General features: G+C 65.0%; 47 protein-coding genes and 1 pseudogene. 29 read left to right on the top strand and 19 right to left on the bottom strand.

All coding sequences use genetic code 11. The features are described from left to right. Nucleotides 1-4,803: SDR family NAD(P)-dependent oxidoreductase (locus tag AC5Y21_RS22120; RefSeq protein WP_499915477.1), on the top strand; the 4,803-nt coding region annotated here is incomplete at its 5' end. A gap of 34 nt (nt 4,804-4,837) precedes the next feature. Continuing rightward, the gene (locus tag AC5Y21_RS22115) at nt 4,838-7,453 is read left to right on the top strand and encodes a sugar epimerase family protein (RefSeq protein ID WP_499915475.1); all 2,616 of its coding nucleotides are present in this window, start codon (nt 4,838-4,840) and stop codon (nt 7,451-7,453) included. Here AC5Y21_RS22115 and AC5Y21_RS22110 read toward each other — a convergent pair. Continuing rightward, nucleotides 7,443-8,138 carry a hypothetical protein gene (locus AC5Y21_RS22110; protein WP_499915473.1) on the bottom strand — a complete coding sequence of 232 codons (696 nt, stop codon included), beginning with the start codon at nt 8,136-8,138 and terminating at the stop codon, nt 7,443-7,445. The two genes, AC5Y21_RS22115 and AC5Y21_RS22110, sit on opposite strands and share 11 nt — an antisense overlap. A gap of 78 nt (nt 8,139-8,216) precedes the next feature. Here AC5Y21_RS22110 and AC5Y21_RS22105 point away from each other — a divergent pair, with 78 nt between their 5' ends. The 3 genes from AC5Y21_RS22105 to AC5Y21_RS22095 are packed head-to-tail and all read left to right on the top strand — an operon-like array spanning nt 8,217 to nt 12,246. Beyond that, complete coding sequence (locus AC5Y21_RS22105) at nt 8,217-9,722, top strand: carboxylesterase/lipase family protein (RefSeq protein WP_499915471.1); 1,506 nt, start codon at nt 8,217-8,219, stop codon at nt 9,720-9,722. 5 nt (nt 9,723-9,727) lie between these two features. Continuing rightward, nucleotides 9,728-11,749 carry a DUF7064 domain-containing protein gene (locus AC5Y21_RS22100; protein ID WP_499915469.1) on the top strand — a complete coding sequence of 674 codons (2,022 nt, stop codon included), beginning with the start codon at nt 9,728-9,730 and terminating at the stop codon, nt 11,747-11,749. Next, complete coding sequence (locus AC5Y21_RS22095; protein WP_499915467.1) at nt 11,728-12,246, top strand: gluconokinase; 519 nt, start codon at nt 11,728-11,730, stop codon at nt 12,244-12,246. Before AC5Y21_RS22100 ends, AC5Y21_RS22095 begins: the two co-directional genes overlap by 22 nt. Here the strand turns inward: AC5Y21_RS22095 and AC5Y21_RS22090 are convergent. Beyond that, nucleotides 12,243-13,265, bottom strand: coding sequence for a DoxX family protein (locus AC5Y21_RS22090; RefSeq protein ID WP_499915463.1), 1,023 nt, complete (start codon nt 13,263-13,265; stop codon nt 12,243-12,245). The two genes, AC5Y21_RS22095 and AC5Y21_RS22090, sit on opposite strands and share 4 nt — an antisense overlap. A 69-nt stretch (nt 13,266-13,334) precedes the next feature. Between AC5Y21_RS22090 and pncA the strand changes: the two genes are divergently transcribed. Together pncA and AC5Y21_RS22080 are read left to right on the top strand one after the other, a co-directional pair. Next, on the top strand, nt 13,335-13,895 hold the full coding sequence (pncA, locus tag AC5Y21_RS22085) for a pyrazinamidase PncA (protein ID WP_499915459.1): 561 nt from the start codon (nt 13,335-13,337) through the stop codon (nt 13,893-13,895). Continuing rightward, the gene (locus AC5Y21_RS22080) at nt 13,895-14,695 is read left to right on the top strand and encodes a nuclear transport factor 2 family protein (RefSeq protein WP_499915457.1); all 801 of its coding nucleotides are present in this window, start codon (nt 13,895-13,897) and stop codon (nt 14,693-14,695) included. Before pncA ends, AC5Y21_RS22080 begins: the two co-directional genes overlap by 1 nt. Before the next feature lie 19 nt (nt 14,696-14,714). On the opposite strand, the gene AC5Y21_RS22075 is transcribed toward AC5Y21_RS22080, so the two are convergent. Beyond that, nucleotides 14,715-15,071, bottom strand: a complete 357-nt coding sequence (locus AC5Y21_RS22075; RefSeq protein ID WP_499915455.1) for a DoxX family protein — start codon at nt 15,069-15,071, stop codon at nt 14,715-14,717. Between the two features lie 77 nt (nt 15,072-15,148). Here AC5Y21_RS22075 and AC5Y21_RS22070 point away from each other — a divergent pair, with 77 nt between their 5' ends. The 7 genes from AC5Y21_RS22070 (at nt 15,149) to AC5Y21_RS22040 (ending at nt 22,177) form a co-directional block, all read left to right on the top strand. Beyond that, nucleotides 15,149-16,051: a sigma-70 family RNA polymerase sigma factor gene (locus AC5Y21_RS22070; protein ID WP_499915453.1), complete on the top strand. Its 903-nt coding sequence runs from the start codon at nt 15,149-15,151 to the stop codon at nt 16,049-16,051. Between the two features lie 95 nt (nt 16,052-16,146). Continuing rightward, nucleotides 16,147-17,472, top strand: a complete 1,326-nt coding sequence (locus AC5Y21_RS22065; protein WP_499915451.1) for an ABC transporter substrate-binding protein — start codon at nt 16,147-16,149, stop codon at nt 17,470-17,472. After that, the gene (locus AC5Y21_RS22060) at nt 17,469-18,410 is read left to right on the top strand and encodes a carbohydrate ABC transporter permease (RefSeq protein WP_499915449.1); all 942 of its coding nucleotides are present in this window, start codon (nt 17,469-17,471) and stop codon (nt 18,408-18,410) included. The genes AC5Y21_RS22065 and AC5Y21_RS22060 overlap by 4 nt, the downstream gene beginning before the upstream one ends. A 13-nt stretch (nt 18,411-18,423) precedes the next feature. Then, the gene (locus tag AC5Y21_RS22055; RefSeq protein WP_499915486.1) at nt 18,424-19,248 is read left to right on the top strand and encodes a carbohydrate ABC transporter permease; all 825 of its coding nucleotides are present in this window, start codon (nt 18,424-18,426) and stop codon (nt 19,246-19,248) included. A gap of 1 nt (nt 19,249) precedes the next feature. Next, nucleotides 19,250-20,332 carry an ABC transporter ATP-binding protein gene (locus AC5Y21_RS22050; RefSeq protein WP_499915447.1) on the top strand — a complete coding sequence of 361 codons (1,083 nt, stop codon included), beginning with the start codon at nt 19,250-19,252 and terminating at the stop codon, nt 20,330-20,332. Between the two features lie 56 nt (nt 20,333-20,388). Continuing rightward, nucleotides 20,389-21,213 carry a DUF3097 domain-containing protein gene (locus tag AC5Y21_RS22045; protein WP_499915445.1) on the top strand — a complete coding sequence of 275 codons (825 nt, stop codon included), beginning with the start codon at nt 20,389-20,391 and terminating at the stop codon, nt 21,211-21,213. A gap of 73 nt (nt 21,214-21,286) precedes the next feature. Beyond that, nucleotides 21,287-22,177: a universal stress protein gene (locus tag AC5Y21_RS22040; RefSeq protein WP_499915443.1), complete on the top strand. Its 891-nt coding sequence runs from the start codon at nt 21,287-21,289 to the stop codon at nt 22,175-22,177. On the opposite strand, the gene AC5Y21_RS22035 is transcribed toward AC5Y21_RS22040, so the two are convergent. The 4 genes from AC5Y21_RS22035 to AC5Y21_RS22020 form a co-directional block, all read right to left on the bottom strand. Then, a complete protein-coding gene (locus tag AC5Y21_RS22035; protein ID WP_499915441.1) occupies nt 22,174-22,584 on the bottom strand; it encodes a group I truncated hemoglobin in 411 nt (136 codons plus the stop codon). The genes AC5Y21_RS22040 and AC5Y21_RS22035 overlap by 4 nt on opposite strands. 99 nt (nt 22,585-22,683) lie before the next feature. Further along, nucleotides 22,684-24,216, bottom strand: coding sequence for a bifunctional 3-(3-hydroxy-phenyl)propionate/3-hydroxycinnamic acid hydroxylase MhpA (gene mhpA, locus AC5Y21_RS22030; RefSeq protein ID WP_499915439.1), 1,533 nt, complete (start codon nt 24,214-24,216; stop codon nt 22,684-22,686). Beyond that, entirely contained in the window at nt 24,213-25,151 is a 939-nt protein-coding gene (locus AC5Y21_RS22025; RefSeq protein WP_499915437.1) for a fumarylacetoacetate hydrolase family protein, read from the bottom strand. The genes mhpA and AC5Y21_RS22025 overlap by 4 nt, the downstream gene beginning before the upstream one ends. Next, a complete protein-coding gene (locus tag AC5Y21_RS22020; protein ID WP_499915435.1) occupies nt 25,148-26,290 on the bottom strand; it encodes a VOC family protein in 1,143 nt (380 codons plus the stop codon). Before AC5Y21_RS22020 ends, AC5Y21_RS22025 begins: the two co-directional genes overlap by 4 nt. Before the next feature lie 122 nt (nt 26,291-26,412). Here AC5Y21_RS22020 and AC5Y21_RS22015 point away from each other — a divergent pair, with 122 nt between their 5' ends. Continuing rightward, nucleotides 26,413-27,078, top strand: a complete 666-nt coding sequence (locus AC5Y21_RS22015; RefSeq protein WP_499915433.1) for a TetR/AcrR family transcriptional regulator — start codon at nt 26,413-26,415, stop codon at nt 27,076-27,078. Nucleotides 27,079-27,147: 69 nt separating this feature from the next. Here AC5Y21_RS22015 and AC5Y21_RS22010 read toward each other — a convergent pair whose 3' ends face one another. Then, a complete protein-coding gene (locus tag AC5Y21_RS22010) occupies nt 27,148-28,446 on the bottom strand; it encodes an acyltransferase family protein (RefSeq protein WP_499915431.1) in 1,299 nt (432 codons plus the stop codon). Between the two features lie 54 nt (nt 28,447-28,500). Between AC5Y21_RS22010 and AC5Y21_RS22005 the strand changes: the two genes are divergently transcribed. The 3 genes from AC5Y21_RS22005 (at nt 28,501) to AC5Y21_RS21995 (ending at nt 31,041) form a co-directional block, all read left to right on the top strand. Further along, complete coding sequence (locus tag AC5Y21_RS22005) at nt 28,501-29,472, top strand: aldo/keto reductase (RefSeq protein WP_499915429.1); 972 nt, start codon at nt 28,501-28,503, stop codon at nt 29,470-29,472. A gap of 121 nt (nt 29,473-29,593) precedes the next feature. Further along, nucleotides 29,594-30,217, top strand: coding sequence for a TetR/AcrR family transcriptional regulator (locus AC5Y21_RS22000; RefSeq protein WP_499915428.1), 624 nt, complete (start codon nt 29,594-29,596; stop codon nt 30,215-30,217). Then, nucleotides 30,217-31,041, top strand: coding sequence for a hypothetical protein (locus AC5Y21_RS21995; protein WP_499915426.1), 825 nt, complete (start codon nt 30,217-30,219; stop codon nt 31,039-31,041). Before AC5Y21_RS22000 ends, AC5Y21_RS21995 begins: the two co-directional genes overlap by 1 nt. On the opposite strand, the gene AC5Y21_RS21990 is transcribed toward AC5Y21_RS21995, so the two are convergent. From AC5Y21_RS21990 to AC5Y21_RS21975, 4 genes and pseudogenes are all read right to left on the bottom strand, one after another. Beyond that, nucleotides 31,038-31,793, bottom strand: coding sequence for an acyl-[acyl-carrier-protein] thioesterase (locus AC5Y21_RS21990; protein ID WP_499915424.1), 756 nt, complete (start codon nt 31,791-31,793; stop codon nt 31,038-31,040). The genes AC5Y21_RS21995 and AC5Y21_RS21990 overlap by 4 nt on opposite strands. A 9-nt stretch (nt 31,794-31,802) precedes the next feature. Continuing rightward, nucleotides 31,803-33,227 (bottom strand): annotated as a pseudogene (locus AC5Y21_RS21985) (NAD(P)/FAD-dependent oxidoreductase). Nucleotides 33,228-33,334: 107 nt separating this feature from the next. After that, nucleotides 33,335-34,441 (bottom strand): NAD-dependent epimerase/dehydratase family protein, encoded by a 1,107-nt coding sequence (locus tag AC5Y21_RS21980; RefSeq protein ID WP_499915422.1) that lies wholly within the window; start codon nt 34,439-34,441, stop codon nt 33,335-33,337. Nucleotides 34,442-34,448: 7 nt separating this feature from the next. Beyond that, complete coding sequence (locus tag AC5Y21_RS21975; RefSeq protein ID WP_499915420.1) at nt 34,449-34,979, bottom strand: nuclear transport factor 2 family protein; 531 nt, start codon at nt 34,977-34,979, stop codon at nt 34,449-34,451. 210 nt (nt 34,980-35,189) lie between these two features. Between AC5Y21_RS21975 and AC5Y21_RS21970 the strand changes: the two genes are divergently transcribed. From AC5Y21_RS21970 to ngg, 6 genes are all read left to right on the top strand, one after another. Next, nucleotides 35,190-36,425 carry an acyl-CoA dehydrogenase family protein gene (locus AC5Y21_RS21970; RefSeq protein ID WP_499915483.1) on the top strand — a complete coding sequence of 412 codons (1,236 nt, stop codon included), beginning with the start codon at nt 35,190-35,192 and terminating at the stop codon, nt 36,423-36,425. Nucleotides 36,426-36,484: 59 nt separating this feature from the next. Beyond that, the gene (locus AC5Y21_RS21965; protein WP_499915418.1) at nt 36,485-38,161 is read left to right on the top strand and encodes a tetratricopeptide repeat protein; all 1,677 of its coding nucleotides are present in this window, start codon (nt 36,485-36,487) and stop codon (nt 38,159-38,161) included. A 53-nt stretch (nt 38,162-38,214) separates the two neighbouring features. Further along, nucleotides 38,215-39,111 carry a glyoxalase III HchA gene (hchA, locus tag AC5Y21_RS21960; RefSeq protein WP_499915415.1) on the top strand — a complete coding sequence of 299 codons (897 nt, stop codon included), beginning with the start codon at nt 38,215-38,217 and terminating at the stop codon, nt 39,109-39,111. A gap of 44 nt (nt 39,112-39,155) precedes the next feature. Continuing rightward, nucleotides 39,156-39,305 carry a hypothetical protein gene (locus tag AC5Y21_RS21955; protein WP_499915412.1) on the top strand — a complete coding sequence of 50 codons (150 nt, stop codon included), beginning with the start codon at nt 39,156-39,158 and terminating at the stop codon, nt 39,303-39,305. Next, nucleotides 39,302-40,000, top strand: coding sequence for an acetoacetate decarboxylase family protein (locus tag AC5Y21_RS21950; RefSeq protein ID WP_499915410.1), 699 nt, complete (start codon nt 39,302-39,304; stop codon nt 39,998-40,000). Before AC5Y21_RS21955 ends, AC5Y21_RS21950 begins: the two co-directional genes overlap by 4 nt. 136 nt (nt 40,001-40,136) lie before the next feature. Beyond that, nucleotides 40,137-41,921, top strand: a complete 1,785-nt coding sequence (gene ngg / locus AC5Y21_RS21945; RefSeq protein WP_499915408.1) for an N-acetylglutaminylglutamine synthetase — start codon at nt 40,137-40,139, stop codon at nt 41,919-41,921. A gap of 19 nt (nt 41,922-41,940) precedes the next feature. Here the strand turns inward: ngg and AC5Y21_RS21940 are convergent, their stop codons facing one another. Together AC5Y21_RS21940 and AC5Y21_RS21935 are read right to left on the bottom strand one after the other, a co-directional pair. Continuing rightward, on the bottom strand, nt 41,941-42,612 hold the full coding sequence (locus AC5Y21_RS21940; RefSeq protein WP_499915406.1) for a DUF4304 domain-containing protein: 672 nt from the start codon (nt 42,610-42,612) through the stop codon (nt 41,941-41,943). A gap of 154 nt (nt 42,613-42,766) precedes the next feature. Beyond that, complete coding sequence (locus AC5Y21_RS21935; protein WP_499915404.1) at nt 42,767-43,246, bottom strand: hypothetical protein; 480 nt, start codon at nt 43,244-43,246, stop codon at nt 42,767-42,769. A gap of 672 nt (nt 43,247-43,918) precedes the next feature. Between AC5Y21_RS21935 and AC5Y21_RS21930 the strand changes: the two genes are divergently transcribed. Genes AC5Y21_RS21930 through AC5Y21_RS21915 form a run of 4 tightly spaced genes read left to right on the top strand, consistent with a single transcriptional unit; the run spans nt 43,919 to nt 48,624 of the window. Next, complete coding sequence (locus AC5Y21_RS21930) at nt 43,919-44,653, top strand: TnsA-like heteromeric transposase endonuclease subunit (protein ID WP_499915481.1); 735 nt, start codon at nt 43,919-43,921, stop codon at nt 44,651-44,653. 5 nt (nt 44,654-44,658) lie between these two features. Beyond that, nucleotides 44,659-46,734 (top strand): transposase, encoded by a 2,076-nt coding sequence (locus tag AC5Y21_RS21925; RefSeq protein WP_499915402.1) that lies wholly within the window; start codon nt 44,659-44,661, stop codon nt 46,732-46,734. Further along, nucleotides 46,722-47,747, top strand: coding sequence for a TniB family NTP-binding protein (locus AC5Y21_RS21920; protein ID WP_499915401.1), 1,026 nt, complete (start codon nt 46,722-46,724; stop codon nt 47,745-47,747). Before AC5Y21_RS21925 ends, AC5Y21_RS21920 begins: the two co-directional genes overlap by 13 nt. Beyond that, nucleotides 47,737-48,624 carry a hypothetical protein gene (locus tag AC5Y21_RS21915; RefSeq protein WP_499915399.1) on the top strand — a complete coding sequence of 296 codons (888 nt, stop codon included), beginning with the start codon at nt 47,737-47,739 and terminating at the stop codon, nt 48,622-48,624. The genes AC5Y21_RS21920 and AC5Y21_RS21915 overlap by 11 nt, the downstream gene beginning before the upstream one ends. A 4-nt stretch (nt 48,625-48,628) precedes the next feature. Here the strand turns inward: AC5Y21_RS21915 and AC5Y21_RS21910 are convergent, their stop codons facing one another. From AC5Y21_RS21910 to AC5Y21_RS21890, 5 genes are read right to left on the bottom strand one after another with little or no spacing between them, the layout of a single operon-like run. Next, the gene (locus AC5Y21_RS21910; RefSeq protein WP_499915397.1) at nt 48,629-49,105 is read right to left on the bottom strand and encodes a DoxX family protein; all 477 of its coding nucleotides are present in this window, start codon (nt 49,103-49,105) and stop codon (nt 48,629-48,631) included. Nucleotides 49,106-49,162: 57 nt separating this feature from the next. Next, complete coding sequence (locus tag AC5Y21_RS21905; RefSeq protein ID WP_499915479.1) at nt 49,163-50,458, bottom strand: APC family permease; 1,296 nt, start codon at nt 50,456-50,458, stop codon at nt 49,163-49,165. Beyond that, nucleotides 50,455-50,763 (bottom strand): Rv3488 family transcriptional regulator, encoded by a 309-nt coding sequence (locus tag AC5Y21_RS21900; protein ID WP_499915395.1) that lies wholly within the window; start codon nt 50,761-50,763, stop codon nt 50,455-50,457. The genes AC5Y21_RS21905 and AC5Y21_RS21900 overlap by 4 nt, the downstream gene beginning before the upstream one ends. Further along, nucleotides 50,760-51,053 (bottom strand): helix-turn-helix transcriptional regulator, encoded by a 294-nt coding sequence (locus AC5Y21_RS21895; protein WP_499915393.1) that lies wholly within the window; start codon nt 51,051-51,053, stop codon nt 50,760-50,762. The genes AC5Y21_RS21900 and AC5Y21_RS21895 overlap by 4 nt, the downstream gene beginning before the upstream one ends. Next, nucleotides 51,050-51,505 carry an iron transporter gene (locus AC5Y21_RS21890; RefSeq protein ID WP_499915391.1) on the bottom strand — a complete coding sequence of 152 codons (456 nt, stop codon included), beginning with the start codon at nt 51,503-51,505 and terminating at the stop codon, nt 51,050-51,052. The genes AC5Y21_RS21895 and AC5Y21_RS21890 overlap by 4 nt, the downstream gene beginning before the upstream one ends. 216 nt (nt 51,506-51,721) lie before the next feature. On the opposite strand from AC5Y21_RS21890, the gene AC5Y21_RS21885 reads away from it, so the two are divergent. Then, a complete protein-coding gene (locus tag AC5Y21_RS21885) occupies nt 51,722-52,450 on the top strand; it encodes a hemerythrin domain-containing protein (protein WP_499915389.1) in 729 nt (242 codons plus the stop codon). Nucleotides 52,451-52,763: the final 313 nt, after the last annotated feature.

The following is a 52,763-nucleotide window of genomic DNA, read 5'->3' as shown; positions in this document are numbered from 1 at the left end:
GGCGGCGAAGTCCTGTCCGTCATTCGGGGCACCGCGACATCCGCGGGCAAAACAGTGTTCGTCTTCCCCGGCCAGGGCGCCCAGTTACTCGGCATGGGAACGGGATTGCACGCCGCATACCCGGTATTCGCCGAAGCATTCGACACCGTCGTCGGCGAACTGGACCGGCACCTGCTACGCCCACTGCGCGACGTGATGTGGGGCAACGACGAGAACCTGCTGAATACCACCGAATTCGCCCAGCCGGCACTGTTCGCGGTGGAAGTCGCATTGTTCCGGCTACTTGAATCGTGGGGCGTGCGGCCCGATTTCGTGATGGGTCATTCGATCGGTGAACTGTCGGCGGCACACGTCGCCGGCGTCCTGTCGCTGGAGAATGCAGCCGTACTGGTGGTCGCTCGCGGCCGATTCATGCAGGCCCTGCCCGCGGGCGGAGCGATGATCGCCGTGCAGGCCACCGAAGCAGAAGTACGGCCACTGCTGAGCGGCGAAGTCGGCATTGCGGCCGTCAACGGCCCGGCGTCGCTGGTGATTTCGGGTACCGACGACGCGGTGGTCGCCGTCGCGACGAAGCTCCGCGCGGATGGCCGCAGAGTCCACCGCTTGGCTGTCTCGCACGCATTCCATTCGCCGTTGATGGAACCGATGATCGACGAATTCGGAACGGTGGCAGCCAGCTTCGCTGTCGGTCGACCCACGATTCCGATCGTGTCCAACGTGACCGGGCAGGTGGCTGGAGACGACTTCGCGTCTGCGGCGTATTGGAAGCGGCACGTGCGCGAAGCGGTCCGGTTCGCCGACAGCGTCCGCTTCGTGCACTCGGCCGGCGGAAACCGCTTCCTCGAAGTCGGACCCGGCAGCGGCCTGACGGGCTCGATCGAAGAATCGCTTGCTGATTCCGATTCGACGGCCCCTGTAGTCACAATGTCCGCGCTGCGCAAGGACCGCCCGGAACCGGCAACCTTGATCAACGCCGTCGCGCAGGGGTTCGTCGCCGGCATGGACGTGGATTGGCGCGGTACCCTCGGCGCGGCCAACTTCGTGGAATTGCCGACGTATGCCTTTGAGCGGCGGCGGTTCTGGCTGTCCGCCGACGGCTCGAAGGCCAACTCCGCCGGCGCCGCCGGCTTGGGTCTTCAGGCCGGCGAGCATGAGCTGCTGGGAGCGGTGGTGGAGCTGCCGGCCTCTGGCGGAGTGGTGCTGACAGGGCGGTTGGCGACCACTGCTCAAGGGTGGCTGGCCGACCATGCGGTCGGTGGGGTTGTGCTGTTCCCCGGCGCGGGCTTCGTGGAACTGGTGATCCGCGCCGGCGACGAAGTGGGTTGCGGCATTGTCGACGAGCTGAATTTGGCTGCGCCGCTGGTACTGCCCGCCGCGGGATCTGTCGCGATTCAGGTCGTGGTCGGCGACTCGGACGAGACGGGTGCTCGAGCGGTGTCGGTGTTTTCGCGTGCCGAGACGGGTTCCGGGTGGCTGCTACATGCCGAAGGTGCCCTGAGCGCGGGATCGGTTGCACCCGCGTCGGATCTGTCGGTGTGGCCGCCGGCGGGTGCGGTCGCGGTGGATGTCGGCGACGGGTATGAACGGTTGGCCGAACGCGGCTACGGGTATGGCCCGGCGTTCCGCGGTCTGACCGCGATGTGGCGACGCGGCGACGAAGTGTTCGCCGAGGTGGCGCTTCCCGCCGATGCCGGGGTGTCGGTCGCCGGGTTCGGCGTCCACCCGGTGCTGCTGGATGCGGCGTTGCACGCGGTAATCCTTGCCGGTGAAGACGCAGCAGGCGCTGCAGATGGATCGGTGTTGGTGCCGTTCTCCTGGCAGGGCGTGTCGTTGCATGCCGCGGGCGCATCGGCGGTGCGGGCGCGGATCATGCGGACAACCCCGTCCGCGGTGTCGATCGAGCTGGCCGACGGGTTGGGGTTGCCGGTTCTGTCGGTGGCTTCCATGGTGGCCCGCCCGGTGACCGATCAGCAGCTGAAAGCGGCGTTGTCGGGTTCGGGTGGGGATCGGCTTTTCGAGGTGGTCTGGTTGCCGGCGCCAGTCAGTTCAGACCGGCCTGCCGACGCCGCCCCGTCATACCAGGTCTTCGAGTCCGAACCGGCCACCGGCGACCCGATCGCCGGCGTGTACGCCGCGGCTCATAAAGCGCTGACCGCCGTGCAATCCTGGCTGTCGGAACCACATTCGGGCACGTTGGTGGTGCTCACCCGCGGCGCGGTAGCACTGCCGGGGGAGGACCTCGCCGATTTGGCGGGCGCCGCGGTATGGGGCTTGGTACGCTCCGCCCAGACCGAGCACCCCGGCCGCATACTTTTGGTGGATTACGATGAGCCGCTTGACGATACGGCGATAGCCGCTGCCTTGGCAGTGGGCGAGCCGCAGCTGGTGATGCGCGCCGGACAGCTTCACATCGCCCGCGTGCACGGCAGTCGCGCGGTGGACGGTGTGTTGTCGCTTCCCGGCGACGCCGAGAACACCGCTTGGCGACTCGGCATGTCCAGCGCGGGCACGTTTGAGAATCTGCGGCTCGAGCCTGCACCCGACGCCGACGCTCCGTTGGCGCCGGGGCATGTGCGCATCGCGACCCGCGCCATGGCAGCCAACTTCCGCGACGTCATGATCGCACTGGGCCTCTACCCGGATCCGGACGCGGCGATGGGTGTTGAGGCATCCGGTGTCATCCTAGAAGTCACTGAAACCGTGTCCAGCGGAGGACGTTTCGCGGTCGGCGACCGGGTCGCCGGACTGTTTCCGGAGGGCACCGCCACCATCGCGGTCACCGACGAGCGGCTACTGATCAAGGTGCCGGCGGACTGGTCCGACGCCGATGCCGCCACCGCACCCGTCGGCTTCGCAACGGCCCACTACGCGCTGTCCACCCTGGCCGACGTGCGACCCGGTCAACGGATTTTGGTGCACGCCGCGACGGGTGGAGTGGGCATGGCTGCCGTGCAGCTGGCCCGTCATTGGGGACTCGAGGTGTTCGCCACCGCCAGCCGGGGCAAATGGGACACCTTGCGGGCCATGGGTTTTGACGACGACCACATCTCCGATTCGCGCAGCCTGGAGTTCGAGGAGAAGTTTCGCTCGGTCACGAGCAGGACCGGCAAGGCCGGAGTGGACGTGGTGCTGGACTCGCTGGCCGGCGAATTCGTCGACGCGTCACTACGGCTGGTCGCACCCGGCGGCATCTTCCTGGAGATGGGCAAGACCGACATCCGCGACCCCAATGAGGTCGCCGAACATCACCAAGGCGTGCGCTACCGCGCCTTCGACCTGTTCGAGGCGGGCCCGGACCACATCCAGCGGACGCTCACCCAACTGACCGACATGTTCGACGCCGGAATTCTGCGGCCCTTGCCGGTGACCACCTTCGACATCCGCCGGGCACCCGCGGCATTGCGGTATCTCAGCCAGGCGCGGCATGTGGGCAAGGTCGTGATGACGGTGCCTGCAGCGCCCGGCGGTGCACTGGGCACCGGCACGGTATTGATCACCGGTGGCACCGGTATGGCGGGATCGGCGTTGGCCCGTCATGTGGTAACTCGTCATGGGGTGCGAAATCTGGTGCTGGTGAGCCGGCGTGGCCCGGATGCGCCGGGGGCGCAGGAACTGACGGGCGAGCTCGCTGCCGCCGGTGCACAGGTGCAGGTGGTGGCCTGCGACGCCGCCGACCGGGAAGCGCTGGCCAAGGTGATCGCAGACATCCCCGTACAGCATCCGCTGTCGGCCGTCATCCACGCGGCCGGAGCGCTCGACGACACGGTGGTGACCTCACTGACCCCGGAACGGATGGATGTGGCCTTGCGGGCCAAGGTGGACGCCGCATGGAACCTGCACGAGCTGACCCGCGACCTGGATGTCTCGGCCTTCGTGTTGTTCTCGTCGATCGCCGGACTGGCAGGCGCGGCCGGCCAGGCCAACTACGCGGCCGCCAACGCGTTCCTGGACGGGCTGGCCGCGCATCGGCAAGCTCGCGGCCTGCCGGCGGTGTCCCTCGGGTGGGGTCTGTGGGATCAGGCCAGCGCGATGACCGGCGGGTTGGAAACCGTCGACTTCAACAGGCTGGCCCGCGACGGCATCGTGGCGATGTCCTCCGAGGAGGCCCTCCAATTGCTGGACACCGCACTGATTGTGGCTGAGCCGTTCATGCTGCCGGCCCGCATCGATCTGGTCGCGTTGCGCGCCAAATTCGACGGGGGCACGTTGCCGCCGATGTTCGTCGACTTGATCAACGCGCCTGCCCGCCGACAGGTCGACGACTCGCTGGCCGCCGCCAAGTCGAAATCGGCTCTGCTGCAACGCCTGGAAGGGTTGCCCGAAGACGAGCAGCACACGGTTCTGCTGGACCTGGTGCGTTCGCACATCGCCACCGTGCTGGGCAACACCACCCCCGAGGCCATCCATCCCGACCGGGCGTTCCAGGAACTGGGCTTTGATTCGCTGACTGCAGTGGAAATGCGCAACCGGCTCAAAGCCGCTACCGGGCTTGCGCTTTCACCCACGCTCATCTTCGACTATCCCAACTCCGCCGCGCTGGCCGGTTACATGCACCAAGAACTGGTCGGCAGCTCGGCGCAACAAGCCCCGGCCGCCTTGCCCGGGGAGGCCGAAATCCAGCGAGTGGTCGGATCCATTCCGGTCAAGCGTCTCCGACAGGCCGGCGTATTGGAGCTGTTGCTCGCACTGGCAAACGAAGCCGACGGTGACAGCCAGGCCGGCGAACAGGACGTCGCGAAGGACATCGCGGACATGGACCTCGATGATCTGGTCAATGCGGCGTTCATGAACGACGACGAGTAGGCATGGATAGACAGCAGACACCCGGGGTTAGTCGGTGAGAATCGCGGTCACCGGGGCCAGCGGGGTGCTCGGCCGCGGCCTCGTCGCGCGGCTGCTCAGCCAGGGCCACGAGGTAGCCGGGATTGCCCGTCACCGGCCGCGAAGCTGGCCGGTGACGGCCGAGTTCGTCGCCGCGGACATCCGCGACGCGGCCGCGGTCAGGCGCGCCGTCGCCGAAGCGGACGTCGTGGCGCACCTCGCCTGGGCGAACGACTCGGGGCTGGACGACCGCTTCAGCGAAGAGGTCAATGTCGGGGGCACCCGCAACGTCCTCGACGCCATGGCCGAGACCGGTACCGGGCGTATCGTTTTCACGTCATCGGCACACGCGCTGACACCAGTGTCTGCCGAAGGGCGATACAAGGCCCGGGCCGAGGAGATGCTGGCCGCATCCGGAGCACACTGGGTCGCGATCCGTTCCGCGCTCGTCGTGGGCCGAAGCATCGACAACTGGGTCCGCACACTGCTGGCGTTGCCGGTTCTTCCCGACATCGCCGGCTCCGCCGACGGCGCTGTGCAGGTGGTCCACCTCGACGACGCGCTTCGGCTGCTGACTCGCGCGATCCTGGAGACCGGAATCGACAGCGGCCAGGTCAATCTCGCCGCCCCGGGCGAACCGACGTTTCGTGAGATCGCCCACGCACTCGGCCGTCCCGTCGTGTCGTTCGCCGCCCTGCCGCCGGTACTACGGCGATGGATCACCTCATTGCCGGAACTGGAACTGCTGCAAAGCGCCCCGGTGATGGACACCACGCGGCTGCGCGACGAGTGGGGGTTCCGAACCGCCTGGAATGCCAACGAATCTGTCCAAGACTTCGCGCTGACGGTGCGCGGCCGCCTGGCGGTCGGCCGACGAGTGGTGTCGCTGCCGTGGCGGATGGCCAATATTTCGGAGCTGCCCGCCGTCGACGCACCGGCCGATGACGGTGTGGTTCCGAGAGTTGCTGGGCCAGAGGGGGATAACGGCGAATTCGACACGCCGATCGACCCGCGCTTTCCCACCTATCTGGCGACGAATTTGTCGGAGGCGCTGCCGGGTCCGTTCTCGCCGTCGTCGGCCTCGGCAACGGTACGCGGCCTGCGCGCCGGCGGCGTGGCCATCGCCGAGCGGCTACGTCCAGGCGGCGTGGTGCAGCAGGAGATCGCGACGCGAACCGTAGCGGTGTTCGCACACCGGCTTTATGGCGCGATCACATCGGCGCATTTCATGGCCGAAACAGTGCCATTCGCCAGACCCGCGACGATTGTGAGCAATAGCGGGTTTTTCGGCCCCAGCATGGCGACCCTGCCGATCTTCGGCGAGCAGCGTCCGGTGTCCGAATCCGGTCGTGCACGCAGGCAACTGCGCACCGTCCGCAACATCGGGGTGTTCGGCGTCAACCTGCTGGGCCTGAGCGCCGGATCTCCCCGTGACACCGAGGATTTCATCGCTGACGTCGATCGTCTGGAGCAACTTGCCGGCGGTGACATCACTCAGCTCGACGATCGCCGGCTACTCAGCCTGATCCTGCTGGCGCGCGACCACGTCGTGCACGGTTGGGTGCTGGCGTCCGCGTCGTTCATGCTGTGCGCCGCATTCAATGTGTTGTTGCGTGGTTTGTGCGGTCGAGACACCGCGACGCCGGCCGGTCCGGACTTGGTCAGCGCGCGATCGGTGGAGGCGGTGCAGCGGTTGGTGGCTGCCGCACAACGCGATCCGAATGTGCTTCGGCTGCTTGGCGAGCCGGGGGAGCGTCTTGGCAAACTGGCGGTCGAGGCGCCGGAGTTTCACGCCGCGGTAACCACAGAGCTGGCGCTGATCGGGCACCGCGGCCCGGCGGAAGTCGAGATGCTGTCGACCAGTTACGCCGACGACCCCGAACTGCTGCTCCGCATGGTGACCAAGGCATTGAGCGCACCGCCGGCACCTGAACCGCGGCATCCGGTGATTCCATTGCGCGCCAAACCCGTTGCGATGCTGGCCGCACGGCAGCTGCGGGACCGCGAGGCCCGTCGCGACAAAATGGTGCGAGCCATCTGGGTGCTGCGCGGACTGCTGCGTGAATATGGACGCCGCTCGGTCGAAGCCGGTATCTTCGACAACCCCGACGACGTGTTCTACCTGTTGGTCGACGAGCTCGACGAATTCGGGCGGCTCCCGGCAGACGTCTCGGAGCTGGTGGCCCGCCGGCGTGCCGAACAACGCAGGCTGACCGCCGTCGTTCCACCCACGGTATTCAGCGGCAGCTGGCAGCCGTCGACCTCGTCGTCCCCGGCGCTGGTCGCCGGAGACACCCTGCGCGGCGTCGGCGTATGCGGCGGCCGGGTCCGCGGCCGGGTGCGGATCGTGCGGCCCGAGACCATCGACGACCTACTGCCGGGCGAGATCCTTGTCGCGGAGGTCACCGATGTCGGGTACACCGCCGCCTTCTGCTACGCCGCGGCGGTGGTGACTGAGCTCGGCGGTCCCATGTCGCACGCCGCCGTGGTGGCGCGCGAGTTCGGATTCCCGTGCGTGGTCGATGTTCAGGGGGCGACTCGACACCTGCCGCCGGGAGCGCTCATCGAGGTCGACGGCAGCACAGGCGAGATCCATGTGCTCGAAGACGACAACTCCCGGCTCAGCAGCTGAACGCGATCCCGACGCCGTCAGGCGGCGGCACCGATCGTAGACACCCGAACGGCTCGATGCCGGCGCTGCTGAACCGCGCGGCCGACTGGTGGGCGTAGTTCACGCAAAACACCCCAGCCCGGTCGGCGCGGCAACGGTAGTCACCGAACGCCAACGAGTCGCCGTCGGCCAACTCGTTTCCGTCGCCATAAAGGAACGGGCCCGGATCGGCGCGAGCAGATCCGACCTGCAGGTTGGTACCGTCGAAGTCCACCCAGCCAGGCTTCCATTCGCCGTAGGCCGTCTCGGGGCGAGGCGGGGGATTGTTGAGGCTGATCAGGCAAGCCAGCGCGCCGCCGGAGTGTTTGGAGTCCGTCATGCAGGTCACCGGCCGGCCTGTGTCGGATTGCCCGGACGGTTGAACGAACGCGATGTCGGCGCCGAGTTGGGTGGGAATGCCAGCACGGCTCGCGCTGTGGTAGTGGTCCGGATCGGCGGGATGACCAGCCTCGATCCAGGCAATGACGCCGGAGATCTGCGCCCCGGCGGCTGGCGCGGGCGATGCCGCCGCCGGTTTGCTCGGGGAGGCAGCGGCGGTGGTTGGTGAGGTCGGGGCGCTGGTCTGCGTGTGCCCGGCACGGTCCCCAGCCGTGTGCGAGCATCCGGCAACCAGCAACGACACTGCGACCAGCGCGGCGATCCGCATTCCGTCAGGCTAACCGCCGCAAGCCGATTTGCGGCGCTGCGCGCGCCCTACATACGTAGTGTCCGCTACGGTCGGGTTATGCACGAGCGCACAGTCCGCGCACGCACGGCCGCCGGCATCGTCGAAGGCTTCACCCGCGACGGCGTGAACCGGTGGCGATCGATCCCGTACGCCCGGCCGCCGATCGGGCCCCTGCGACTCGTGGCACCGCAACCGGCGCAGCCCTGGTCGGGTGTTCGCCACTGCCACGGCTTCGGCAACTGCGCGCCCCAGCAACGCCGCTACACGATGCTCGGAGTTGGCAGGTACCAGCCCATGAGCGAGGACTGCCTGACTCTCAACGTCGTCACGCCCGAAGCCCCCGCCGACGAGCCATTGCCGGTCATGGTCTTCATCCACGGCGGTGGATACTTCCTGGGCAGCTCCGCAACCCCGATCTACGACGGTGCCGCGCTGGCGCGCCGCGGCTGTGTGTACGTGTCGGTGAACTACCGGCTCGGCGCGCTGGGATGTTTGGACCTGTCGTCGTTGTCTGCCCCGGGCATCACCATCGACAGCAACTTGTACCTGCGCGATCTGGTGATGGCGTTGCAGTGGATTCGGGACAACATCGCGGAATTCGGCGGTGATCCCGACAGCGTCACCATCTTCGGCGAGAGCGCGGGGGCGTGTATCACCGCCACGTTATTGGCGGTGCCCGCCGCCAAAGGGCTGTTCGCCCGGGCGATCTCGGAAAGCCCGGCGTCGGGACTGGTGCGGTCCAGAGAAGTTGCGGTCGAGTTCGCGAACCGGTTCGCCGGACTGCTCGGCGCACGCAAGGAGGATGCCGCCGATGCGCTGATGCGGGCGTCCGCGGCGCAACTGGTGGAAGCGCAACACCGGCTGATCGACCAGGGCATGCAAAACAGGTTGGGTGCCTTCCCGATTGGTCCCGTCTTCGGCGACGACATGCTGCCGATGGACCCCGTCGAGGCGATGCAGTCCGGCAGGGCACACCCGGTTCCACTCATCGTCGGAACCAACGCCGAAGAGGGCCGATTGTTCACCCGCTTTCTGCCGATGCTGCCGACCAACGAATCGATGGTCGAGCAGCTGCTCGCCGACGCCGAACCCGATGCCCGCCAACGCATTACCGCTGCCTACCCGGATTATCCCGCATCGTCGGCATGCATCCAGCTCGGCGGCGACTTCGCCTTCAGTTCGGCCGCGTGGCAGATCGCCGAAGCGCACAGCGACCATGCGCCCACCTATATGTACCGATATGACTACTCCCCGCGGACGTTGCGCTGGTCAGGGTTTGGAGCCACTCATGCCACCGAACTGTTGGCCGTCTTCGACATCTACCGCACCAGGTTTGGCGCGTTGCTCACCGCCGCCGCCGATCGACGCCACGCGCTGCGGGTCAGCAATCAGATACAACGGCGCTGGCGGTCGTTCAGCCGCGCCGGGGTTCCGGGTGACGACTGGCCGGCCTACACCCGCGCCGACCGTGCCGTGATGGTTTTCGACCGCAAGTGCCGCATCGAGTTCGACCCGCATCAGCACCGCCGGATGGCCTGGGACGGCTTCTCACTGGCACGCTGACCCTCATGGCCCCTAACCCCGAGCACGACACTCACGTCATCGAACGGCCCAGCGATCTCACCGCACTATGGCTGACCGCCACGATCGGCGCGGGAACCGTCGCCGATTTCGCCGTGGAGCGCATCGGCACCGGCCAGATGAGCGAGTGCTACCGCGTCCTGCTGACCTATGCGGACCCGGCAGCCGAGCCCGGCAGGCCCGAGTCGGTGGTGCTGAAAGTCGCGGCCAGCGACCCGGTGAGCCGGCAGACCGGCTTGGCGCTGGGCCTTTACGAGCGCGAAGTCCGCTTCTACCGCGACATTGCGCCACGACTCGGCGGGCCGATCGCACCCTGCTACCACGCCACGATCAACGCTTCGACGGGAGCATTCGACTTGTTACTCGGCGACGCCGGACCGGCGGTCGTGGGCGACGAAATCGCCGGTGCCACAACCGAACAGGCTGCGATCGCAGTCGCCGAATTGGGCCGCTTGCACGGACCACTGCTGGGTGACGCGGCGCTGGCCGAAGCGCCGTGGCTCAACCGCGAGGCCCCACTGAACCAGGCGACGATCACCGCGCTCTATGCCGGGTTCGTCGACCGCTACGGCGACCAGATCGCCCCGCCCCACCGCGTGGTGTGCGACGCGCTAGTGGCCGCCTTCGACGGCTACCTCGCCCAGGAGGCGGACCGTGTTTCCGAGAGCGGCATTCAGGGCCTGGTGCACGGCGACTACCGGCTGGACAACATGTTGTTCGGCACGGCCGGGGCCGACCGGGCGCTGACCGTCGTCGATTGGCAGACCGTTTCCTGGGGTCCGGCGCTGACCGACCTGGCGTACTTCCTCGGCTGCGCGCTGCCGACGCCGGACCGTCGCGCACAGTACGACACGTTGCTGCGGGCCTACCACCAAGCGCTGGGTTCGGCCGCCCCGATCACACTTGCCGGCGTCGCCGAGGGAGTACGGCGGCAGAGCTTTTTCGGTGTGATGATGGCGATCGTCTCGTCAATGCTGGTGGAACGCACCGACCGGGGCGACAAGATGTTCATGACGATGCTGCGACGGCACTGCGACCATGTGCTGGATACCGACGCGTTGGCGACGCTACCCGTCGCGACTGCACCTGAGCCGCTGCGGCCATCGGCAGACGACGAACTCGCACACACCGCGACCGACGAACCGCTGTGGAGCGAGAGCTGGTATGCGGACTTCGTCGATGCGGCACAAGGATTGGCCGGCTGGTTCCGGATCGGGCTGGTAGCCAACCAGCGGACCGCATGGGTTCACGCGCTGCTGTGCGGACCCGACCTGCCCACCATCGCACTCGTCGACGTCGAAGCCGTGCTGCCCGCAGACCCCTGGGTGATGCGCAGCGACGCCTTGGAGGCCGTCCACTCGGCCGCTCCGCCGCTGCAGACCTACCGGGTCGAGCTGCGCGGGCGGGCAGAGGCGTACCCCGACCCGGCGGCCCTGCTGCGGGGTGAACCCGGCAGTCCGGTCGAGGTGGCGATGAACTTGGTATGGGCCACCGGCGGCGTCCCGTACAAATACCGGGTGACCACGCGGTACGAGATCCCGTGCACCGTCTCGGGCACCGTCACCGTCGACGGCAAGGCCTACCGCGTCGAGTCGGTTCCCGGCCAGCGCGACCACTCCTGGGGAGTACGCGACTGGTGGAGCATGGACTGGATGTGGAGTGCGCTGCATCTGGACGATGGCACCCATCTACACGGGTTGCAGGTGAAGATCCCACAGGCCCCTGCGATGGGCATCGGCTACATCCAGGGCCCCGACGGGCGCCTCACCGAACTACACACGGTGAGCATTCGAGAAGCGTTCGGCCCCAACGGATTACCACAGAACACGACGCTGACCCTCGACCCGGGCGGGATAACGGCGAATATCGACGTCGTCGCACACGCGCCGGTGCGGCTGACGGCCGTCGACGGACGGGTCAGCCACTTCCCGCGCGCCTGGGTCAGCGTCAGCACCGCGGACGGTCGCACCGGAGTCGGCTGGATGGAATGGAACCGCAACCAGGCGTGAGCACATGTCCACCAGAGCCGTCCGTGGTGGTGATGGGTGTCTCCGGCTCGGGCAAGTCCACGGCGGGTGCCGCACTCGCGCAACGGCTTCGGGTGCCCTTCGTGGACGCCGACAGCCTGCACCCGCCGGCCAACATCGCCAAAATGACCGCCGGCCAACCACTCAACGACGACGACCGCTATCCGTGGCTGGAGCGGGTCGGGGAGTGGCTGGCCGACCACCGGGACGGTGGCGTGGTGAGTTGTTCGGCGCTCAGACGCAACTACCGCGACCAGCTGCGCGGGCACCGCCCGGACATCGAGTTCTTGCATCTCAGCGGTTCGCCGGAGCTGATCCAGCGCCGATTGGCAGGCCGGTCAGATCACTTCATGCCGGCCGCACTGCTGCGGTCGCAATTCGACGCTTTGGAACCGCTCGGTGACGACGAGCCCGGAGTCACGATCGATGCCGGCCTCGCCGTCGAGGCCATCGTCGACGAATTCCTGGCCAGGCGTTAGCTCAAACGGCGCTTGGCCTTGCGCCTGAGCTTGCGCGAGCGCTTGCGACTATCGCTGGCCGCCTCGTCGATTCGGTCCCGCGCTTCGTCCGCCCACTGGCTCCCGCGCGCCACCGCCCTGTCGGCCAATAGGCTGCCCCGGGCCGCTGCCGTGTCGGCCCACTCGCCGCCGCGCTCCGACGCGGTGTCGGCGATCTCCAGCCCGCGTTCCCGCGCCGTCTCGGCCAACTCCAGCCCTCGTTCGCGGGCGGTATGGGCCAGCTTTTCACCGCGCTTGCGTGCCTTCTTGGCCAGCGGCGCGCTTCGTTCGGCGGCGGTGCTGGCCAGCTCCCGGCCGCGCTCAAGCGCGGCTTCGGCGTACGGTGCGCTTCTCTCGGCTGCTGTGCTGGCGAGCTCGCGGCCGCGTTCGAGCGCTGCCTCGGCATACGGCGCGCTTCTCTCCGCAGCGGTGCTGGCCAGTTCACGGCCACGCTCGGCGCCGGCCTGCAGGCCGTGCACGATCCGCTCGCCGAGCTCGGAGTCCAGCAGTCCGTCGTCAGATCCGGGCAGGGCAGAGGACACCCGCTCGGAAAGTCGTTCGGCGGCCCGCCGACCGCGCCAACCCAGGGACGGCTTGCCCTCGGTATCAGCCGACGCGATGATCAGCCCGCCCAGCAGGCTGACGTCGGCCAGGAAAGCACGCCGCTGCTCGGCCTTGCGGTCTGGGTCGGATTCGGTCCAAAACATATGTGCGCCGAGGTTGGCGGGTATCACGGTGAGCGCCAAAGCGGCCGAGGCGACGCGGGGCATCCGGCCGGCGGCGAGCAGCAGACCTCCGCCGATCTGAACGGCAGCGTTGATCTTTGCGAACGTCTCGGGGTCGTTCGGAACGTTGCTGCTTACCGCTTCTGGCATGGACTGCAGACCGTCTACCGCGGGCGCTGCGGCTTGCGCCGCCCTCTTGGGGTTGAGCAGGGAGTCCACGCCCTGGCCGATGAACACTGCCGACAACATGGGTCGCGCGATTCTACGGATCAACATGGCCGTGGGTTACCCCGCTGGCTGACCGGCAAACAATCGGCTGGCGTACCCCGGGCATAGGGTTGTCGTGTGCGGGCGCTGATCATCGTCGACGTGCAGAACGATTTCTGCGAAGGCGGCTCATTGGCGATCACCGGCGGCGCCGCTCTGGCGGGCGCCATCAACGACTATCTGGCCGCCAACCCGGATTATCAGCATGTGGTGGCTACCAAGGACTTCCACATCGACCCGGGTGACCATTTCTCTGACCGGCCCGATTACTCGTCGTCGTGGCCACCGCACTGCCGCGCCGAAAGCCCGGGTGCCGATTTTCATCCCGACCTCGACACCAGCCCGATCGAGGCGGTGTTCCGCAAGGGCAGGTACGACGCGGGCTACAGCGGCTTCGACGGCGTCGACGACAACGGGACACCGCTGCTGGAATGGTTGCGTCAGCGCGGCGTCGACGAGGTCGACGTGGTGGGCCTGGCGACCGATCATTGCGTCCGGCGCACCGCTGAGGACGCCGCGCGGGCCGGCTTGGCCACCCGGGTGCTGGTGGACCTGACCGCGGGGGTGTCGCCTGACACCACCGAAGAGGCTCTGGCGGAAATGCGTACTGCCAGCATCGCGTTGATCGGGGGCAGCTGATGGCACTACCGAAGAACCGCGACGATCTGCTGGCCGCAGTGGAGCGGTCTCCGCAGGCATTTACTGTCCACGACCGCGACGGATGGGTGAACGTCTTCACCACTGATGCCCGCGTCGAAGATCCGGTCGGTTCGCAGCCCCATGTGGGCCATGAGCAGATTTATCGTTTCTACGACACGTTCATCGGTCCTCGTGAAATCAAGTTTCATCGCGATCTCGACATCGTCACGGGTCAGACCGTGCTGCGCGATCTCGAACTCGAGGTGGTGATGGGTCCGGGCGTCACCATGTTCGTTCCCGCCTTCTTGCGCTATGACCTTCGAGAAGTCAACGGCGACTGGAAGGTTTCCCGGCTGCGGGCTTATTGGGAGTTGCCGGCAATGATCCTGCAGTTTGTGCGAACCGGATCGCGGGCGATGAACCCCGCCCTGAAGCTGTCTCGCGGTTTGTTGGGAAATCAGGGCCTGCGTGGGACGGCGGGTTTCATGGCCGGCTTTCGCCGGGCGGGCGTGCGGCACAAGAAGCTGGTGGAGACGTTTCTCGACGCCGTCGCGCGTGGAGACAAGGCGGCTGCGATGCGCACGCTGTCATCCAGTGCCGCAATCACTTTGGGTGGCGGAGACCCGCTGGAGCTGGTCGAACTCGCCGAGCAACTGGACGGAGCTCGCTGGACCAAGGTGATTGGTGCCGGATCCACGGTTACCGCTGCGGTCAACACGAGTCACGGGCGCGGCATCTTGTTTGTCGACACCGCGTGGCGGGGCAATGAAATCGACCAGATCCAGTACTTTCCGGCCTGATCGCGGTGGTGTGCACCGCTCAATGCGCGACCATCAACGCCAGCGACACCGTCGACAACAGCAAGTAGGCGCCGGGGAAGGCGATGTTGTAGAGAACGCCGGCCCTGAGGTGGGTCACGACTGCGCCGACGAAGAACAAGACGAGGCCGGCCGCGGCGGCAATTCCCAACGCCGGCAAGCCAAGGAGCCCGACCACCAAGCCGACGGCGCCGGCGAGTTTTGCCGCACCCAGCGCCGGCAACCACGAACGCGGCACCCCGACCTCCGCCGAATTTGCCAGCACGAACCCGGCGGGGATGAAATCGGCTATGGCAACTCCCGCGGTGATGATCGCGGTCGTCACGGTGATCGCGACAAAGGCAGTGTCTATGGTCATGGTGCTGGTCTCCTCTGCAAGGTGCGGTCGGTAGGTGTGGTCGTCTCCTTGACGACTCCGGCGCAGGAAAGGTGACCATGAGTGCATCGACGGACCTCACCGAGCTGGCGCGGCGATTCGACACGGACCGGCGACACCTGAGATCGGTTGCGTATCAGCTGCTCGGCTCGGTAGCCGACGCCGACGACGCGGTGCAATCGGCGTGGCTGAAGGCCAGCCGCGCGGATTTCGGCTGCGTCGACAACCTCACCGGCTGGTTGACCACGATCACCGCGCGTGAGGCGATCGACCAGCTCAGGCTGCGCAAACGGCGGGGCGAGTGGCCGCTGGCCGGGCCTGACGAACTGGACCGGCTTACCGGGAATGTGTCCGCGCCCGCGGACGAGGACGCGCTGCTCGCAGACTCGATCGGCCGTGCCTTACTCGTCGTCCTCGACCGGCTTTCACCCGCGCAACGCGTGGCCTTCGTGCTGCACGACGTGTTCGCGCTGCCCTTCGAGACAATCGCTGAGCTGTTGGACCGGTCGCCTGCGGCCGCGAAGAAGCTCGCCAGTCGGGCCCGGGGCCGAGTGCACGCCGGCCCGGCTGTTCAGACGCCTCGGACGGCAAAGCACGTCGAGATAGTGAAGGCGTTTCTTGCGGCCTCTCGTGGCGGCGATATCGCCACGTTGCTGGAGCTGCTGGCCCCCGATGTGGTCCGCAGGGTCGATCGCGCCGTGGTTCCCGACCTGGATCCCGATATTGTGCCGACCGAGCTGCGCGGTGCCAGAGAGGTCGCCGAGGAGACCCGGCTATTCACCCAGCGAGCGCGACACGGCGTGGTGGTGCTGATCGACGGGGCCCCGGGTATTGCCCTCGCGCCGGCAGGGCGCGCGCATACGCTGCTGCGGATCGGCTTCGCCGACGATGACCGAATCCAGACGATCGACATCACCGCCGACGCGCAGCGGGCTGTTCTGGCGCTGCCGAGCCAGGTCTAGCTCCGACGATCTCCAGGCAGGCCACAGCCGCATCCGGTACCAAGGACGTGGGGCGCTGGCGGGTTGACCGGCGACGGACCAGGATCGGGAGCACCATGTTCGATAGGCGGTTCGGACGCAGGAGCCTGCTGCGCGGCGCCGGTGCGCTCACTGCGGCGTCTGTGGCGCCCTGGGCCGCGGGCTGCGCTCCCGACGACGACGACGCGTTGACCTTCTTCTTCGCGGCCAATCCTGACGAGGCCGCGGCTCGGATGAGGATCGTCGATGAATTCCACCGCCGCCATCCGGACATCAAGGTCCGGCCGGTGTTGTCCGGACCCGGAGTGATGCAGCAGCTGTCCACGTTCTGCGCCGGCGGCAGGTGTCCCGATGTGCTGATGGCGTGGGAATTGACCTACGCCGCACTTGCCGAACGCGGGGTATTGCTGGACCTCAACACATTGCTGACGCAGGATAAGGCGTTCGCCGGTCAACTGAAGACCGACAGCATCGGGGCGCTGTACGAGACATTCACCTTCGACAGCGGCCAATACGCGCTTCCCGAGCAATGGTCGGGGAACTATCTGTTTTACAACAAGCGGCTCTTCGCTGAGGCCGGCGTGCGACCTCCGCCCACGACGTGGGAAAAGCCGTGGAGTTTCGGTGAATTCCTCGATGCCGCGAAAGCGCTTACCAAGCGGGACGGGTCGGGCCGGGCCACCCAATGGGGTTTCGTCAACACCTGGGTGTCGTTCTACTCCGCGGGATTGTTCGCCATGAACAATGGTGTGCCGTGGTCCAGCCCGCGGATGAACCCGACCCACCTCAACTTCGGTGACGACGCGTTCATCGACGCGGTGCAGTTCTACGCCGACCTGGCCAACAAACACCGGGTGGCGCCCAATGCGTCGGAAACACAGTCGATGTCCACACCGGATCTGTTTGCGGTTGGCAAGGCCGCAATGGCACTGGGCGGGCATTGGCGATACCAGACGTTCATCCGCGCCGACGGGCTGGATTTCGACGTCGCCTCGTTGCCGACAGGTCCAAGCCGCAGGGACCAGAGCGCCTGCTCGGATATCGGCTCGACCGGACTGGCCATCTCGGCGAGCAGCGCGCGCAAGGAACAGGCATGGGAATTCGTGAAATTCGCGGCAGGTCCGGTAGGGCAGGCCTTGATCGGTGAGTCCTGCCTCTTCGTCCCGGTGCTGCGGTCCGCGCTCAACTCGGAGGGATTCGCCAAGGCCCACCAGAGGGTCGGCAATCTCGCCGTGCTCACCGAAGGGCCGGCCTACTCCGATGGCCTGCCGATCACCCCGGCATGGGAAAAGATCGTGGCCTTGATGGACCGCAACTTCGGCCCGGTTCTGCGCGGAACCCGGCCCGCGACATCGCTGACCTCGCTGTCTCGTGCCATCGACGAAGTGCTGCGCAACCCATGACCTCGACCGACAACCCAGCCGCGCCGATCGTCGCGAAACAGCGCTCGTCACGCCGGCGCGCGTGGGCCGGTCGCGTGTTCGTCGCGCCCAACCTGGCCGCAGTGACCGTGTTCATGTTGTTCCCACTGGGATTCTCCCTGTACATGAGTTTGCAGCGGTGGGACGTGTTCACTTCACCGAAGTTCGTGGGATTGAAGAATTTCGAAGAGCTGTTCACGTCGGATCCACTGTTCATCATCGCGTTGCGCAATTCGGTCATCTACACCGTCGGAACCGTCGTGCCTACGGTCCTGGTCAGCCTCGTCGTTGCGGGTGTCCTGAACCGAAAGCTCAAGGGCATAGGTATCTTTCGGACAATCGTTTTTCTACCTCTGGCCATTTCGTCGGTGGTGATGGCGGTCATCTGGCAGTTTGTCTTCAACACTGACAACGGACTGCTCAACATCATGCTCGGCTGGATCGGAATCGGTCCCGTCCCATGGCTCGTCGAACCCAGGTGGGCGATGGTGTCGCTGTGCCTGGTCAGTGTGTGGCGCGGGGTGCCGTTCGCTACTGTCATCCTGCTGGCCGCAATGCAGGGAGTTCCGGAAACGGTCTATGAGGCAGCCAAAATCGATGGCGCAGGTGAAATTCGGCAGTTTGTGTCCATCACTGTGCCGTTGATCCGCGGGGCGATCTCGTTCGTGGTGGTCATCTCGATTATCCACGCGTTTCAGGCGTTCGACCTGGTCTATGTCCTCAACGGTGCGAACGGCGGACCGGAAACCGCCACGTACGTCTTGGGCATCATGCTGTTCCAGCATGCTTTCTCGTTCCTGGAGTTCGGCTACGCTTCCGCGCTGGCGTGGGTGATATTCGCGATCCTGCTGGCGTTGACCGTGGTGCAATTGCGGCTTGCTCGGCGACGCTCTTGGGAGGCTTCTCGTGGACTCGGCTGAGCGTTCTGAGCGCATCTTCACGCGCGGTGTGTTCCGTGCCGTTCTCGCCTACACCGCGCTGCTCGGCATCGCATGGTGCGCGCTGTTCCCGATCGTCTGGGCCGTGTCGGGCTCGCTGAAGAAGGAAGGCGAAATCAGCGAGCCGAAATTGTTGCCCGCTCATCCGCGGTGGTCCAACTATTCCGAGGTGTTCGAGCTGATGCCGTTCGGCCGGATGTTCTTCAACACTGTGCTGTATGCCGGTTGCGTCACGGCCGGACAGGTATTCTTCTGCTCGTTGGCCGGATATGCCTTCGCGCGACTGAACTTTCGCGGCCGCGACACATTGTTTGTCTTGTATCTGGCCACGTTGATGGTGCCGCTGACGGTCACTGTCATCCCGCAATTCATTCTGATGCGAACCGTGGGCTGGGTCGACACTCCCTGGGCGATGATCGTGCCGGGCTTGTTCGGCAGTGCGTTCGGCACCTACCTCATGCGGCAGTTCTTCGCCGCCCTGCCTGCCGATCTCGAAGAAGCGGCGATACTCGACGGTTGCTCCCCGTGGCAGATCTACTGGCGCATCCTGCTGCCCCATGCCAGGCCCGCGGTGATGGTGCTCGGCGTACTCACCTGGGTCAACGTGTGGAACGATTTTCTGTGGCCGCTACTGATGATTCAACGCAACAGCTTGGCCACGCTGACTCTCGGTCTGGTACGCATGCGGGGTGAATATGTGGCGCGGTGGCCGGTGTTGATGGCGACCTCGATGCTGATCTTGCTGCCGCTGGTCATCATCTACGCGATCGCCCAGCGCTCCTTTATCCGCGGTATCGCCGTCACCGGGCTGGGCGGCTGACGTGGCTTCGGTGAGTTTCGAGAAGGTGACTCGGCGGTTCCCGGGTACGGACCGACCGGCTGTGGATGGTCTCGACCTAGCTGTCGGCGACGGCGAGTTCGTTGTTCTGGTCGGCCCTTCGGGCTGCGGCAAGACGACATCACTGCGGATGGTGGCCGGATTGGAAACGCTGGATTCCGGCTTCATCCGCATCGGGGAGCGCGACGTCACCGACGCCGATCCCAAGGACCGCGACGTCGCAATGGTCTTTCAGAACTACGCGCTGTACCCGCACATGACCGTGGCGCAGAACATGGGATTTGCGCTGAAGATCGCCAAGATCCCCAAGGCCGACATCCGCGACCGAGTGCTGGCCGCAGCGAAATTGCTTGACCTGCAACCGTATCTGGATCGCAAACCCAAAGACCTTTCGGGTGGGCAGCGCCAGCGGGTGGCGATGGGGCGCGCCATCGTGCGGCGCCCGCAGGTGTTTCTGATGGACGAACCGCTGTCCAATCTCGACGCCAAGCTGAGGGTCCAGACCCGCAACCAGATCGCGGCATTGCAACGCCAACTCGGCACCACCACGGTTTACGTGACCCATGACCAGGTGGAGGCCATGACCATGGGGGACCGCGTCGCGGTGCTGAACGACGGCGTGCTGCAGCAGTGCGCGCCGCCTCGCGAGCTTTACCGCAACCCCAGCAATGTGTTCGTCGCGGGATTCATCGGGTCTCCGGCGATGAACCTGTTCACCCTGCCGATTGTCGATTCGTCGGTGTCGCTGGGGGATTGGCCGATTCAGGTGCCGCGCGACATCGCCGGCACGGCAGCCGAAGTCGTCGTCGGGGTCCGGCCCGAGCACTTCGAGCTGGGCGGCCTGGGCGTCGAAATGGAGGTCGACGTGGTCGAGGAACTCGGGGCGGACGCTTACCTGTACGGCCGGATCACGGGTTCCGGCAAGGTGATCGGCCAACCTGTCATCGCGCGCGTCGCCGGACACAATCCGCCGGAGAAAGGCAGTCGGGTGCGCTTGCATCCTGAGCCCGGGCATCTGCACTTCTTCGGCGTGGACGGTCGCCGAATGCTGCGCGCGCAGACGTAGCCGGCTTGCGGCGCGCCGTAACGACGTTTTGCCGCAACGCTTCCTAGTATTGCCGGGTGGTGAATCGCTATGGAACTGACGTCTTGGAGCCGGGGCGGCGCAAACCGCGCTCGACAGAACTCCCCGCCGAGATTGGCATGGTTGTCGAGGACGTAGAGACCGGTTACGTCGGCGCGGTGGTCCGCGTCGAATATGGCCGCATCTACCTGGAAGACCGGCGCGGGCACACTCGTGGTTTTCCCCTGGGCCCTGGGTATCTGCTGGACGGTCGTCCAGTGATCTTGACTGCCCCGCGCCGCGCGGCGCCTACCTCCCAGGGCAGGACGGCGTCGGGCTCGGTCGCGGTGGCGGGTGCGCGTGCACGGGTGGCCCGCGCCAGCAGGATTTACGTCGAGGGCCGTCATGACGCAGAACTCGTCGCACAGGTCTGGGGAGAGGACCTGCGAATCGAGGGAGTCGTCGTGGAGCAGCTCGGTGGCGTCGACGACCTGGTGGGCATCGTGGCCGAGTTCGGACCCGGTCCTGGGCGCCGGCTCGGCGTTCTTGTCGACCACCTTGTCGCGGGGTCGAAGGAGGCACGGATCGCCGATGCGGTGCGCCGGGGGCCCGGCGGCGCAGACACCCTCGTCGTCGGGCACCCCTATGTCGACATTTGGCAGGCAGTGAAGCCGCAGCGGCTCGGCCTGAGCGCCTGGCCCAGCGTGCCGCGGCAGATGGAATGGAAGCACGGCGCGTGTCAGGCGCTGGGTATGCCGCACGCCAGCCAGGCCGACATCGCCCGGGCCTGGCGGCGCATCCGTTCGCGAGTGCGCGATTGGAACGACTTGGAGCCGGCGTTGATTGGCCGGGTGGAAGAACTCATCGACTTCGTGACGCAGTAGCTACCGTCTGCTCGCGGGGGGTCTAGATTCCAAGGAGACGGCCGCGCACGATGTCCAGGGTTAGGGGCGTGAAATGCTCGATACGACAAGAAATTACGGAATATTGGTTGGTGTCGACGGGTCAGCCGAATCTGACGCTGCGGTAGTCTGGGCAATGCGCGAGGCCGTTATGCGCCACCTGCCTCTCACTCTGTTTCACGTGGTCGCTCCGGTGGTGGTCGGCTGGCCGGTGGGACGACTGTATGACGAAATGCCCGAATGGCAGAAAGACGACGCGGAGCGGGTCATTGAGCAGGTCGGCAAAGCCTTGACCACCACCCTGGGTAGGTCCGAGTCGCCAGACGTGCGCACCGAGATGGCTTACTCGGACGTCGTACCGACGCTCGTGGAAGCCTCCAAGCAAGCATCGATGGTCGTCGTCGGCAGCGTCGGGATGGGCGGGCTGGGCCGATTGCTGCTCGGCTCAGTCAGTACGGCGCTGCTTCAACACGCGCATTGTCCAGTTGCCGTTGTTCGTTCGGACGACGGTGCGACTCCCGACACCGATGCCCCGGTCATCGTGGGCATCGATGGATCGCCGGCCTCGGAGACCGCGACTGCGCTGGCCTTCGACGAAGCCTCCCGCCGCGGGGTAGCGCTGGTGGCTTTGCACGCCTGGAGCGATGTCGGGGTGTTCCCGATCCTGGGCATGGACTGGCGCGACCGCGAGCATAATGGAGAAGAGGTCTTGGCCGAACGCCTGGCCGGTTGGCAGGAGCAGTACCCAGATGTGAACGTGCGACGAGAGCTGGTCTGTGACACGCCGGCCCGGTGCCTACTTCAGGAGTGTGAGCACGCGCAGCTGGTGGTGCTGGGTAGTCGCGGACGGGGAGGATTCCCGGGCATGCTGCTTGGTTCGGTGAGTTCTGCGGTAGCCCACGCGGCAAGAATTCCGGTGATCATCGCGCCGGCGAAAGGCCGTTAGTCCCTTTCGATAAAGCCAGTGAGATCGGTTGCCGCTTCGACGATGTCATCTCGGTAACGCTCGAACAGCGCGAGGAACTCGGCGCGTTCGGCGTCGCGGACGCCGTTTTTGGCTAGGGCCGCATCGGAAGCTCTAGTGTTGGCTTCCCATTCGGCGTCGGTGATTGCGAGTCCGGTGTGCGATGTCTTCATGTCGCGGCCGATGTAATGGCACGGTCCACCGCTTAGCGCACACATCTGGTCGACTAAAAGCTGCCGACTGCGAACGATCGAGTCCTGGCTGCGGCCACCGAAGAAGCGACTGAAACCTGGCTCGTCGTGCAAGATAGCGAACAGATCATCGATGACTGCAGCGATCACGTCATACCCACCCATTCGCTGATAGAGCGATGTGCCCGACTGGGTCATGATTCGCCTCCACAACTGTGAAACTGATGGACTTCATGGTAAGACCGCGCGATACGAAACACCCAACATCATCGTGACATTGGAGTGGTTGAGCACATTTCAACCGTGCGGGCGGCCGACGCTGGACACCACGGTTGCGCACAGGGCTGCTGCGTCGCGTCCGGCGCACATCACGGTCCGGTCAGGACGCACGACGGCCGCCTCCGCCCGGCCCTGGTGCAGCCACGTTTCCAATTCGCCTCCGGGTTGGGCAACCAGCATCGCGATATTGCGACGCGCGAGCAATGCTTCATCGGCCTGCCCCAGCGGGCTGCTGGTGATCAGCGAGAAGCCCGTTCCGACCTCGTCATCGAGCCGTTTACCCTGTCGTAGCGTCGAATTCGGACACAGCGTGCCGGCAAGTTGGCCTCGTCGGCGCGATTTGATCACCAGTGCGGAACGGTGCAGTGCGGGTGTGGTGGAGTCGACGACCTTGTCGCGCAGACCCGGAACCAGGTGCAGCCGTGGCAGTACAACGCGGCGGACCAGGTCGCCCAGGTGCCCGCCTCCGGTCATCGACCGACCGATGGTGAGCGCCAGCCGGATCAACTGGCGGGTGTGCGGTTTGCGCTCTTGCTCATAGGTGTTGAGAACGCTTGTCGCAAGCGAGCCATCGCGGACCCCGGCGATCTTCCAAGCGAGGTTCATGGCATCCCGTATTCCGGCGCCCATGCCCTGACCGATGAAGGGGGGAGTGAGGTGCGCGGCATCACCCAGCAGGAAGATATTGCCGCGGCGCCAGTGGTCGGCGATCTGCGCGCGGAATGTGTACTCCGCGACGCGCAGTAAGGTCAGTTCGCTGTCCGCAACGTCGGCCACCCATGGGGCGATAAGCGGTCGTAGGGTGGTCGAAGTACCGAAGTCGGCGGCGCTTTCGCCGGGCAGCAGCCGAAACTCCCACCGGTAACGGGCATGTCCAATCCGCATGTAGGTGCCCGCGCGCGCCGGATCGCAGACCTGGTACACACCGTCCCACTGATGTAGGTCGGCGTCGGTGGCCACGTCGACGACCAGCCAGCGCTGCTCGAAGTTCAAATCCCGCATGGTCGCCCCGATCTGGGTGCGCACCAGGCTATTGGCCCCGTCGCAACCCAGCAGGTAGTCGGCCTCGACCGCATGACCCTGGCCGTCGATGCGGTCGGTGAACGTGACGCGGATGCATCCGCCGCGGTCGGTGACCTCGGTTACCTCGGCGTCGCCGCGCAATTGGGCGTTCGGGTAGCGCTTGAGGTTTGCCCGCAGCAGCGCCTCCAATTCCGGTTGGTCGAACATGTTGGCCTGTGGGAAGCCATGGACGCTGCGGGATGGGTCGCGGCTGAACTCGGCAAGGACCTTGAAACGATTGTCGAGCAGCCGCAAACCAAGGGTGGGGCGCGAAATCGCGGCGAACTCGTCGGCGATGCCGAGGCGGGCGATAACTCGGTAGATTTCGTCGTCTAAGTGCACGGCCCGCGGTTGCGGGTATACGCCGTGCCAGCGGTCGAGGATCAGACAGTCCACGCCGTACTGCGCCAACAGGGTGGCCGCGGTAATGCCGGTCGGCCCGGCGCCGACGATGACGACGGGCACATGCCGAACCGCGGCGTCGTTCATGCGAATCGGACTGTGCTGCGCTGGGTTCCGAGGTCGATTGTCCCGTCGTCGGGGGCCACCGACGACGCCACGATGTCGCCGTGTTTCAGATATTTCGGGTTGTTGGCCTGACTCTTGAAGAACGCTTTCCACTTGACCGCCGGCGGCAACAGATTGCCGATGATCTGGACCGGCTTCGGCGGCGCGCTGAGAGCGGTGCCGATCGGGGTACCGGTAAGCACGAGGTCACCCGGGTCGAGTTCTTGGAACTGGGTGAGCGACTGAAGCGCTTGCAAAGGCCGATACAGCATGTCACCTTCGACCAGTGCGTTTTGCCGCTCGCTGCCATTGACGCTCAGACGCAGCCGAAGGTCGCCGAAGCGTCTGAGCTCTTCCGCGTTCAGCAGCACCAGCTGAGGCCCGACCGGGGTGAACGTCGGGTAAGACTTGGCCTCGTAGAACTGGGTCTGCGGGAGCTGGATGTCGCGCGCTGAGACGTCGTTGGTGACGACCAGACCGCCGATGAACTCGGCGAGGTTTACGTCGGAAATATCGGTGCCGACCGGGATTTCGCGTCCGATCACCAACCCGATCTCCACTTCGTAGTCCAGCAGGGTGACGTGGCGGGGTTTGACGATGTCGTCGAACGGACCGGTAATAGAGGCCGATGCCTTGCGGAAGAAGGTCAGCGGAACCGCTGCGGGATCCATGCCCGCGTCCTTGACATGCGATTCGAAGTTTGTCATCTGAGCCACTACCCGGCACGGCCGCGTCACCGGTGAGACCAGCTGCAGATCCTCGACCGCGACGGTGTCGGTGCTGGTGGCCGCGGCATCGACCGCCGCGCGGTCGGCCAGCAGCTGCGCGGTCGTTTTCGCCGTGGTGTCAACCCTCGCGGCGCCATCGGGAGTCTTTATCCACCAGGCATCGGCGGTGCGCAGTACGGAAACCGTCATGAGGTGGCTACTTTCAGCAGACCGACAAGGCGCTTGCTATCGAACTCGTTGCTTTCCCGAAGGGCGGTGATCATCGAAACAAGTTCGTGGCGAGCGGATTTCGGAGTAATTCCGAGAAAGTCTTTGGTCACCGGTGGTCCCCACTGGGCCAAGCCCGAAGCGGTGAAGGGCGCCCATCCCGGCTCGAGGGTGTTGTCGAACATGTCGCCGTCCGTGAAGTGTTCGACGAGAAATCCGTCCGGATCACGCCAATAGTCGAAAATCTGACTGCCCTGGATATGCCTGCCGATTCCCCAGGACCGGAAATAGCCACGGTCCCTGAGGTATTCGCCGCCGGCGGCCAAGGCGTCCAGGTCACTGACCTGGTACGCCGAGTGAACGTAGCGGTTTGCGGGCCCCAGTGTCATCGCCAACGTGTGGTGATCGGCCGGTTCCGACCCGCGATCGCAGCGGATAAAGCTCATGGTGGGGCCCCGTTGGCGCTGGCCCGGAAAGAAGAGGAAATCGCTGACGATCATCCCCAGGTTGTCCAGATACCAATTCAGTGCCGCACGATATTTCGTCGACTGCAGCACCAGGTGACCCAAACGCTGAACCTGCGCCGGCGTGCGCGGGGGACGCTGGATGGTGTTGGTGCGCTGCTCTACGCGCCCGAAGTTGAAAGCATGGGGATGTTGGCACGGGAGTTCCGGCAGTTCGTGCGTGCCGGCGACCACCTGTACCGGAATCCCGCTGGGATCGACCAACTCGACTGACAACCCGCCGATGCTTTCCGGCAGGGGCCGCGCGGTGGCGCCGGCTTTGTCTGCCAGCCGCAGGACGTCGACCTCGTCGTGCGCCCGAAAAGCCATGCCGGTAAAGCGTGTCCGCTGACCGCGGCGCACGATGACGCACGGTGCGCCCGCGTCGCTGCCACGCAATTGAAGCTGGTCTGGACTGCGGCGTGCGGTCCGGAAGCCGAACGCGCGGGCAAACGCCTCGGCGCGGATCAGGTCAGGCTTCTCGAACTCCAGCCAGGCGATGTCGGCGACCTTGATCACCGGATTCCGGGAGCGGCCGGGGTGTTCGCCGGGTAGGGCTCCCTGCTCGCTGTGCAGATCTTTGTGCACGTCCCCATGGGTGCCGACCATCAGACTCATCGCCTCTCCGCTGAACTAACTGACGAAATCGTCACATACGAGGCGACGCTCGGTCAAGCTTTCTGACGAAATCCTCAAAAGTGATGCATACTGCTAAGGGTCCCGATGGCGAGGGAGGTCAGATGAGCGTGTCAGACGACTCGGAGCCACGTAACCGGCTGGAGCGGCGCAAACAGCGCACCAGGTCGGCGCTGGTCAAAGCTGCCCAGCGGTTGATCGCCGAAGGCAAGACCAACGTCCCGGTACTGGAGATCACGCAGGCGGCCGACGTCGGGATGGGCTCTTTCTACAACCATTTCGACAGCAAGGAACAGCTGTTCGAGGCTGCGATCGCCGATGTGCTCGACGCCCACGGTGCGTTCTTGGACCGGCTTACCGCGTCGCTCGACGACCCCGCCGAAGCGTTCGCTACCAGTTTCCGGTTGACGGGCCGGCTCCTGCGTGAGCGCCCGCAGGAGAGCGACATCTTGTTGGCCAACGGGCCGACGTTGCTGTCCTCTGATCGCGGGCTGGCTCCGCGTGCGCTGCGGGACATCAAGGCCGCCGCCGACGCGGGGCGCTTTCGAATCGACGACCCGGAATTGGCATTGGCCACTGCCGGCGGAGCGTTGCTGGGCCTCGGCGTTCTGCTGCGGGCGAATCCGGATCGCGATGGCGCGTCGGCAGCTGACGCGATGACCGAAAACGTGCTGCGGTTGTTCGGGCTCACCGCTGACGAGGCGCATGCGGTGTGCCAGCGCCCGCTGCCGGATCTCGCCGCCTGGGGTCAGCCCGATTCCGCGGCTTAGCAGGGCGAAGGCTCCAGCCCGCTAGCGATTTCCGGTGTCAACGGCCCACAGCATTTCCAAACAACACGGTCAAACTGTGACGGCCTTGGGACGAAACGCCGCCAGCATCACGCCGAAAGCGAAGAGTAGCGCCGTCACCCAGGGGAAGTGGCCATCGGGCGCAAAGCCCTTGGCGGCGAAGAACCCCAGGCCATACGCCGCGGTCGCGGCACCGGCCAGCGTGACGGGTTCGATCCACCGCTTGCTAATAGGGGAGCCGAGCATAGGCAAGGGAGCCGCGAAAAAGCGCCGGCCCCACCACATCAGCACCAGCTCGATCGCCGTCACGATGCTGAGAATCGTCACCCACTCCAGCCGGGCCAGCCACCACTGGCCGGTTCCCTCGACCGGTTGCGGTAACAGTCCGGCCGGATACCCGACGACCGCCACGATCACTACGGGAATCATGTGCCACAGGTAAAGGGCCATGATGTTGCGATTGGCCACCGCCAGCACCTGCCGCACACAGCCGGGACGCAGCGCGCGGTTGAGGGCGGGCGCAAGCGTTATCGCTATTCCGGCCTGCGCACACGCGAACACCAGCATTGCCATCGAAGGCGGATCGGTGTTCTGCACGGGTTGACCGGGGACGCCGATCATGCTGACTGGGTAGGGGCCCAGCCCGATCAGTAGGGCCAGCGCGCCCGACGACCCGACTGCCAGCAGCGCGGCCCTACGACCGGTCAATACGCCGTCGTGCCAGGCGATTCCGAGCTGGTAAAGCGCGCTCCAGCAGAACAAATAGTTCAGCCAGCCGATGTAGGGCACATGGGCGCCGATCGAGGCCGCGTCTACCACCGCGACGCATACCGCCGGCACCACTGGCACCAAAAGCCCCCAACGGCGATGTGCCGCAACCGCAATGGGCGTCAGGCACACCACTATCAGATAGACGGCAAGGAACCACAGGTGCATCGCGACCGCCCATCCGGCGTACGACAGCGTGGAAGCTGGCACGCCAAAGACGTCGGACGCTTCCACAATCACCGACGCCACCCCGACGTATACCGCTGTTGGTCCCAGCACTCGGGCCAGTCGATGCCGAAGCCAGGCTTGGCGCGGCATGCCGTCGGCACCGCTGCGATGCTTCCACGACACCGCACCGGCATACCCGGCCACCAGGAAGAACACCGGTACCGCCTGGAAGGGCCAGGTCAGCCATTGGGTCCAGGGCTGGTCCACGAGTGGGTTCTGGCGACCGAATCGTCCGTCCTGATAGGTCACCGATCCGGCCAGCCAGTGGCCCAGCACAATCAGGACCACGCCCGATACGCGGTAATAGTCCACAGCCAGGTCGCGTACCGGTCGATCGGTGTTTACCCGCTGCACGACGCCACCGTACCCGTCTAGAACCGTAGGGAGTCGTCGTCGCACAATGGCGCCATGAAGCACGCACGCCTCGCCGGCCTGGAAGTCGGGCGGCTCGGACTGGGCGCGATGGGCATGTCTGTCGCCTACGCCGGCGCCGGAAGTGACGACGCCGAATCGATCCGCACCGTTCATCGCGCCATCGACCTCGGCGTCACGCTGATCGATACGGCCGAGGTCTACGGCCCGTACGTCAACGAGGAGTTACTCGCGCGAGCGCTGCGTGGCCGACGCGAGCAGGTGGTGCTGGCAACCAAATTCGGCCTGATCTCACACACCGGCCGCAACGGTCTCGACAGCTGCCCCGCGAATATTCATATCGCCGTGGACGGTTCGCTGCGGCGCCTGGCAACTGACCACATCGACCTCTATTATCAACACCGCCTCGACCGCGACACCCCGATCGAAGACACTGTCGGAATGTTGAGCGAGCTGGTCGCCGAAGGAAAGATCCGGCACATCGGCCTCTCCGAAGTCGGAGTCAACACCATTCGCCGCGCCCACGGGGTGCACCCGATCACGGCGGTGCAATCCGAATACTCGCTGTGGACGCGCGACCAACAAGACGCAGTGCTACCGCTGCTGCGGGACCTGGGCATCGGGTTCGTTGCCTACGCGCCACTGGGGCGTGGATTCCTCACCGGCACAATCCGGTCCGCCACCGAACTACCCGATACCGACTACCGCAAGACCAACCCCCGCTTCTTCGACGAGAACTTTGAGCACAACCTCGCGAGCGCAGACCGGCTGCGCGACATCAGCAACGAAGTCGGTGCCACTGCGGCCCAGGTTGCGTTGGCGTGGCTGCTGGCCAAAGGCGCCGATATCGTCCCGATACCGGGCACCAAACGCGTTTCGCGCCTTGAGGAAAACGTCGCCGCGGACAGTCTTGAACTCACCGCCGAGCAACTGGCCAGGCTCGACGAGCTCACGCCGCCGGTTGGCGGCCACCACGCCGAAGCGCAAATGCCTTGGATTGACCGCTGACTCACGGGACCCGCGCGGTCGTGCCACCCACGCTGGACGCCCATTCGTCATATCGCGTCCACACTGATTTCGCTGACGACCGTCATTGACAGGTGCCAATGAAATGCTCTAGCGTGTGGACATGCCTGCGCCGTCGTCCACTGCACAATCTGTTGCGCCGGTTACCCGGGCGCGCGACGCCCAGCGGTTGCAGACGCGAGCGCGGGTATTCGATGCTGCGGTGGCAGAGATCGGCCGGTCCGGCTTGGCAGGTGCTGATGTCGCGACGATCGCGGCGGCGGCGGGTGTGGCGCGCGGCACGTTCTATTTCCACTTCCCGACCAAGGAGCATGTGCTGGTCGAGTTGGAGCGGACGGAAGAGATAAAGATCGTGGCGAGACTCGACACCCCAGCCGATGATCCCGATCTGATGTCGGTGCTGAAAATGTTAGTACGCCAAGTGCTTTCCACGGAGCGGCGGTTGGGCCCAGTGGTGTTTCGAGACATGCTGGGCCTGCACTTCTCGTCGACCCGGCCCGTCGAGGACCAGTTGGGTGAGCACCCGCTGGCAGAGTTCGTCATTGGCGTGATTTCACAGGCGCAGGTCAGTGGGCGGGTGTCGCGAGATGCCGACGCGGGTGAGCTCGGAGTGATTTTTATGACGGGATTATTCGCATTGCTGGCCACAGGCGTATCCGCTTCGCGCGCGCGGACCGCGCTGTTGGATCGTTATGTGACAACGGTTGTCAGGGGAATGGAGGAATGATGAACGCGACCGGTATCGACGGCTACCGTCTCTACCTGACGCAACGCGACGGCGAGGCAGATCTGCTGAATCGCCGCCTGGCCAACCGCGAGGAATTCTTTGCGGCGCTGGAGGCGGAGCCCGTCCGGTCGGCGCGCCGCATCGATCGGGATGTGTTCGCGCGCAATCTTCGTCGGCGCCGGCCCGAGCCGGGCCTCGACCGCGAGATGCTGTTTCTGTTGGCCACCGCCAAGCTGAACCAGGCGGAGCGATTCGGCGTGGGACTGGGCGAGACATATGGGCGCAACAGTAGTGACGACACACTGCCGGAACGGGTGTACATGGAGCTCGAGGAGCACTATCACACCCGCCTGCTTGCCTACGTGCTGGATATCTTCGGTCTGCCGTTCCAGGTGAGTCCGCCGCCGCTGGTGATGCGCCAGTTCGTCAAGCTCAACGTGTTCCTGCCCGAGCGTCTGGGATTCGCGTTTGTGGGAGCGGCGGAAATGGCCGGCTGCGTAATGTTCGACGAACTGGGCCGCGTCGGTGTCGAGCTGTTCGCCGACGAACCAGACGTGGCCGCACGCATCGAGCGGCTCTACAACGACATCCTCACCGACGAAATCGGCCACGTCGGTTACTGCGCAGCCCGCTGCACGACCGGGGAGCGGGCACTGATGCGCCGGCTCTACCCACTCATCGGGCGTCTGCTCGCTCGGCAGACCGCCGAGATCAGCCTTCTCGTCGACCCCGCCGAACTGCGCGCGCGTCTCGACCGGCCGTTTGATCTCGACGAACTCGCCGCCGGTCTGTCCAACGACGCCTGTGTTGCCGCCTATCCCTAGATCTTGCGCACCAGTGCGGCGGCTCGAACGTCATCGCCGACGGCGAACTGCATGCGCACGGTATCGCGGTGACGCTCGGACCGAATGGTCACCGATTCGCCAAACTTGATGGGGCTGCGGTATTCCAGGACGGCGCGATACGGTGCGTTCTCCAATTCAGGTTCCTGGCCGAGGATTTCATGTACGCCGTGCCAATAGATTGTATTGTTGACGTGCTCGAAGTGGTCAATATCGGTGCGGCGCAGTGGAAACGGTGTCTCAGTCCCGTCACTGACCGGTTCGGTAAGCCAGGGGCGCCATCGCAGTCGGTGGTTGTCGGTGGTGCTGCCGAAACGCGCGATGCAATCCTCGGTGAGGCGCGAGGGGGTCAGGGTGTCTTTGTTCATGCAAATCCAGAATCCCTCGGTTTCGATGCGTCCGCCGTCGGAACCCTCGAGCTGCACGCGCATGTTGCACCAGCGTGTGGAAAGTGCTGCGCACCAACGGCGGAAGGTGATGTCGCTGGGGATTTCGATTGGTTTGAGTACGTCGATGACCGTGCGCAGCACGATCCAATGGGGATGGACGTCGGCGAGTTGGGCGTCGCCGAGATGCTCGGCGCCGACCTCTTGGATGTAGCGCGCCACGCCGTCGAGGCGCAGCCGTTTGTGCTCGTCGATGTCCGTAGTGGCCAGCCGCCAACCGGTTTGGTAGACGTATCCCGCGTCGGGGAGGTCGGCAAGTGGTATGTCCCCTTCGGGGTGGTGCGACACGGTTCTCCTCTAGCGTTGCTCGTCTGTGATTTCGAGACTGTGCTCGCTGAGCAGCTTTTCGAGCTGCTCTATGGCGGTGCTCAGCTTGTTTTGAAACATCGACACCACTCGTTCGCGCACCCGCGGCTTGTCCGACAGCGGTGGGAGCAATTCGGCGAGAAGGTTCAACCGTGCGGTGCTGAGCCAGTCGGTCAGGTCATCGTCGGCCAGCCAGCGATGCTGATTACGGAGATCGGAATGCGTCAGTCGCATCCAGTCGAGGTCGCGGTCCGGGTGTGGAATCGGCGTGCAGAGTTCGTTTTTCAGCTCGTCGGAGTCGTAGGCCAGTTCGACGTGGGCGATGAACGCGGCGCTGAACACCTGCTGGCAACCCCGTACGGCCTGCAGAGTGAGGTGGTCGCCGTCGAAGACCTGCTTGGCCGGACGTTGCGGTGCTCCGTCGGCTGTGCAATCGATGTACAGCGCGGACGGGGACGAGGTGATCGATCCGCCGTCCAAGACGATCGCGGTGGGCTCGATGCGCTGGACATGGCCCATCCTGACGATGTCCTCGATACGGCGCAATTGTTCAAACTCCAGCTGCGAAACAATCGCGCACCGATACATGGTCGGGCGTATCGAGGCGTCGAGGCGCAACAGAGTCCCGGCACTCTCCAGCCGATCGAAGAGATCGTCGGTCGATGTCGCGGCCCCGATTGCGTCGAGAGTCGCGCCGTAGCTCGCCCGGAATTGGTTGATGAACGTCGGTCCGGGCTGCAGGGTCGCGCGGTCCATCATCCAGGAATCGCGAGGCATGATCCAGGTCAGATTCTTGGGGCTGACTTCGTTTCGCAGCAGCCACAGGCAAACATCCATGCCGGTTTTTCCCGCGCCGACGATCACATACCGATCTCGTGGAGCGTATTTGGGCAGTTCGCTTGGGGGAATGCAGTCGATACCCGGTGCGACGTCGTAAGGTGCGGGTCGCATCGATGGCACGGTCGCGCGCAAATAGGTTGCGTCGACGACTCTTTTATTGACGGTGACGACACATTCGGTGCCGGCCATGGTCCGGATCCGCCCGTCGCCGAGATACTTGCTCATCGGGAAGTACTAAACTCGGCCGGTGGGAAGAAATTGCTGCTGCATTACCGCATCGAAGTAGGCGCATATCTCGCCGACGGGGGCAAGTTCGCCCAGTCCCTGGTTCCAGCCGACGGCATCAATCGTGTTGTTGCCCAACGCCCTTGAGTTGACACCGTAGTACGCCGACGGTTGGTGCAACCGTACGAAGGGGTAGGCGGCGTTCCAGTGTCCCCCCGGTTGATGGGCACCGTCGACGATGACCACGCGTGCCTCAGACTCGGTGATCAGTGTGTCGGTGAACGCCATTCCCATGGCTCCGGCACCTATTACGAGGTAGTCGGTCTCGATGCTTTTCGTGGACCCCCTCATCGGCACCTCCTTTGAGCAGCGGGATCTTCCAGAATTTTCGGACAGCTGCCGGTACAGGGTAGTCCGTGGCCATTGCAGACTACGTGGCGCAACGCTACGGCAACGCTTTACGCGTGACGATGCCCAGCCGACGCCAGGGCAGCGGTACCGAATTTCTTCGCGATCAGCGTCCATGGGTCGGCATACGGGCCGCGTCGCTCGGCGCGGCGCTGCAGTTTCAGGGCCATACGCATCATGGGTCGCAAGATCGGGCCAAGTGCGCGCAAGACGACGCGCAGCCGGGCCTGGGCGTCGGCCACCCAGGTCACGGTCTGATCCCAGTCGTGCTGCTGGAAGTCGAGCAGCGCCTGCGATTCGGTGGTGTCGAACCAGCCGGTGAAACCCCACCCGCGGTCATCCGCGGGGTCGCCGGGCAGGCTCGCCGAGGGCCCGAGACGGCCCACGCCGACGCTCGCCATGATGTCATCCTCGACGTCGCGATACAGCTTCACATACGATTCGTTGCCGCCGATAAGCAGGACCTTGCCCGCGATCGTGGCTTTGCGATCGACGGCATTGGCAAATGCCAGTGCCGCGTCGCGCGAATCCACCAGGTGCATGCGGTTGTCGCCCGGCGTCGCGCGGACCAGCAGCATATAGTCGGCGCCGAACTGAGCGTCCGGCGAGACGACCCCGCCCAGCCGAAGCAGCGCATACGGAAGGCCGCTGGCGCGTACCGCCGCCTCCGCGAGCACTTTGTCCTCTCCGTACTGATCGATCGGATTTACGGCGGTATCGGGTGTGATCCGCTCGGGATAGCGGTAGGGGTTGCGCGATCCATAGACGGCGGCGCTTGATGCCAGCAGGAACAACGGCGGCTCGGACAGCGACTCGACGGCCGCCAGCAGGTTCTCGGTCCCACCCACATTCACTTTGCGGGCGAGCCCGGGATTGCGGTACGACGGCGGTGAAACGATCGCCGCGAAGTGGATGATCGCTTGGGGCTGGTGAGCCACGACCAGCTCGCGTATCGCTGCAGCATCGCGCAGGTCGACATAAGACGGAATCAGCCGCCCAGGCTGCTCCCCGGCGAACAACTGTTTCTCGACCGCGGCGGTGGCTTCGGTACGCAGGTCCATCGCGATGACGGTTCGACCGCGACTGAGCAGGATCTGGGTGCAACGCTTGCCGATCTGTCCGAACGCCCCGGTGACCAGGATGGTGGTTGCAGTCATTTGCGTGTCACTGCTCCGTGAGCCGGCGGGCGAGTTTGGCGGTGGCGTTTCGCAAACGGGCGGAGACGTAAAACGAGAACAGGGGAGTGGCGATGTCCTCCCGAAGCCGAGTTAGCTTGGAGCTCTTGATAAGCCACTGTCCGCCGGTCTTCTGGTAAGTCTCGTGGTAGTGGCCGTACCCAATCAAACTCACCCCGGGCCCGAACCGGACGACGTCTTGCAGGGCCCATACCCCGCGAGCCGTAGTTCCCGAAGTGACTTCGATCTCGGGTGCATGCACCTGGTGTGCAGTGGCTTGCGAGCGGCGCCCGATGTTGTTGCGGGTGAAGGCCACGAAGTCGTCAGCACCGACAATCAATTTGCCACCGGCCTCGGCGGTGTCGCTGACGAAGTTGTCGGTGAAGAGCGTCCGCCACGCGGCCCAGTCCTTGGTGTCGAGATATCGGCAGTAGCGGGCTTTCAGCTGCTTGATCGACTCGATCGCGAGCAGCTTAGCCGCATCATCGTCGACGCTCGGCTCCTGTGTACGGTCTGTCATCGCCAGCTCGTTCCTCGCCGATCAGTGCTACCCCAAGTTAGGGGAGCGTGACACTTTATGCAGGAACTGTAAACCATCGGCGGGGGCGTCGGCATCGCGCCGTGGCAGGCAAGCGCGGTCCGGTACAGTCTTAGGCCACTGCTGGGCGACCGCACAGCGCGGTCGCGGCGAAAGGGCAATCGGCGATGCTGCGTGAACGAATCCGACGTCGTGATTGCTGAGTCGGTCGAGGAATTTCGGCGCCGGGCCCGGTCGTGGTTGGTCGAGAACATGCCTCGACTGGATCCCGACAACCCGGCGATTACGGCACGCGACACAGACGAGATCTGGGTGCGAGCCCGCGAACTACAAAAAACCTTGTGGGATGGAGGGTTTGCGGGAATCTGCTTTCCCCGCGAGTACGGGGGACTTGGACTGAGCTACGAATACAAGAGAGCGTTCGACGCCGAGTCTCTCGGCTACGAGACACCGCTGATCCTCAACGTTCCGTCATTCGCCATTTGCTGCGCGACGATCCTCGATATGGGCAGCGAGGAGCAGAGACGCAGTCATATCCGGGCGGCGCTGCGCGGCGACGAAGTGCTGGTACAGCTGCTGTCGGAACCCAGCGGTGGCTCGGACCTCGCGGGTGTCATCACCCGCGCCGACCGGCGGGACGGACGCTGGGTCATCAACGGCGCCAAGACGTGGAGCACCTGGGCATTCGCCGCGGACTACGGGCTGTGCCTGGCCCGGACCGACTGGGGAGTCCCTAAACACGAGGGGCTGACGATGTTCTTGGTGCCCCTTCGGCATCCTGGAATAACGATCAACCGCATTCGACAAGTCAACGGCTCGACCGAGTTCTGCGAAGAGTTCCTCGACGACGTCGACGTCGGTGACGACGCGGTGGTCGGGGAACCGGGCAACGGCTGGGAGGTCGCGTCGCGACAGCTGTACCACGAGCGCCGCACCATGGGCGACGGCTCGGAATACACCAGTGGACCCGGAATAGCTGAGGCGCAAGATGTTTCGATCGATCTGGTGTCGGTGGCCCACAATGCGAGGCAAGATGACTGTGACCGCGTCCGGGAGATGGCGGGAAGGGCTCTGGTCCATCGTGCGATCCACGGGCAACTCAGCGAGCACGTGTTTCATGCCGTAGCGAGCGGAGCCCTGCCGCCCGCGGCGGGGTCGATCATCAGACTGTTCATGGCCGCGGTTCACGACGTCGAAACCGATACCGCCCTGGCCGTCGCGGGCTCCGCGGCCGTCGTCGAGGATGACTCTGGCCTCCTCGACGTCGGCACGCGCTACCTGGGACGCCAGATCGCCAGCATCGGCGGCGGAACCACCGAGATGGCGCGCAACGTGATCGCCGAACGAGTGCTGAATCTGCCGCGCGAGTACGCCGCCGATCGCGGTGTGCCGTTCAACCAGGTACGGCGAAACAGGCACCGCGGTTGACGCTGCGCCCCGTGGCGACGAGGCGGTGTCGCGAGGCGCATCGTGAGTAGTGTGCAGACATGGCTGCTGACGAGCAGTATTTCGACCTCGGCTGCTACCACCGACCGGTCGAAACCTCTTCCGGAGAGGCGCAGGTCTGGTTCGACCGCGGACTGGTATGGGCATATGCGTTCAACCATGAAGAGGCGATCCGCTGCTTCGAGCGGGCGCTGAAACTCGACCCGGGTCTGGGTATAGCCCGTTGGGGAATCGCCTATTCGGTTGGCCCCAACTACAACAAGGCGTGGGAGGCGTTCGACCCGATCGACCTGACTTCGTCGCTGGCCCGCGCACGCCTGGAGCTCGAACTGGCCGCGCAAAGCGGGGCCAGCCCCGTCGAGCAAGGTCTCATCGCCGCGCTTCGGGCTCGCTTTCCCACCGGCGACCCCGAGGACACGGATGCTCTGCAGTCGGGTCTCGTCGCCTACGCCGACGCGATGACGGCGCTTGCCGCGGCCCACCCGGAAGACATTGACGTGCAAGCGCTGGCCGCCGACGCGCTGGTCAACGTCACGGCTTGGGCTCTGTGGGACACCCGCACCGGTGAGCCGGCGCCCGGTTCACGGGTGCTCGAGGCCAGACGGATCCTTGAGGATGCGCTCGAAACGGCTACGGGGCGTGAACATCCCGGAATCCTGCATCTGTATCTGCATGCCATGGAGATGTCGTCGACTCCGGAGGATGCCAAGCAGGCGGCCGACTTGTTGCGCGGCTTGGTGCCCGACGCCGGTCATCTGCAGCACATGCCGAGCCACATCGACGTGTTGTGTGGCGACTACCACAGCTCAGTGGTGGCGAATCTAGCTGCGGTGCAGGCGGATCGGCGCTTTCTAAGCCGCGAGGGGCCGTTGAACTTTTACTCGCTCTACCGGGCGCACGATCTGCACTTCGTCGTGTATTCGGCTATGTTCGACGGACAGTCGCGGATCGCGTTGCAGACGGCTGACGAGCTCGCCGGCCAGTTGACGGCCGAGCTGTTGTCGATCGAATCACCGCCGATGGCCGACTGGCTCGAGGCGTTCGTGCCGCTGAAGACCCATGTGCTGGTGCGGTTCGGGCGGTGGACCGAGCTGATCGCGCAACCGTTGCCGCCGGACCGAGACCTCTACTGCACGACGGTGGCGACGATTCACTACGGACGCGGTATCGCGTTGGCGGCCACCGGTCAACTCGAGCAGGCGTGTAAAGAGCGCGCCGCGTTCGCCGACGCTTACGATCGGATACCGGCCTCCCGATACCTGTTCAACAACACGAGCCGCGACATCCTGGCCGTGGCCGCTGCCATGCTCGATGGTGAGATCGCCTACCGCGCAGGATGTTTCGACGATGCATTCGGTCACTTGAGGCGTGCGGTGGAGCTCGATGACGCGCTGCCCTACGACGAGCCGTGGGGCTGGATGCAGCCCACGCGACACGCCTACGGAGCACTACTTCTCGAACAGGGCCACGTCGAAGAGGCGGCCGCCATGTACGCCGCGGACCTGGGTCTCGACCCGGCATTGGCCCGGCCCTGTCAACACCTCGGGAACGTGTGGAGCCTGCACGGGTATCACGAATGCCTGCAGCGCCTTGGCCGTACCGCTGAAGCCGTCATCATCGGCGAGCAGCTCACGCTCGCCACTGGACATGCCGACGTACCGATCAATGCGTCCTGCGCGTGTCGGCTCGACGTCACCTCATGCTGTGATGAGCGGTAGACCGGAGCGCGCGGTGGTTTACGGCGGTGGTGCTTGGGGGCAGACTGCACCGCATGACGCACGACGCGGACGAGTTGAGTAAAGACCCCACACCTGACGACGCCGAAGAGAACGCATTCTTCCCTTCCCCATATTCGCTGAGTCAATACACGTCGCCGAAGACGGACTTCGACGGGGTGCAGCACAAGGGCGCGTACACGGGGGGAAGGTGGAAGGTGCTGATGATTGCGACCGAGGAGCGGTATGTGCTCCTGGAGAACGGCAAGATGTTCTCCACCGGTAATCATCCGGTCGAGATGCTGCTTCCTTTGCACCACATGATGGAAACCGGATTCGACGTCGACGTCGCGACCATTGCCGGCTACCCGGCCAAGCTGGAATTGTGGGCCATGCCGCGCGAGGACGGGGCCGTCCTGGCCACCTTCGAGGCACTGAGGCCAAAGCTGAAGCAGCCCAAGAAGCTTTCCGATGTTGTCGCAAACGATCTCGGGCCCGACTCCGACTACATCGCCGTCTTCATCCCGGGCGGGCATGGGGCAGTGGTCGGCTTGCCGGCAAGCCAAGCGGTGGGGCAGACGCTCGATTGGGCGTTGTCGAATGACAAGCACATCATCACCCTGTGCCATGGCCCGGCTGCATTGCTCGCCGCGTCGCTGGGCAAGCAAGAATCGTCGTTCAAGGGATACGAGGTTTGTGTCTTTCCCGACGCGCTGGACCAGGGTCCGAACATCGAGATCGGTTACCTGCCAGGCCATTTGCAGTGGCTGGTGGCCGACCTGTTGAGCAAGCAAGGGCTGACTGTTCTCAACGACGACATGACCGGCAAGATCCATCAGGACCGCAAGCTGCTCACCGGCGACAGTCCTCTCGCGTCCAACGCGCTCGGCCGGCTCGCCGCCGATGCATTGGTCGAAGCTGCCGCCGTAGCCCGAAACACTGAAAAGGCGTAAGCCTCCAGGCGTCCACTGACGGCCGGTGTGAGATTCTTGGCCACATGTCCAAATTGGCGGGCCTGCGTGTCGCGATCACCGGGGGCGCTCAGGGCATCGGCCGGGCTATCGCCGAAGCACGGAATAAGGTCACATCCGAGCTGAACCGGGCAGAACGGGCGGCCTATCATGCGCGAGCCGAGGGGCGGCAATGAGCGGGCGCTTGGAGCTGACCGGCTTGCGTGGTGTTCCGGAGACCATATTGAGTGAGGCGCTGCTGGCGACCTTGCCGACGAACTCGGCGCCTGCCCCGTGGGAATGCCGATGCTCGGCCTTGCTGTGGTTGGGTCGTGGTGGTCGGGCGGCGGCTGCCGCGCTTCCGCCCGCGTTGGCCGGCCGGCCGGCACTGGTCACGGTCGGTGGTTTCGTGCGGTACACCGACACTCCGGTCGGCCCGTACGACGAGGTGCTGGGCATGATCGGCTCGCGCACGGGCCTGCGTCCCTGGGGCCACGTGGCTTTTATGTCGGTGGATTCGCCGCCCAGCTTGGTCGGTGGCCGTACCAACTGGGCGATGCCCAAAACTTTGGCGCGCTTCGACGGTGAGCTTGCAGCCAATCGCACCGTCACGGGTACTGGTGCTGACGAGATTTCGTGGTCGCTGAGCGCGACCGGGCGCGTTCTCGGCCCAGCGCTGCCACTCAAGGCCAAAGCCACTGCGCGCCAGCAGTTTAGAGACGGGCGGATCGGTAACTCGCTGCTGACGTTTTCCGGTCGCGTGCGACCGGCCCTTGTGACCGTAGAGGTGTCGTCAGCCGGCACCCTGCGGACATGGCTGCGCCCGGGACGTCATCTCGGCGCATTCGTCGAAGTAGCAATCTTCACCCTGGGGGAGCCGAGCTTCGACTGAAGGGGCCCGAAGGGCCGACAAGCCGGATTCGCGCGGCGGGTTAGGCTGAAGCGATGGCTCCACGCAGCAACGAACTCTGGCAGATCGCGCTGCTCGAACTACGGATACAGCGCCGCGGCTTGACAAGGACTGCAGCATGACCGCGAACGATCCTTTCGAAGACCATCCCGAGGCGATCACGCTGGGCTTGCACGACGCGGCGCCGACTCATCTGCTACAGGCGATGGCCAAAGATGTGGAGCTCGAGTTGGGCTGGGGGAGGCTAATTTTCGGCCAGACCTTCGCCGATTCCGACACGCTGGCCGAGGCACTGCGACGGGAAGCGCCGGGCCGCCGCGACATCTGCATCTACGCACGCGAGGCCCATGTGGTCGTCGCCGGGTCGCCGAATGAGCTTTTCATAGATCCCAGTCACACCTATCGACTTCGCTTCAGTGGTTTATCAACGGAAAAAGACCTGGCGCCGCCGCTGCCGGGTGTGACGATGCGGACGTTGAACGACCCAAACGATGCCGACGCCATGAATCGCGTCTTCGTTCGCTGTGGAATGGTCCCAGCGCCGGTTGAGACAATTTGGCATAACCAGCTGCATGCGGAAGCGGTGACCTACCTGCTTGCTGTGCGCGACGATGACGGCGCTGTGGTAGGCACTGTGACCGGAATCGACCACGAGTTGCTCTTCTCCGATCCTGAGCGAGGGTCGAGCATCTGGACTTTGGCGGTCGATTCTGCCGCCGGACTGCCGGGAATCGGTGAAGCCCTGACCCGAACGATCGCTGAGCACTTCCGGAACGTTGGCCGCGCCTACCTTGATCTGTCTGTGTCACACGACAATGCCGCCGGAATTGCCCTCTACGAGAAGCTGGGCTTTCGCCGGGTTCCGGTGCTGGCGATCAAACGGAAGAACGCGATCAACCAGCCGTTGTTCACCCCATCGCCGGAGACGGTCGATGACCTCAACCCCTACGCCCGGATCATCGCCGACGAGGCCATGCGACGCGGAATCTCGGTAAAGGTACTCGACGCCGAGACCGGCGAGATGCGACTCACCCTTGGTGGTCGCAGCGTGATCACCAGAGAGTCGCTGTCCGAATTCACCTCCGCGATCGCGATGTGCAGGTGCGACGACAAGCGCTTGACCCGGCGGCTCGTCTCGGAGGCCGGCATTACCGTGCCTCGTGCCCGGCTGGCCAGCTTTGACGAGGACGACCATGCCTTCCTGACCGACGTCGGGGACGTCGTCGTCAAGCCAACCCGCGGAGAACAGGGCAAAGGCATCACCGTGGGCGTTACCGCCGAAAACGGTTCGGACGAGCTTGCCGCGGCCCTGGCACGCGCTCGCGAACAACACCCTGAGGTGCTGATCGAGCAACGGGTCGACGGAGACGACCTTCGATTAGTCGTGATCGACGGCCACGTTGTCGCCGCCGCTGTGCGGATGCCGGCTGAGGTTATCGGTACGGGCGATCACAGCGTGCGGGACTTGATTGCCGCCGAGAGCCGTCGGCGCTCTGCGGCTACCGGCGGTGAGGCCGAAATTCCGCTCGACGCCACCACCGAGGCGACGGTCGCCGAGGCCGGTTTCGGGTTGGACGATGTGCTGCCCGAAGGAACCCGCCTCCGTGTTCGCCGCACCGCCAATCTGCATCAGGGCGGAACGATCCACGACGTGACCGCGAAGGTGAACCCGGAACTGACTCGGGTTGCGGTGGCGGCGGCAGAGGCGGTCGGTATCCCGGTCACGGGCATCGACCTAATTGTCCCGGACGTTACCGGCGACCAGTACGTCTTCATTGAGGCCAATGAGCGACCGGGCCTGGCTAATCATGAACCACAGCCCACGGCCGCGGCTTTCGTCGATTTTCTCTTCCCCGGCCAGCACGGCCAGTCTCCGGCCTGGACACCGGCCGATGCTGACTGATCACCTGAGCGTCTGGTGGTTACCAGTCGTTGTTGGGGTCGAGTAGTTCTTGCTCGATGAGGAGGGCGGCGAATGGGCCAGCCACTTCCAAGAGCTTGCGGTTGAAAAACGACCACCGGGTGTCGTTGCGGAAGCGTGCGCGCAGCGTCGTGACGTATGTCGTGAGTAGAGCGGTGTTGCGGGTGGCTACCAGGTAGCTGGAGGTCTTTTCCATGCGATGCAGCAGATTGTGCCTAACGGCCCAATCTGCCAGGACATCGGTCGTGTCGATCGCGTCGATGACCGTGAGCATGCGGTCCAAACCGTCGATCAACATGTCGCCGAACGAATCGAGGTCAGTGGTCAGATCGAAGCTGACTTCCGAGGGCACGTCTGGCGCCAGGCGTTCCCAGCGGGTGTCGAGGACATATTCGTGGGTGGGTGTGCGGTCGGTGCCCCGGCCGAGGTATACCGCGTCGATCTCGGTCGGTCCGACTCCGACATTGACGAAAAACGACGACCAAGGGTGTGCGCCGTTCCATTTGCTGCTCTGAAAACCGATCATGTCGTACAGCGGACCACGTGTTCTGCGGAATGTCCTGCCCGACTTGGTGAATCCGGAAGCTTTGAGGAATGGCCGGACGCGTTGAGACAGGATCTGGTCGAGCGTCCTGCGTAACGCAGCGGCGGTACCTGAGGGATGTTCGGTCACGAAATATTCAGTACCCGCACCGGCATGTTGCGCCACCCGTCGCCTTCTCCACCGACGTTCTTGCGAAACGCGCCGCGAAGTGACCGGCCGCAACCAGAAGCAGATCGCCGATGATCACCCGCATGGCTGACTCCAAGCGTGTTCTCAGCTGATATCACATTGTGTGGCTGCCATTAGGGGAGAGCACAAAGCCGTTGCGCCAGTTCTCACCTCGTGAGCTTTCAACCATGCACATGATGTCGCTGTCTTTCACGCCGCACGTCACGTTGGCCCCGGGGCCGGCCTCGAACAGCTTCGACCCGGACGGAAGTGAGTGGTAGGAGCTCGGATCGACCTGGTCGACCACGGGTCCACTACGATGCTCGTAGCTGCGGTAGGTCTCAAGTCCGCTGAGATCGGGGATCCGTTCGATGCCCGACAGCGGCTTACCATTGTCGACTGTGAGGGTCCTGGCCAACGCATAGGCGTAGTTCTCGCCCGCGGCGACACCGGGTAGCACGCCCCAACACTTGGCCTCCGGTGGTCCGCTCCAGCGCATGTATGTCATCACTCTGCAGCGAACTCCGCCGGGAGTGACGAATTGCCAGCCACCTGCGCCATAGGTCGCGTAAGTCGCATAGGTGGCATCATCCACCTGGGAAAGACTCCCAAGATCGGGGTCAGCTCGCGCGAAAGGGCTGAAGGATACGCCCAGAGTCACTAACGCGAATATCGCTTGCGCTGCGGGCTTCATGACGACATGGTATAGGACGGAAATCGTTACCTGGGACGGCAATTCATCTTCCGCGGCGCCCGACGGGCCATTGAACCCGATCATAGATATTGCGTCACAGTGACGAATTATCGCCCCACCCGCCTAGTCTGCCTGCGGCCACTTCGCCTAGAAGAGAAGAACTTTCCGGAAGTCTCCCTTTGTGTCGGCGACGGCACAACGAGACCTATTGCGCCGAAGCAGGCGTGGCTGGCGGCGCGCTCTACGACGGTCTCGTCGGTGCTGCCGCCCGTCGGCACAAGCTCACGCTCATCACGTGCGACCGACGGGCCGCGCCGACTTATCGCTCGGACTGGTGCCAACGCATCGCATGCCGCCGGCTCGCAAGGCTGCAAGCGAATAGCACTGCGCTGCAAGTAATTGCGTCACGGTGACGAATTGTCCTGAGCCAGATCCGAGGGAGTGGACTAGCGGCTTGGTCGCCATCTAGGTGTCCGTTGACATCCGATGTTAGGCATTGTCGCGGTATCTGTGGTATCGGCGTGTCTTTGCCAATCTATCTGAGGCATCGCCGGTAGCGTTGTTTAGGTGCGCATGTCGCCAGCGGCGCTATGGCCGCAGGTCAACGATGGTGTTGCGGTGGAATTGAACTCCACCGGGGGTTCCGTGCGCCTGCCGTTGGCGGAGTGTGCCGCGGTGGTCTTTGAGTTGGAGTGCTCACCCGTTCGCGGTTTTCCGTCGTTTCGTGGACAGGGCAATTATCCAGGGCTGTGGTGGTTTTCGACGACTCGTGAGCACGTTGGGTACGAGTCGTGGTTGGAGCGTGATCATTTGATGGCGCTGGACGCCGATCCTGCGGTGGTTGGTGTTGCGTCGCAGCCGTTCCGGTTCCGTTGGGGTGACGGCAGGCACCATGTGCCTGATTACTTCGTGCGGTTGTCCGACGGATCCGTGAGGGTTCTTGACGTGCGGGCCGATGACCGGATATCGGATGCTGATGCTGAGTTATTCGACCGGTCGGAGCAGGCGTGCCGTTCGATCGGATGGGCCTATCGTCGTGTGGGTGCTGCGGATCCGGTGGTGACGGCGAATTTACGCTGGTTGTCTGGGTATCGGCATCCACGGGTGTACCGCCCAGCGGTCGCTGCAGCGTTGGAGGCGGTGTTCGCCTCGGCGCGGCCGCTGATGGCCGGGGTGAGATCGGTCGGCGAAGCGATCATGGTGCTGCCGGTGCTGTTTCACCTGTTGTGGCACGGGCGGCTGGGCGTGGATCTTTCCGGGGCTGTCTTGTCCGAGGGGTCGCTCGTCGGGCCCGCGTTGTCACGATGACGGGTATGCGTTCGGGTGTCATCCGTGAGGGCGATGAAATCCGATTATCTGATGGCGTGTTCACGGTTGTCACGCTTTCGGGTAGTTCAGCCAGGCTGACCGATGCGGTCGGCGGGCAGTCTGTGGTGCCGATGTCTCGGCTGCTGGGCGACCCGGCGTTGGAGTTGGTGTCGGGGTCGCGACCTGCTCTGTGCTCCGAGGAAGCCTTGGCCGGCGTGCCTGAGGCTGCTGCTGAGCGGGCCCGCTGGTGGGAACGGCACCTCATCGAGGTGTTGACTGGTCGACGGGTTGATGGCGAGGCTGGCAGCCGGCCACGACCTGAATTCGATCCGGCGTCGTGTTCGTTGCGGCAGCGCGAACTGGCCAAGCTCGCCGAGCTGCAGTCGGCCGGACACGAGATCAGCTTGTACACGTTGCAGCGGCAACGGTATGCCTACGAACGAGACGGCCTGCTGGGGGTTGTGGATCGTCGTCACATTCCCCGGCGGCCAATGTTCGGCCGCGTCGACGAGCGGTTGGTGGCAGCGCTGCGGCACGCCATCGATGACGAAACCGACCTGTCGACTGGGACGGTGAGCCGCCTGCAGCGGCGCGTGGCCAAATCGTTGGTGGCTCAATACGGTGAGCAGGACACTCCAGCGATGCCCTCGCAGCGGACTTTTTATCGGCTAGTGAAGAGGCTGTCGGAGGGGCGGCACACGTTCGGATCCGCGCGCACGCGGCGCTCGTTGTCCAAACAGCCGGACGGCCCGTTCGGTGTGCTGACGGTGGCGCGCCCTGGCGAAGTGGTCGAGATTGATTCGACCCCACTGGATGTGCGGGTGGTGCTCGATGACGGCACGGTGGACCGGGTCGAGCTGACCGGCATGGTTGACGACGCGACCTGCTCGATCCCGGCGGCGGTGTTGCGGCCCACGACCAAAGCGGTCGACGCTGCGCTGCTGCTGGCCCGGGCCTTGACGCCAGAACCGATGCGGCCGGGGTGGTCTGATGCGTTGCGAATGTCGCGATCGGTGCTGCCGCATCGCTGTTTGACCGGCGTGGATCAGCGGTTGGCCGATGCGGCCGCCCGGCCGGTGATCGCTCCGGAGACCATGGTGTGCGATCACGGGAAGGCCTATCTGTCACAAACCTTCCGGCAGGCGTGTTGCACGTTGGGAATCAATCTGCAGCCCGCGCACCCGGATACGCCGACCGACAAACCCAAGATCGAGCGGACGTTGCAGTCGGTGGCCACCTTGTTCGCCCAGCATGTCGCCGGGTATGTCGGCTCCAGCGTCGAGCGGCGCGGCAAGAACGCCGAGCAGGGCGCGGTGTGGTCGATCGTGGAACTGCAAGCTCTGCTGGACGAGTGGATCGTCGCGGTATGGCAAAACCGGCCCCACGACGGGCTGCGTGACCCCGTCACCCCGGGTAAGGCATTGACGCCGAATGAGAAGTACGCCGCTTTGGTCGAGGTCGCCGGGTATATTCCGGTGCCGCTGTCGGCCGACGACTACATCGAGTTGCTGCCGGCGTGCTGGCGGCGCATCAATTCCTACGGGATCCGGGTCAACAACCGCACCTACGACGCCAAGGCACTCACCCCCTACCGCCGCCAGCACTCGGGGGTGGAATCCAAGAAGGGCCAGTGGGAAGTGCACTACGACCCCTACGATGTCTCGCGGATCTGGGTGCGCAACCACCATGACGAGGGCTGGCTGGCCGCGACCTGGACGCATTTGCGCACCCACCCGGTACCGTTCGGCGATTCGGTATGGCAACATGCGCGGACCGTGCTGGCCCAGCGCGGGCAGGATCAGGCAACCGAAGCCGAGATCGCCCGTGCGGCCGATGAACTGCTTGACCGGGCCGCACAAGGCCCCGCCCCCACTCGACAGGAATCCAAGGATCGCCGGGTGGCGGGCCGAACGCGAGCGACCACGACGCCGGCGTGGCCCCGACCGGATTCCGCAGAACGCTCCACGGAGGCGGCCCCGCAGCCAGGCGGTGATGAGGACGGCGAGGATACCGAGATCGCGCAGGTCATTCCGCTACCGGTGTTCGATGCACGCAAGGAGGCTGAGTCGTGGCGGCTGTGAACACATTTGCGCCGGTGAGCCAACTCGAGGACCGGCGCCAACCCACCACGACGTTGGAGGGTTGGCGCCGTTTCGTCGATGCGGATCCGCCCGAGTTCACCCTGTTACCCGATGAGCAGTGGAGCGCCCTGTCGGAGAACGAGCGGACCAACTACAACGAAGCCCGCGTAGCTCATCACAGTGAACTGGTCGTGGTCACCACGTCGGCGATCCAGCGCATCACCAACGAAGGCCGGCTGTTGACCCTGCTCAACCAACGCGAGATCGGCGCACGGCGCGGGCTGATCATTTCCGGGGCGGCCGCGACCGGGAAGACCACCGCGGTCAAACAGCTCGGCCGGTTTCACGAACTGCGTATCCGTACACGGTTCGCTGACAAGTCCCGTATACCGGTCGTGTACGTGACCGCGCCGCCCAAGGGCTCGCCGCGCAAACTCGCGATGGAGTTCGCGCGATTTCTGGGCCTTCCGCCGATGCAACCGCGGATGAATGTCACCGATATCGCCGATGCTGTCTGTCAGGTCCTCATCGATGCCCGCACCGACATCGTGATCGTCGATGAGATCCACAACCTCAACCTTGACACCCGCGCCGGGGAGGAACTGTCTGATCACCTGAAGTACTTCACCGAGCACCTGCCTGCCACCTTCGTCTACGCCGGCATCGACGTCGAGCGCTCCGGTGTGTTCACCGGCACCCGCGGACGCCAGCTGGCCGGGCGCTGCGGTGTGATCAACACCAGCCCGTTCCCGTACGCCGGGGAATGGAAGTCGCTGGTGGCCGCGATGGAAGGCACCCTGCGGTTGCACTGTCACACGGCGGGAACGCTTGTCGCCGAGGCCAAGTACCTGCATCAACGCACCGGCGGCATGATCGGAAGTCTGGCGCACCTGATCCGCTCGGCGGCGATCCGCAGCATGCTCGACGAAACCGAGAACCTCACCAGGGATCTGATGGACACGGTGCTCATCGACTACGCGGCCCAAACATCGGCGCAACGCCATGCTAGCTGAGGCGCCGATCCTACCGGCGTGGCCGCAGTGGCCTGCCGCGCCGTTGCCGCGAACCGTCACACCGTTTCGTGCAGAGACGGTCCAGTCTTACCTTGATCGCCTCGCGCACGCCAACCACCTGGAACCCCGAGGGCTGCGGCGCTACCTGGCCGATGGTCCCGCGATCTGCCGTCCCCGGCCGGACTGGTTGGCAATCGCCAGCAGTCAGCCCGTGGCCATCCTTCAGGGCCGGCTCATCGGGCTGGCCGAACGCGACCGCGACACCACCCGCCAACGCCGCCACGCTCGGCCCGCATGCCGGCTCTGCATGGCGCGACGCGGTGTCTACGAGCCCGTCTACTGCTGGTTGCCCGACTACGCCACCGTCTGTCGTCGCCACCGCCGATGGATCGGTGCGGGCACCTACACGCTCGACGATCAACGCGATCTGCGGTGCGCGCCCACGGTGATCGCCGCCGCGCAGCGCCATGCTCGACTGCAGCGCTGTCACAACGACACTGCGCGCTTCGCGGTTAAGGACGCCGCGCGGATCCACCGCTGCTGGGCACGCAGCGCGAACCCGTTCACGTTGCCGCCCGCCGACGCCGACGTCGACACGCACATCGCCGCCTACCCCGATCTGATCGCCTTGGCCGGCATCCTGGCTGACGCTCACCGCCGGATCTGGAACACCGCGGCAGCAACACCCGCCCGGGCCCGTGCCGTCGATGCGGTCTATGTCAGCGTCGGCGGCCGGTTTCCCCAGCACCGCGACCAAACCCGCCCCATCGAACAGTGGATCCACGATCAGCAGCTCAGCGCCGCACGCCGCGCCCAGACAGACCCGCGTGAGCGCGACGCCATCGTCGGTTCGAGGTCGCTTCCTGTGCTTGGGTAAGGGTTTATCGTCGGTTTATTGGGAAAAGGTGGCTGTCGAGGGAAAGAGCGCCCGCGCCGACGATGAGGAGGAATAGGCTGCCAAAAAGTTGGGCTAGGTCGACACGAGATTCGTGGATGAAGTCCCACCAGCCGTGTTCGGTGCGAAAAAGTGCCGCGTGCCCCCAGAATATGGTTAGCTTGGTGATCAGAAGCGCGCCAAGCATGTCGACGATCATCGGTACGGCGGCTATCCGGGTCAGCAGTCCGACGAGAATTAGTACCCCGCAGGCGATCTCGGCGATTCCATCGATGGATGCGAAGATGCCGGGTGCGGGGATGTCGAGTTTCTGGAAGCGGCCGGTGCCCAATGTGTCGGGCCGCAGAAATTTCAGTATGCCTTCGCAGGCGAACACCCCGCCCACATATAAGCGGATGAGCAGGACTGCGGCGGGTGCGCGGGTGGTGGTTAACCGGGTGTGCCAGGATTGGTCATGGACCACGGGTTTACCTCCTTTGCAGACATGGTGTCTTCACTGCCTTGCTATGCGATGCGTGTCTTAGTCGGCGCCTTGTGGTGGCGCGGATTCGGCACGCCGTTGACTAGCGCTGTGGGCGCGGCGCAGTCCATAGGCTGTGACGCCTGCGGTGACCACCGCAGCCCCGGATATCACTGAGGACAGCGGTAGCGCGAACGCCAGGACCACGCAACCAAAAAGGCCGATTACCGGGATTCCGCGCGGTGGGCGGTTCTCCGCGGGGCGCAGCGTCAACGCCGAGGCGTTGGCGATGGCGTAGTAGAGCAACACCGCGAAGGAGGAGAACCCGATCGCGCTGCGCACATCGGCGCAGGCCGCGACGACCGTGACCACTGCTCCGATGAGGAGTTCGGCCCGGTGCGGCACGTGGAATTTGGGATGCACGGCCGATAACCCGTGTGGGAGGTGGTGGTCTCGCGCCATCGCGAGGGTGGTGCGGGAGACACCGAGCAGTAAAGCCAGGAGAGAACCGAGCGCGGCGACCGCCGCGCCGGCTTGCACGACGGGCACCAGCCAGTTCGCGCCTGCGGTGCGTGCGACATCCGATAGTGGGGCCATTGCTGCGGCGAGACGATCTGGCCCTAGCACGGTCAGTGCGGTCACTGCCACGCTGGCGTAGACGGTCAGGGCGATGCCTAGGGCGAGCGGGATCGCGCGGGGAATGGTTCGGGCGGGGTCGCGGACTTCCTCGCCGAGGGTGGCGATCCGCGCGTACCCGGCGAACGCGAAAAACAATAGGCCTGCGGCCTGCAGCACCCCGCCAGCCGTGGCGCCGGCCACATGGAGCACGTGGAGCTGGGCGAGGCTGGTGGTGGGGGAACTTAGCGCCGCGATGACTACGGCTGTCAGCACGGCGAGCACCACTGCGACGATCACGCGGGTTAGCCGGGCCGACTTCTGCACTCCGGTGTAGTTGACCGCGGTCAATGCGACCACGGACGCGGCGGCGATCGGATGGGCCGCCGTCGGCCATACGTATGCTCCGACGGTGAGTGCCATGGCCGCGCATGAGGCGGTTTTGCCCACGACGAATCCCCACCCGGCGAGAAAGCCCCAGAAATCACCCAGCCGTTTCCGCCCGTACAGGTAGGTGCCACCGGAGGCGGGATAGCGCGCGGCCAGCCGCGCCGACGACACGGCGTTGCAGTAGGCCACCACCGCCGCTATCGCCAGCCCGATCAGCAGTCCGGGCCCCGCGGCCCGGGCGGCCGGGCCGAGTGCGGCGAAGATCCCGGCCCCGATCATCGAGCCCAACCCGATCACCACCGCGTCGGTTGTGCCCAGTCGGCGTGCCAGCGCCGGGTGCGCGGTAGTTATTGCTGCTCCCGATGGCCGAGGATCTCGGCGGCCAGTTCGGCGAGCGCGGCGCGCTCCTCGGCCAGCGCTGCTCGCCCGAGGTCGGTGATCTCATAGACGCGGCGGGCGCGGCCGTCGACCACATGTTGGCGCGAAGTCAGCAATCCGTCTTCTTGCATGCGGTGCAGCATCGGATACAGCGTGCCCGGGGAGATCTTGTAGCCGTGGCTGGCGAGTTCCTCGGCCATCCATGCCCCGTGGATTGGTTCCAACTGTGCGTGGTGCAAAATATGCAGCCGCACCGCACCGCGCAAGAACTGACTCATGGGTCTATCTTCATCTCGCCAAGACCGAGGGTGAACTCAGGACGCTCCAGCGCCCAAAACCCGTGTCTGGTGAGGTCATAGACCCGGCGCACCCGGCCGTCGACGATCTGGCGATCGGGGCGTAGCAGGCCCTCGTTCTGCATGCAGTAGAACACCGAAAGCAGCCCGTCCGGGGAAATCGGGTAGCCGTGGCGTCTGAGCTCGCCAGCCATCCACGCGCCGTGGATGGGCGCCATCTCAGCGTGGTGCAAGACGTGCATCCGCACTTTGCTCGGCGCGAACTGGTTCATCGGCTTGCCTGCGTGTCGTCGAAATCAAGGGTGAACTCGCAGCGGGCGTCACCGTCGATGCCGGATAATGGGGAGGCCGCGATCGTGACCACGATTCGGTAGCGGCCGGATTCCTCGAGTGCCACGTTGTTGCCGTAGTGCAAGCCGGCTACCCCTTTGGTGGGGCGAGCAACCGGCACCATCTCGAACTCGGTGGACACCGTGTCGCCGTTGCGGGCCAGGTCTGCCCGTACGTCCAGGTACGGCACCGGATGCCCGGAGTCGACGTCGTGAATGTGCACGTCGAGGTTGAATAATCCCGGCGGCGGACCGGCTGGATCCGGCTCGCGCGCCACATTCTTTGCGACCGCGGCCTCACGGCCATCGAATACCGCCCCGCCCCCGGCATTGTCCGGGTCGGACCACTTCGCGGCTGCGAACATCCGAGCGATCGGCCCCAGCGACACCGCCACCCGAAGTCAACCCACCCGCTGCTCGTCGGGCGTTGCCCGCATACACACCATCCCCTAATATCGAGCTACGATATCGCTGTACGATATCATGTGATGAGTCGATTGGGACAGGGTATCGAAGAACGATATCGCGTGACGATATTATGTGGTGTCTTCGGTGGACGCCTGTGTTGGGTGATCTCGAGAAGGCGACGAACAGGCATAGGTGAGAAAGGCGTGACGGTGACAGAGCAATCGCCGGCCATCGGCCGGCGTCATCTCCTGGGTGCGTCGATAGCGGCAGTCGGCGGGGTCACCCTCTCGGCGTGCGGCAGCCCACAGCGCAAGACGGGTCCGTCCGCCGAGCCCGCAGGCGAGGAGGTTGCGGTTACTCCTCCTGAAGACTTGATGCGTGAGCATGGAGTGCTCAAGCGCGTTTTGTTGATCTATCGAGAAGGGATCCGCCGCCTGCAGACCGACGATCAGGCTCCCGCTCAAGCGCTCAACGCGAGCGCGCAGATCGTTCGAAGCTTCATCGAGGACTACCACGAACACCTCGAAGAGCAGTACGTATTTCCAAGGCTGGAACAGGCGGGCAAACTCACCGACATCACCACCGTGTTGCGCACCCAGCACCAGCGCGGCCGTACGCTCACCGACCGGGTGTTGTCGGCAACCGCCGGGGCGGGCGTGTCCAACCCGACTGCGCGCCAAGCCTTGATACAAGACATGTCGGCGTTCATCGGGATGTATGAGCCCCACGAGGCGCGCGAAGACACCGTTGTTTTCCCGGCGCTGCACGATGTGGTGCCCGCACAGGAGTTTCGCGACCTGGCCGAGATCTTCGAAGACGACGAGCACCGGCGGTTCGGCCCGACCGGCTTCCAAGGGGTGGTCGAAAAAGTTGCCGATATCGAAAAGAGCCTCGGCATCTACGACCTCAGCCAGTTCACCCCTACTGAGTAGTGTCGCGCGCAACGTCGATCACGCCGCAGCCTGCCGCATGTGGCGCTAACCAACTGTGCGGGGCAATGGGGTGACGGGGAGGAGTTCGAGTGCACCCGCAGCGACTCGTCGAGCCACCCGGTGTTGCCGGGCATTCAGGGTGACCACGTTGAGGTGGGGGTAGCGGCGTCGAACGCGAGGATGGTTCGGCGGAATCGGTGCGGCGGCATGGTGATGATGTCGCAGTGTCGTCGGGGCCACCGCGATCGCGGGCCATTTCGCTGATCATCGCCGTGCCGGAGGATCATGGCAGGGTGATCGTCTGGCGCAGTGG

The organism is Mycobacterium sp. NGS41 (genome assembly GCF_059812725.1).
The sequence above is the reverse complement of the archived record's forward strand: the minus strand, read 5'-3'. Positions and strand labels throughout refer to the sequence as shown.

Coding starts and splice junctions, on each gene's coding strand:
- AC5Y21_RS22110 (WP_499915473.1), bottom strand. CDS start 8,138: ATGCGGATCGCCGCGCTGGTCGCAGTGTCGTTGCTGGTTGCCGGATGC.
- AC5Y21_RS22105 (WP_499915471.1), top strand. CDS start 8,217: ATGCACGAGCGCACAGTCCGCGCACGCACGGCCGCCGGCATCGTCGAA.
- AC5Y21_RS22100 (WP_499915469.1), top strand. CDS start 9,728: ATGGCCCCTAACCCCGAGCACGACACTCACGTCATCGAACGGCCCAGC.
- AC5Y21_RS22095 (WP_499915467.1), top strand. CDS start 11,728: ATGGAACCGCAACCAGGCGTGAGCACATGTCCACCAGAGCCGTCCGTG.
- AC5Y21_RS22090 (WP_499915463.1), bottom strand. CDS start 13,265: ATGTTGATCCGTAGAATCGCGCGACCCATGTTGTCGGCAGTGTTCATC.
- AC5Y21_RS22080 (WP_499915457.1), top strand. CDS start 13,895: ATGGCACTACCGAAGAACCGCGACGATCTGCTGGCCGCAGTGGAGCGG.
- AC5Y21_RS22075 (WP_499915455.1), bottom strand. CDS start 15,071: ATGACCATAGACACTGCCTTTGTCGCGATCACCGTGACGACCGCGATC.
- AC5Y21_RS22070 (WP_499915453.1), top strand. CDS start 15,149: ATGAGTGCATCGACGGACCTCACCGAGCTGGCGCGGCGATTCGACACG.
- AC5Y21_RS22065 (WP_499915451.1), top strand. CDS start 16,147: ATGTTCGATAGGCGGTTCGGACGCAGGAGCCTGCTGCGCGGCGCCGGT.
- AC5Y21_RS22060 (WP_499915449.1), top strand. CDS start 17,469: ATGACCTCGACCGACAACCCAGCCGCGCCGATCGTCGCGAAACAGCGC.
- AC5Y21_RS22040 (WP_499915443.1), top strand. CDS start 21,287: ATGCTCGATACGACAAGAAATTACGGAATATTGGTTGGTGTCGACGGG.
- AC5Y21_RS22035 (WP_499915441.1), bottom strand. CDS start 22,584: ATGACCCAGTCGGGCACATCGCTCTATCAGCGAATGGGTGGGTATGAC.
- mhpA (WP_499915439.1), bottom strand. CDS start 24,216: ATGAACGACGCCGCGGTTCGGCATGTGCCCGTCGTCATCGTCGGCGCC.
- AC5Y21_RS22025 (WP_499915437.1), bottom strand. CDS start 25,151: ATGACGGTTTCCGTACTGCGCACCGCCGATGCCTGGTGGATAAAGACT.
- AC5Y21_RS22020 (WP_499915435.1), bottom strand. CDS start 26,290: ATGAGTCTGATGGTCGGCACCCATGGGGACGTGCACAAAGATCTGCAC.
- AC5Y21_RS22015 (WP_499915433.1), top strand. CDS start 26,413: ATGAGCGTGTCAGACGACTCGGAGCCACGTAACCGGCTGGAGCGGCGC.
- AC5Y21_RS22005 (WP_499915429.1), top strand. CDS start 28,501: ATGAAGCACGCACGCCTCGCCGGCCTGGAAGTCGGGCGGCTCGGACTG.
- AC5Y21_RS22000 (WP_499915428.1), top strand. CDS start 29,594: ATGCCTGCGCCGTCGTCCACTGCACAATCTGTTGCGCCGGTTACCCGG.
- AC5Y21_RS21995 (WP_499915426.1), top strand. CDS start 30,217: ATGAACGCGACCGGTATCGACGGCTACCGTCTCTACCTGACGCAACGC.
- AC5Y21_RS21980 (WP_499915422.1), bottom strand. CDS start 34,441: ATGACTGCAACCACCATCCTGGTCACCGGGGCGTTCGGACAGATCGGC.
- AC5Y21_RS21975 (WP_499915420.1), bottom strand. CDS start 34,979: ATGACAGACCGTACACAGGAGCCGAGCGTCGACGATGATGCGGCTAAG.
- AC5Y21_RS21965 (WP_499915418.1), top strand. CDS start 36,485: ATGGCTGCTGACGAGCAGTATTTCGACCTCGGCTGCTACCACCGACCG.
- hchA (WP_499915415.1), top strand. CDS start 38,215: ATGACGCACGACGCGGACGAGTTGAGTAAAGACCCCACACCTGACGAC.
- AC5Y21_RS21955 (WP_499915412.1), top strand. CDS start 39,156: ATGTCCAAATTGGCGGGCCTGCGTGTCGCGATCACCGGGGGCGCTCAG.
- AC5Y21_RS21950 (WP_499915410.1), top strand. CDS start 39,302: ATGAGCGGGCGCTTGGAGCTGACCGGCTTGCGTGGTGTTCCGGAGACC.
- ngg (WP_499915408.1), top strand. CDS start 40,137: ATGACCGCGAACGATCCTTTCGAAGACCATCCCGAGGCGATCACGCTG.
- AC5Y21_RS21930 (WP_499915481.1), top strand. CDS start 43,919: ATGTCGCCAGCGGCGCTATGGCCGCAGGTCAACGATGGTGTTGCGGTG.
- AC5Y21_RS21925 (WP_499915402.1), top strand. CDS start 44,659: ATGCGTTCGGGTGTCATCCGTGAGGGCGATGAAATCCGATTATCTGAT.
- AC5Y21_RS21915 (WP_499915399.1), top strand. CDS start 47,737: ATGCTAGCTGAGGCGCCGATCCTACCGGCGTGGCCGCAGTGGCCTGCC.
- AC5Y21_RS21900 (WP_499915395.1), bottom strand. CDS start 50,763: ATGAGTCAGTTCTTGCGCGGTGCGGTGCGGCTGCATATTTTGCACCAC.
- AC5Y21_RS21895 (WP_499915393.1), bottom strand. CDS start 51,053: ATGAACCAGTTCGCGCCGAGCAAAGTGCGGATGCACGTCTTGCACCAC.